Origin of the sequence: Natronospirillum operosum (assembly GCF_004768465.1) — a bacterium.
GTDB classification, from domain to species: Bacteria; Pseudomonadota; Gammaproteobacteria; order Pseudomonadales; family Natronospirillaceae; genus Natronospirillum; species Natronospirillum operosum.
The window spans coordinates 1-48,302 of sequence record NZ_SRMF01000007.1; the positions used below are offsets into that span (position 1 = coordinate 1).

Consider the following 48,302-nt stretch of genomic DNA (forward strand, 5'->3'; position numbering starts at 1 on the left):
TCTACCGTCTACCGTCTACCGTCTACCGTCTACCGTCTACCGTCTACCGTCTACCGTCTACCGTCTACCGTCTACCGGTCAAAGCCTCCGCTCCAGCACCCTCTCCAACTCTTCATCAGTCACCACAATCGGATTGGTCTTCATGCTGCCCCCACGTGCGTTGGCGCAGATGCGGGCGAAGTCGTCCCTGGTGACGCCATATGCGCTCAGTCGCGGTATCTGCAGGCGCTCGGTCCAGCTGTTCAGGGTGTCGACCAGTGCGGTCAGGGCTGCGGGGTCGGTCAGGCTGGCATCGCCGGTCAGCAGGCGGCCGACTTCGGCGTAGCGGGGCAGGGCCTGTGAATCCGGGGCGCGGGCCTGCAGTGCACTGATATTGACCGCGCTGGCTGCGGCGACCAGGGTGCCGCAGACCACGCCGTGCGGAATGGGAAAGAAGGCACCCAGAGGTGAAGCCAGCCCGTGCACGGAGCCCAGGCCGGCCTGGGCCAGGGTGACGCCCGACAGCCAGGCCGCATACAGCATATGGCCGTAACCGGCGGCGGACTCGGGGTGGCCGGGTTCCCAGGCCGGCCAGAAACCGGCGCGGAATGATTGCAGGCCCGACCAGGCCAGGGCATCGGTGAAGGGGCTGGCGTTGGCGGAGACGTAGGACTCCAGCAATTGGGTAAAGGCATCCATGCCATTGGCGGCGATCTGGCTTTTGGGGCAGCTGGCCAGCAGATCCGGGTCCAGCAGGGCCAGTGCCGGCACCAGTTGGTCGTCGCGGAAGGATTTCTTGAAGCCGTTCGCGCCGGGCTGGCTCAATACCGCATTTTTGGTGGCTTCACTGCCGGTGCCGGCCGTGGTGGGCACGGCGATCATGGGCACGGCCGGGCCGGTGTAGGGCTGGCCGCGGCCGACGCCTTCGAGGTGGTCCATGACCGAGGTTCCGGTGCGCAACAGGCCGGCAATGGCCTTGGCCGCATCCAGCGGGCTGCCACCGCCGATGCCCACTACAACGTCGATCGACTGCGCACGGTAGTGGTCCACGATGCTGTCCACGCGCTCGGGAGAAGGCTCGCCCCGAATGGTTTCATGGTGCCATTCGACGCCCTGCGCCTGCAGCGCCCCGGTGAGCGGCGACCAGTGCTCTGACTCGACAAAGGAGCGGCCGCCGGTAATCAGCAATGCCGTCTGGCCGAAGCGCCGGATCTCGGCAGGCAACTGACCGATACGGCCCGGCCCGAAACTGACGGCAGGCAGACGGGCTACCTCGAAGGCCGTCAGAGCGGCGGCCGGGGTGTCGGATTTGAAAAGTCTGGGTATCGCCATGAAAACTGTTCCTCAAGTTGCATTCTGGCCCTGCCGCTATAACATAGAGCAGGATAATAATAATCGACATCCGGCTCGAACGGATGCCCGCATTCGATTGCGCCTCACACGGGACCACAAACACCGTCTTTTAATGCCGGTGGAGGTCCGCTATGTCTGTATTGAACCGAATAAGTTTCCGCTTTAACGCCGTGACGGGCGCCGTAGTCATCATCATGCTCACGGTGTTCGCCTGGAACAACTACCGTACGAATGAAACCGCGCTCTCCGGCCAGCTTGAACGGCAGGTGGATGCCGTGGTATTTCGCCTGCAGCAGAGCATCCCGCCTGCGATCTGGAACTTCTCGCCCAGTCAGGCCCTGCTGATTGTCGATTCGGAAGTGGCGGCTGATGTGATCAGCGCCATCTTCGTTTTCGATGATCAGGGCGCCCTGATCGTGGGTATGGAGACGGATGCCGAGGGAGAGATCGTGGATGCCGACCCTGCCGCCTATGAAGCCCGAAATGGCCGGGATGTCGAGCTGCACTGGGGGGAGGCTCTGGTCGGCCGCGCGCTGATCTATCAGGATGCTTCGGCGGTCCAGCAGGCGCTGCGGGATTCCCTGCTGCAGGTAACCCTGCAGAACATTCTGCTGGTACTGATTCTGCTGGGCGCCCTGTTCGGGCTGCTCAATCAGCTGGTCAGCCGACCCATACGCAGCCTGAATGCGGCCCTGACCGAGATCGCTGACGGTGATGGTGACCTGACCCGGCAGATTGCGGTACGACGTCAGGATGAAGTTGGCGGCCTGGCGACCGACTTCAACCGCTTTATCGACAAGATCAGAGGCCTGGTGTCCCGCGTGATCGACTCGGTCGCGGACATGGACAAGGCCATAGCGAGTTCGGCCGAGACGACTCGACGCACCCGTGAGGGTGCGCTGCGCCAGCAACAGGAAACGGACCAGGTGGCGGCAGCCACGCAGGAAATGGCGCGTACGGCAGAAGAGGTGGCCCGCAGTTCCGAAGCGGCGTCGGCCGCCGCACGCGAAGCGGACGAGCAGGGGCGGCGGGCACAGCAGATCGTGCACAGCGCCATTGGAGCCATTGTGGCGCTGGCCGATGATATCGAACAGAACGCCAGGGTGGTGAACTCGCTGGAGGAAGATGTCGAAGCCATTACCACGGTACTGGATGTGATTCGGGGTATTGCCGAGCAGACCAATCTGCTGGCCCTCAACGCTGCTATCGAGGCGGCGCGGGCCGGGGAGCAGGGACGCGGTTTTGCTGTTGTGGCCGATGAAGTCCGCACCCTGGCCAGTCGCACCCAGAGCAGCACGGAAGAGATTCACGCCATGATCGAACGCCTGGAAACCGGCGCCCGCAACGCAGTGCAGGCCATGACCAGCAGCCGCGAACGTGGCGTGACCACGGTAGAGCAGGCACGTGAAGCCGAGGCATCGCTGGATGGGGTTGCCGAGGCGGTGACCCGCATCAATGACATGAATACGCAGATTGCCAGTGCGGTGACCGAGCAAACCAGTGTGGCCAACGAGATCAGCAGCAGTCTGGCCCGCATTGTCGAGATCGCCGAACAGGCGGCCCGGGATTCGGCGGCGGCGGAACAGGGCAGTGAGCAACTGGAGAGCCTGGCCCGTGATCTGCGCAACCTGGTGGCCAGCTTCCAAGTCTGAGGCGGTTGGCGGATGATCCGGTTGGGCAGCCAGTGGCCGGACGAAAAAAGGCCGCCGTTGAGGGGCGGCCAAACGGGACACTACAAACACAGGTTGTAGCATCGGACAGTCAGAGAAACGCATAACCTGACCATCCGATTCGGGTTCAGGCGGGGCGGATGAATTCATCCGCCCGCACCTGTTCGGGGTCGGATGTATCAGCGGGTGCCCGCAGCCATCCATTCTTCCATCAGTTCATCGTAGGGCACGGTCACGCCCTGTGGCTTCTCGTTGTCGAGACGCGGCTTGGGTGCACCCGGCTGGCTCAGCCAGTACTCGGGATCCCGCTCCTCGTTCAGACGTGGCGCATAGGACTCGAACACATCAGCCCGGGCCAGACGACCCATGATGTCATCCATGGCGTTGGCCAGGTTGTCCAGGCCTTCCTGCGGCGTGACTTCGCGGCTCATGACCGGAGCCAGGTTCTGCCACCACAGCGGTGCCATACGCGGATAGTCCGGTACATTGGTACCGGTCGGTGTCCACCAGCTCTCGTTGGGGCTGCGGTAGAACTCGACCAGGCCACCCAGACGCGGTGCCATTTCGGTCATCTGATCGGAGAAGATGTCAGACTCGCGGATCGGCGTCAGACCATGCATCAGCTTTTCCAGTGAACCGGTCTTGGCCACGGTGAACTGGCCAAACAGCCAGGCTGCCGTACGACGGTCTTCCGGCGTGGAATCGAAGAAGGTCCAGGAACCCACGTCCTGATAACCGACTTTCATGCCTTCTTCCCAGTAGGGGCCAGTCGGCGAGGGAGCCATGCGCCACAGCGGCATGCCATCTTCGTCAACCACGGCCACGCCGTCCTCGATCATGTCGGCGGTGAACGCTGTGTACCAGAAGATCTGCTGGGCAATGGAACCCTGCGCCGGTACCGGGCCAGCTTCACCGAAGGTCATGCCGGCGGCCTCGGGCGGAGCATAATCATGCAGCCAGTCGACAGCCTTGGTCATGGCGTACACGGATGCAGGCGCATTGGTACCGCCGCCGCGCGTGATGCTGGCACCCACCGGACGGGCATCTTCATCGACCCGAATACCCCAGTCGTCGACGGGGTTGCCGAACGGAATGCCCGGGCTGCCCATGCCGGCCATGGAGAGCCAGGAGTCATGGAAGCGCCAGCCCAGTGACGGGTCTCGACGACCGTAATCCATGTGGCCATAGATGCGCTCGCCATTCATCTCACCCACATGTTCGGTGAAGAACTCGGCGATGTCTTCATAGGCAGACCAGTTGGTCGGCACGCCCAGAGGATAGCCGTAGATGTCTTCGAACTGGGCCATCAGATCCGGATCGGTGAACCAGTCATAGCGGAACCAGTACAGGTTCGCGAACTGCTGTGACGGCAGCTGGTATATGCTGCCATCGGGTCCGGTGGTATATTGAATGCCGATGAAGTCTTCCAGATCGAGCGTTGGCAGCGTGAAGCCCGCCCACTCGTTCTCCATGGCTTCGGACAGGTTGATGGTAGTGCCATAACGGATGTGCGTACCAATGGCGTCAGAGTCGTTGATGTAGCCGTCGTAGATATTACGACCGGACTGCATCTGGGTTTGCATGGTGTCGACCAGATCGCCTTCTCCAATGATGTTGTGGGTAACGCGAATACCCGTCAACTCTTCGAAGGCAGGTGCCATGACGTCACGCTCGAACTCGTGAACGGCCAGGCCTTCAGCCACGGTCCGGATTTCCATGCCGCGGAACGGTTCGGCGGCTTCAGCGAACCAGAGCAACTCCTCGATCTGTTCTTCCCGGGACAGCGTGGAGTTCTGGAAGACTTCATCAACCAGTCTTTCAGCAATGGCACGGGCGTCATGGGAGCTGGCCGTCAGAGTGCCGGAGGCCATTATCAGGCTGCTCGCCAACACGGACAGGCACAGTGTCTTGTTATTTTTCATGTTTACCTCGTTGCTTGCACGAATAGTCATCCCTGACGTTCAGTGAGTCCTTTCCATTTGGACTTAGCCCCAGCGCATCAGAATCACCATCCAGAGGATGGAGATGCCCAGAGCAAACCAAAGACTGATGTCTGTGAAGCCGACTATAGCCAGGTGGATATAGGCCGACGTCAGCAGACCAATAAAGAGCCGGTCGCCGCGGGTGGTGGCAATGGGCAGAAACCCCTTGCGCTCCACCGTGGGCGAGATCAACTGCCAGACCGTCATGCCGGCCAGAATGCTGGCGATGGTGCTGAAGAATATGGCGGTCGGTAAGGTCCATACCATCCATTGCATAGTGCTGCCCTCCTGTTCAGGTACGGCCCAGGGCAAAGCCCTTGGCGATATGGTTGCGGACGAAATAGACCACCAGAATGCCGGGCACTATGGTCAGCACCCCGGCGGCGGCCAGAGTGGACCAGTCCACACCCGAGGCGGTGGAGGTCCGGGTCATGATGGCCCCGATAGGCTGGGCATTGGTCGCGGTCAGCGTCCGTGCCAGCAACAGCTCGACCCAGGAGAACATGAACAGGAAGAACAGGGTCACGCCGATACCCGAGCGGATCATCGGTATGAAGATCTTGATAAAGAAGGCCGGGAAGCTGTAGCCGTCTATATAGGCGGTTTCATCCACCTCCTTCGGCACACTGCTCATGAAGCCTTCCAGAATCCACACCGCGAGCGGAATGTTGAACAGGCAGTGCGCCAGAGCCACGGCAATATGCGTGTCAAACAGCCCGACCGTGTAATACAACTGAAAGTAGGGCAGCAGGAAGACCGCCGGCGGTGCCATCAGGTTGGTCAGCAGCCAGAAGAACAGATGCTTGTCGCCGATGAACTTGAAGCGGCTGAACGCATAGGCCGCGGGCAGCGCCACCAGAATGCTGATGGTCATGTTCATGGCCACATAGGTCAGCGAGTTCACATAGCCCATGTACCAGGACGGGTCGGTCAGGATCTTGATGTAGCTGTCGAATGTCAGCGCCTGTGGCCACAGGGAGAACACGCTCAGGATCTCCCGGTTGGACTTCAGCGACATGTTGATCAGCCAGTAGATCGGCAGCAGCGTGAACAGCAGGTAGATCGACAGCAGGAACCGATTGCGCCCCACGGACTCGCCCTTCTGCCGGCTGACGGCCCGTGTCAGGCCGCTGCTGCTGGTAACTTCGGGGGCCTCGGACCGAGCCTGGGTATTGGTAATCGTGGACTGGCTCATCTCAGGCACCCCCTGCATTGTTTTCAGCTTTGTCTTTCTGCATGTTCATGATGGTGACGTAGAACACATAGCTCACGGCGAGAATGATCAGGAAATAGATGATCGAGAACGCGGCGGACGGCCCCAGGTCCTGCTGGCCGATGGCCATGGTGGCCAGGGTCTGGCTCAGGAAGGTGGTCGAACTGCCCGGCCCGCCGCCGGTCAGTACAAAAGGTTCGGCGTAGATCATGAACGAATGCATGAAGCGCAGCAGCACCCCGATCACCAGTACATTGGTCAGCTTGGGCAACTGGATATAGCGGAATACCGCCCATTTGGAGGCCCGATCAATACGCGCCGCCTGATAGTAGGCTTCCGGAATGGCGCGCAGGCCGCTGTAGCAGAGCAGCGCGATCAGCGGCGTCCAGTGCCAGACATCCATGATGATGATGGTGACCCAGGCATCGGTGGCATTGCGGGTAATGTTGTACGGGTAACCCAACTGCCGGATACCGTAGCCCATCAGGCCGATATCACCCCGGGTAAATATCTGCCACATGCTGCCCACCACGTTCCACGGTACCAGCAGGGGCAGGGTGATCAGGATCAGCACGGCAGAGGCCTGCCAGCCTTTCTTCGGCATCAGCAGCGCAATGGCGATACCCAGCGGTACCTGAATGGCCAGAATCGTGAACGAGAACGCGAACTGGCGCATCAGCGCACTTTGCAGACGCGAGTCGTTCAGCGTCTGGACAAACCACTCGGAGCCGACGAAGAAGGCCGAACGGCCCAGAATATCCTGTACCGAATAGTTGACCACGGTCATCAGCGGAATGATGGCGGAGAAGGCCACCAGCACCAGCATGGGCAGGACGAGGAACCAGGCCTTGTTGTTTTCGACTTTATTCATCATCCACCTCCACGCGGAACTCGTCGATGTAGACATTCAGCCACTGCTCGGGAAAGCTGATATAGGCCTTTTTCTGCGGGATACGCTGATCTTCGTGCAGGCGGGCCTTCATCAGGGCATCACCAAACCAGAAGGTCATGATGCGGTAGGTGCCGAGGTCTTCCATGTCCTTGACCCTGACCTCGAAGGCCTCACTGTTGCGGTCATCCCAGACATGGATGAACTCCGGACGAATGCCGAGGCGGATGTTGTCGGAACTGGAAGCTCGGGCTGCGGCCAGACGCTTTTCACTGACCGGAATGGTGATGTCGCCGTAGCGCAGGCCCTGATCCGTCACCTCGATATCGAGGAAATTCATGCCCGGACTGCCGATGAAGAAGCCGACAAAGGTGTGTGCCGGTTTCTCGAACAGTTCGCGCGGGGTGCCGAACTGGACGATCTGGCCCTCGTACATGACGGCGATCTTCTCGGCGAAGGTGGACGCTTCCAGTTGATCGTGCGTCACATAGATCATGGTGATGTTGAACTGCTCGTGGATTTGCTTGAGCTTGCGCCGCAGCTTCCATTTGAGCTGGGGATCGATCACCGTCAGCGGCTCGTCGAACAGGATGGCGGAGACATCATCCCGCACCAGGCCGCGGCCCATGGACACCTTCTGCTTTTCGTCGGCACTCAGGTTCTTGGCCTTGCGCTTGAGCAGCGGCGTCAGTTCCAGAATGTCGGCCACCTCGTGCACCCGGGGCTTGACCAGGTGTTCCGGGGTCTTGATGTTGCGCAGCGGGAAGGCGAGGTTGTCGAATACCGTCATGGTGTCGTAGATCACCGGAAACTGGAAAACCTGCGCAATGTTGCGTTCCTGCGGTGACAGCTCGTTCACGATGCGGGTGTCGAAAATGACCTCACCGTGCGAGGGCTCCAGCAGCCCCGAAATGATGTTCAGCATGGTGGACTTGCCGCAGCCGGACGGGCCGAGCAGGGCATAGGCCCCCCCCTGATGCCAGACATGCTCCATTTCGCGAATGGCATAGTCCTCCGGGGACTGCGGGTCTTTTTCGTAGGTGTGCGCCAGTGAGCGCAAACGAATCTCGGCCATGTTCAGAATCCTCCCAGACGTGACGGCACATGCACGACCGACCCGGCCATGTCGAAGGCATAGATCTTGTGGGTCGGGAAATAGATCTTGATCTCTTCATCAACGCTGTACTCGTGCACCCCGGACAGGTGCAGCACCAGCTGGAAGTGATCGTTGCGCACATGCAGGAAGGTTTCCGAACCGCTGATTTCGGCCAGATCCACATTGACCGGTAGCTCCAGATCGTCATCGGCATGCGGTACCAGACCGATATGGGAAGCACGCACGCCGAACTTGTAGCGCCCCGGCTCCAGGCTGCGCAGATCCGCATTGAGTTTGAAATGCACGGTTTCATCAAAGGTCACTTCGGTATCGGTGACCAGCCCAGGTACCACATTGATGGGCGGCTCGGAGAACATTTCCGCCGTCAGGATGTCGTTGGGGCGGTGATAGACTTCGGGTGTGCGGCCGTACTGCAGCAGCCGGCCCTCATGCAGAACCGCCGTATGCCCGCCCAGTGCCAGTGCTTCATTGGGCTCGGTGGTGGCATAGACCGCAATGCAGTTCTTGGTCCTGAACAGTTCGCGCAGTTCCTCGCGGAATTCCTCGCGCAGCTTGTAATCCAGGTTGACCAGAGGCTCGTCGAACAGGATCAGATCGGCATCCTTGACCAGGGCCCGGGCCATGGCCGTGCGCTGCTGCTGGCCACCGGACAGCTCCAGCGGATGACGGTGCAGCAGGTGCTCGATATGCAACATGGCGGCGGTTTCACGCACCCGTTCGTCGATGACCTTGCGCGGCAGCTTGGCCAGACGCAGGGGTGAAGCGATGTTTTCGTAGACGGTCAGGGCCGGATAATTGATGAACTGCTGGTAGACCATGGACAGGTTGCGCTGGCGTACCGGCGTGCCCGTGACATCGACCCCATTCATGATCACCCGCCCGGAACTGGGTCGCTCGAGACCTGCCATCAGACGCATCAGGGTGGTCTTGCCGGCCAGGGTTCGCCCCAGCAGCACATTGAAGGAGCCGGGCTCCAGCGTCAGATCGATATCGCGAATCCAGTCCTGGCCGTCAACAGACTTGCTGACATTTTCGAGAATCAGAGACATTGTGTGTACTCGCGTTCTAGTTTTTATGGGTCGCCGCTGTCCACTCATGACAGTCGGCGCTGCGGTATCTATTCAATTTCGGTGCCATCATTGTGGTTTTCGAAGCGAAATCAGGTTAACTGTATGATTTGCAAGGATAAAAAGAGTATTTGGGTGAAACGGAGGCGAACAATTAGAACAAAAACGAATGTGCGAATATGTTCATAAGGTGTTCATTCTGAACAGTCAAAAGTGTTCACGGCACTGTTCATGCGACTGTTCATGCCTCATTGTCGGCAATTGACTTCTGTGAACAGTTGGCCAGAATAGGCTGTCTGGGCGGCCTGTAACCCGGCAAGCGGAATGGGCAGAGTCGCCGGGGAGAGTGCACAGTGACGCTGGACAATAACAACAATCCGGCCGAAAACACCGAAAATAGCGTGACGGAAACCGAAACGCATCAGGAAATCATCGAGAAGTCCTGGTATCGGTGTGAATCCTATGGGTTATCGCATGGTACCCAGCCGGATTTCGGCGACATTCGGGAAGGCGAGGTCTCGGCTCTGGTCGATCGGCACCAGAATCTGGTGCATACGACAGAGAACGAGGTGCTGCCCTATTACGAGAATATTCTCTCCAATTCCTCCTGCCTGATTGTGCTGGCGGACAATACCGGCCACGTATTGAACACCTGGGGGGCCAGCCGTTTTCGCGGGCGTGGTCATCACGGCCTGGTGCCCGGTCACCAGTGGCAGGAAATGGGCGTCGGCACCAATGCCATTGGCACCGCCCTGGCCACGGGTCAGCCGGTTCAGGTCAGTCGGGATGAACATTTTCTGCGCGCAAACCGCTACATGGTGGGTGCGGCCTCGCCGATCTACGACACCCAGAAGGAAATGATCGGGGTGCTCGACATCTCCTCCGATGCCTATCTGCCGCAGGATCACACCCTGGGCATGGTCAAGCTGATGTCGCTCAGCGTCGAGAACCAGCTGATCTATGCGGCCTTTCAGCAGGACCACTACGTGCTGACCTTCAGCACCAACATCAGCGGTCTGGACAGTCACTGGGCCGGCATGCTGGTGCTGGATGACCGGGGCATCGTGGTGTCGGCCAATCGTCGGGCCTGGGTGCTGCTGGCGCACGATCTGGCGCTGATGAACATCGAGAACATCTTTGGCTGCAGTTTCCGGGAACTCAGCCAGCAGCCGCCCAATGTGCCGCTGACTCTGCGCGTATTCGAGCGCTATCGGATGTGGGTCCGGGTGCAGCCGCCACTGGCGCCGCCGCTGAAGATTCCCGACTTTCGGGTGCAGGAGCAGACTGTGGCCGCCCAGCCCACCATGCAGCCGGATCGCAGCAGCGCCCGGGCGGCCGATATTCCGCCCGATGTGGTGCCGTTCGACCGCCTGGAGCATGGTGACAAGCAGGTGCGACTGATACTGACGCAGGCCCGCAAGATTATCGAGAAGGATATCCCCATCCTGATTCGCGGTGAAACCGGGGCCGGCAAGGAAATTCTGGTGCGCTCGCTGCACTACCACAGCAGCCGCAAGCGGAGCACGCTGGTGGCCGTCAACTGCGCTTCCATTCCGACCGAACTGGTGGAGTCGGAGCTGTTCGGCTACGAGAAGGGCGCCTTTACCGGGGCCAGTGCCAAGGGCTCCATCGGCCTGATACGGCGAGCGCATGGAGGCACCCTGTTTCTCGACGAGATCGGCGAGATGCCGCTGCATGTGCAGGCGCGTCTGCTGCGGGTCCTGCAGGAACGGGTGGTGGTGCCGCTGGGCTCCAGTGAAACCTTCCCGGTGGACATTCGTCTGGTCTCGGCCACCAACCGGGACCTGAAGGCGGAAGTCGATCAGGGGCAGTTTCGTGAGGATCTGTATTACCGCATATCCGGGCTGAATATCGAGTTGCCGGCGCTGCGCAACCGGGCCGACAAGGGCCGTCTTATCCACTACGTCTATGAACGCCTGCAGGCCGAGTCCGGCGAGCCTCTGCCCATGAGCCAGACCGTGCACGACCTGTTGCTGCGGCACCCCTGGCCGGGCAATATGCGACAACTGGTGAATGTGCTCAAGATTGCGCATGCGATGGCGGATGGCCAGCAGCTGCAGCCCGATGACCTGCCGGCCGATTTCTACGATGACATGACCCGCCGGTCCGCCGGCCCGGTGTCGGCAGCAACGCCGACTGCTGCGCCGGCGGTGGACACTACAGACGATCTGGCCACTACCATACTCAATCTCTACACGCAGACGGGCGGCAATGTCAGCCGCACCGCGCGCCTGGCCGGAGTCAGCCGCAATACGGTCTACAAGTATGTGCGGCGCCAGCGCGACTGACTGGCATCAGGCCGGGGCCTGTATGCGCCGCACGGCGTCATCCCAGCCGCGCAGCAGGCGATCGCGCAACGCTTCATCGATCCTGGGTTGATAGACCGGGCCCTCGCCGCACAGGGCTGCTGCTGTGTGCAGGTTGTCGAACCAGCCCAGTTGCAGACCGCACAGCATGGCCGTGCCGCGGGCGGTAATGGCGGCCGTGTCGCCGGTAATCACCTTGATGCCGGTCAGGTCCGACAGGCTTTGCAGAAACCATTGCTGCGTCAGGTCACCGCCATCCACATGCAGGCAGGCCACATGGATGTTGTCGTAGCGCATGGCTTTCAGCATGTCTTCGGTCTGATAGGCCACACTGCGCAGGGCCGCTGCCACCAGGTGTCGGATACGGGTGTCCCGGGTCAGTCCGAATACGGCACCGCGTACATGCTGTTCCCAGTAGGGTGCGCCCAGGCCGGTAAAGGCCGGCACCATGATCTCTGTCTGCTCGAGCGGCACGGTTTCGGCCAGGGCGGCCAGGTGGTGACGGTCCGTGACCAGATTCAGATCCTCTTCCAGCCAGTCCACCACCGAGCCGGCGGTGACGACACTGCCCTCCAGTGCATAGCAGGTTTCGCCCGGCAACTGGTAGGCCAGCGTGGTCAGCAGTCGGTTCTGACTGAACACCGGGCGCGCACCGCTGTTGACCAGCGCAAAGCAGCCGCGCCCATAGGTGGCCTTGACGTCGCCGTCGCTGATACAGCCGTGACCCAGCAGCGAAGCCTGCTGGTCACCGATCATGCTCAGCACGGGGATGCGGGTCCCCAGCCACTGCGGGTCAACAAGGCCGAAGGCGCTGGCGCTGTTGTGCAACTGGGGTAACAGGCTCGGCGCCAGGTCAAAGAAATCCAGCAGCTCGGTGTCCCATTGCTGGCGCGTCAGATTGTAGAGCAGGGTACGTGAGGCATTGGTGGCATCGGTAGCGTGGACCTGCCCTGCGGTCAGCCGCCACAGCAGGAAGCTGTCGATGGTGCCGAAACGCAGCCGCCCCTGGCGCGCCCGGGTCTGCAGCTCGGGGTGATGTCGGAACAGCCAGTGCAGCTTGCCTGCGGAAAACTGAGGGTCCAGCAACAGGCCGGTGCGGGCGCGGATGTCTTCTTCATGGCCAGCCTGACGCCATTCGTTGCACTGGGTTTCCGTGCGGCGATCCTGCCAGGTCAGCGCCGGGTGCACGGCTTGCCCGGTATCGGCATCCCAGAGCACGGTCGTTTCGCGCTGGTTGGTGATGCCCAGCCCCGCAATGCGTTCGACGCCCAGCCCCGACTCGGTGACGACACGCTGCATGACCGTCAGTACGGCCTGCCACAGGGTGTCCGGGTCCTGCTCCCAGCGTTCTCCGGGCAGATGCTCGGGGGCACAGGCCACTGACACCGAGTGCAGTGGTCTGAGCTGGGGGTTGATCAGGGTGGCCCGGGTATTGGTGGTCCCCTGATCGATGATGAGACAGTGATCTTGCATGACTGTTTTTACGCAATAATGTTCGTTTGTGTTCGTATAAACTCGTTATAGCCCGTGAAACGAAAAAAATCAATTGCCCCGACAGTCACCTGCTGACAGACAGCACTTGGTCCAGCGGGTCAGTCTGCTATGCTGAGTGCTCTGTTCAAACAGAGCTGCACGGCTGGGGAGAAGTACAATGTGGGGCGCACTTGATGGAGCCATCCTGCTGGTGGCGGGCGGCTGGACCTGGCTGTTTGCGTTCGGCAAGATCCGCTTTACAAGGGACCCGGAGCGGATGCTGGCGTTTCGTCGGCGTTACGGGGTAACGCTGTCCATTCTGGGCATACTCCTGATGCTGTTCGGCCTGGTACGGCTGGCCCTGTTTGTGCTCGCCGGGGCTGAGCCGGCCTGATTCGGGACCGGTATACCCGGCTTATTGAAGATTTGGACCACAGGGGGAGGGGCCGCCAGCGTGCGTAACCCGGGAAGCAAGCGAGAGATCTTTGGCTGGGCGATGTACGACGTGGCCAATCAGGCGTATACGACGGTCGTGATCTCCTTTATCTACAGTGCTTTCTTTGTCAGCTACATCGTGCCCGAAGACAGCCGCCTGCAGGACACCTACTGGTCCATTGCGCTGATCGGCTCCATGCTGATGGCCATGGTGCTGTCGCCCATAGTGGGGCAGCGCATCGACCAGGGCGCCAGCAAGAAGCGGCTGCTGGCCTGGTCGACTGCGTTCTGCGTGCTGTTTACCTGCTGTCTCTGGTTTGTCGCTCCGGGCTATGTCTGGCTGGGGGTTGCGCTGCTGCTGGTGTCAAATACCGCGTGGATGCTGGGCGAAGCCATCATCTCCTCCTTCCTGCCCGACCTGTCGAGTCGGCGCAACATGGGGGTGATCTCCGGACTGGGCTGGGGTCTGGGTTATCTGGGCGGCCTGATCAGCATGGTGCTGGTATCGATTCTGATTGTGCGGGCAGACCCGGCCGAGGACCTGGCGGCCTACATCAGCCAGAACCAGTGGAGCATGGTGGCCATCTCGCTCTATTTCGTATTGTTTGCGATCCCCACCTTTGTGCTGGTGCGCGATCGGCGGCAGCCGATTGACCCGCATGTGGCGCAGAGAGCCTGGCTGCAAAGCCTCAATCTGCGCAAGGTGGCGCGCGAGCAGCCGGCCCTGATGCGCTTCTTTCTGGCCTTCCTGTTCTATACGGCCGGGGTGCAGACCGTCATCAAGTTCATTGGTATCTATACCTCGGCCGAGCTTGGCATGTCGGCCGGGGATCTGATCAATGTGTTTCTGGCCACCCAGATCAGCGCGCTGTGCGGGGCCATCGGTTTCGGTTTTCTGGACCGCGCCATCGGCGCCCGCCCGACCCTGCTGCTGACCATCGGGCTCTGGATCCTGGCCATCGGCTCCATGTATGGCCTGCAGACGCTGGCGGACTGGTTCAATGCCGATCCGACCAACGTATTCATTGTGGTGGCGCTGATGGCCGGTACCGGCATCGGGTCGATTCAGGCCTCTAGCCGCTCTCTGGTGGGGCAGCTTACCCCCAATGCCCGCGCGGGCTCGGCCTTCGGGCTGTGGGGCATGTTCATGCGCTCGGCTGCCATTCTGGCTGCCATGTTCGGTGTGGTGGCGGATATCTTCAGCCGCCAGAATGCGCTGCTGATGGTGATAGGCTTCTTTATCATCGGTGGCCTGTTGCTGTTGCGTGTACCCCTGCGGGAGGCGCTGGCTGAACGCTATGCGGAAGATGAGCGTCGGGAAGCCGCCGCCGATGACGCCGAGCAGGTCCGTTCCTGATGCGGTTACGTACTGTAAAGCAATTAGGCAGGCGTGCCGGGCGGTGTCTACAGTGCAGGGAGCGCACGCCAGCAGCGCTGCCTCCCGTTCACGAAATCAGGTGTGGTCCCGAGTTATGACTGAAGCCAACTTTACCCGCGACCCGACCATCATCAAGTCGGTGCCGCATGTGGACATCTGTGCGTGTCAGGTACCACTGCCGTTCGAGTTTTCCATGGCGTTTCAGCCCATCTGGGACCACCAGCTGCAACGAGTCTTTGCCTATGAAGCCCTGGTCCGCGGTCCGGCAGGCGAAGGCTCCGGCACGGTATTGTCGCAGGTCACACCCAAATCCAAGTACGCCTTTGATCAGGCCTGTCGGGTCACGGCCATTCGATTCGCCACCGAACTGGGCCTGCCACACGACTGCTACCTCAGCATCAACTTCCTGCCCAATGCCATCTACGACCCGGAAACCTGTATTCGGGCCACGCTGGAAGCGGCGCGGCAGTTCGGTTTTCCGCACAACCGCATCATGTTCGAAATGACCGAGCATGAAAGCATGGATGATACCTCGCATTTCAAGGCCATCATCGAGGCCTATCAGCGGCTGGGGTTTACCACTGCCATAGACGATTTCGGTCAGGGCTTTTCCGGTCTGCATCTGCTGTCCAACTTCCAGCCCAATATCATCAAGATCGATATGGGGCTGGTGCAGGGGATCGCCACGGACCGGGTCAGGCAGGCCATTGTGGAGGGCATAGTGGTCATGGCAGAGCGGCTGGGGATAGAGCTGGTGGCCGAAGGGATCGAGCAGGTCGCTGACCTGAACATGCTGCTGAAGCTGGGCATTCGTTATCATCAGGGCTATCTGCTGGCACGCCCGGGTTTCGAAATGCTGCCGCCACTGACCGCAGACATGCTGCATCGTCTGAGCTGACAAAAAAATGCCCCGAACCGCGCGGGTCGGGGCACAAGTGCGATTGGAGTACTCCGAAATCGCAGGTGCTACACTACCATGAAAACAGGGAACCCCGCTGTGAGGGCCCCTTTTACTTCACAGTCAGGAGGACTGTACCTTGGCCACGGCGCTCTGCCAGCGTTGATAGAGCCGTTCGCGGTCGGCCTGCCGAATGGATGGTGAGTACTTCTCCTCCACCCGCCAGACCTTGTTCAAATCCTGAATGCTGTCAAAGTGTCCCTGATGCAAGGCCGCCAGCAAGGCGGCCCCCTGGGCCGTGGTTTCAGCCGTATTGCTGGTCACCGTGGACACCCCGGTCAGATCGGCCAGGGTCTGCAGGAACCAGCGGTTGCGAACCATGCCACCGTCGACCCGCAGTGATTTGACTTCAATGCCGTCCTGCACCATGGCCTGCAGCAGGTCCTCGGTCTGGAAAGCCACGCTGCGAATAGCGGCAGCCACCATCTGGGCGACGCCGGTATCCCGTGTCATACCGAAGATGGCAGCCCGGGCATCTGGGTCCCAGTAGGGGGCACCCAGACCGGTGAAGGCGGGTACCATGATCTCCGACTGGTCGTGACGTATCGACTGAGCCAGTTCCTCGGTATCATCCGCCTTGTCGATGATGCCCAGGCCGTCGCGCAGCCACTGAATGATGGCGCCGGCCATGAAGATGCTGCCTTCCAGCGCATAGGTGGTTTCACCCTTGAGCCGGTAGCCGACCGTGGTCAGCAGACGATGCTGACTGGTAATGGCCTCGGTGCCGGTGTTGACCACTGCAAAGCAGCCGGTGCCGTAGGTGCTCTTCAGCATGCCGGGCTCGAAACAGGCCTGGCCGACCAGGGCGGCCTGCTGATCACCGATCATGCTGCACACCGGGATATCGGCGCCGAGCCATTCGGCCGCACAGATGCCGAAATCGGCGGCGCTGTCCTTCACTTCGGGCAGCATGCTGGCCGGCACGCCCAGTTCGCGCATCATGGTGGTGGACCAGCGCTGGTTGTGAATATCGAACAGCAGGGTACGCGAGGCGTTGGTGGCATCGGTGGCATGCACCTCACCCTTGGTCATGCGCCACAGCAGAAAGGTATCGACCGTGCCGAACAGCAGGTCGCCCTGTTCGGCCTTCTGGCGCGCGCCAGCAACGTTGTCCAGAATCCACTTGACCTTGGTGCCGGAAAAGTAGGGGTCCAGCAGCAGGCCGGTTTTCTGCTGGCAGGTGTCCTCCAGCCCGTCATTGTGCAGCTGCCGGCAGATGTCGGCGGTGCGACGGTCTTGCCAGACAATGGCGTTGTACACCGGCTGGCCGGTATGCCGGTCCCACACCAGGGTGGTTTCACGCTGGTTGGTGATACCGATGGTGCTGACCTGATCGGCATCCACATTGTTCTTGGACAGTACCGTCCGGCAACTGCGCAGAACTGTATCCCATATGTCTTCCGGGTCGTGCTCCACCCAGCCATTGCGCGGAAAGTGCTGTCTGAACTCTTCCTGGGCCGTGCTGACCACAGTCATGTCAAGGGTATAGAGGATGGCACGACTGGACGTGGTGCCCTGGTCGATTGCAAGCAGATACTGTGTCATCACTTAGCCTTACCGATGTTCTAAATTATTCGTTTTTGTTCCACTCTGAGTCTTTATAACGGCAGTCACCCGGAAAGGCAACCTCGAATTCGTGATCGGTCAGCACTGGCACCCGACGGTGGTCAGTGTTACCGCTTTCAGCCATAATGGGCAGTGCGCTTCAGGCGCGGCGGTACAATCAGACAGAATGGTCCAGCAAGAGGGAAAAGGGAGTCATGAGTCAGGCCCTGCGCCAGAACCGTATCCATCAACTGGTCAAACAGAAAGGCTATCTGACTATTGATGAACTGGTCGCACATTTTTCGGTGACCCCGCAGACCATTCGGCGCGATCTCAATCAGATGGCGGACCAGGGGTTGATAGAACGCCATCATGGGGGTGCCGGCCTGGCCTCCAGCGTGGAAAATACCGCCTATCAGACGCGCAAGATTCAGCACCTGGCCGAAAAGAAGCGCATTGCCGAGCAGGTCGCGCGCCATATTCCCGACCACTCGTCGCTGTTCATCAATATCGGTACCACCAACGAAACCATCGCGCAGGCCCTGCTGGACCACCGCGGACTGAAAGTGGTCACCAACAATCTCCATGTGGCCGCCATGCTCAGTGCCCGGCCGGACTTTACCGTCATCATAGCTGGCGGCGAAGTGCGCAGCCGTGATGGCGGTATAGTGGGCGAGGCGACGCGGGACTTCGTGCATCAGTTCAAACTGGACTACGGCATCATCGGCATCAGCGGCATCGACGAAGACGGCACCCTGCTGGATTTCGACTATCAGGAAGTTCGCATCGCCCAGGCCATCATGGAAAACTCGCGCTATGTCTATCTGGCGGCGGACCACTCGAAGTACGGCCGCAATGCCATGGTTCGGCTGGGCAACCTGACCCAGTGTTCTGCCTTCTTTACCGATGCCCGGCCCGCTCAGGCGCTGACTGAACGGCTGCACCAGCACCAGGTCGACCTGCACGTCTGCTGATCCTTTCCTCCCTGTCGGTCCCGGGGCTCACAACAGCCAGATAATCCGAGCCTCTGCAGGCTCGGATCGGGGCGATTTTTATTGCGCTCATGTTCGAATATGATTATATTGCTTTGAAACGAATATAAATGATCATTCATCCCTTTCGTCTCCACGCAGACGGGTTGGTTGACAGGCAACAGGCTGGAAGGAAGATGACGCAAACGACATATGACCTGCTGGTAATTGGCGGCGGCATCAACGGCGCCGGTGTAGCCGCCGATGCGGCGGGCAGAGGGCTTTCGGTAGCCCTGGTGGAGGCCGATGACCTGGCCAGTGCCACCTCCTCCTGGAGTTCGAAGCTGATTCACGGCGGGTTGCGTTATCTGGAGCACTATGAATTCCGGCTGGTTCGAGAGGCGTTGGGAGAAAGGGAGGTGCTGTTGAAAGTTGCGCCCCATCTGGTGACCCCGCTGCGCTTTCGCATGCCGCACCACAAGGGTCTGCGTCCGGCCTGGATGATTCGCATCGGTCTGTTCATGTACGATCATCTGAGCAAGCGCACGACCATAGAGGGCTCGAAAAGTATTCGTTTCGATCCGGCGGGGCCGATTCGACCGGAATACGTGCGCGGCTTCGAATACAGTGACTGCCGGGCTGATGATGCCCGGCTGGTGGTCATGAACGCCAAGCTGGCAGAGCACAAGGGTGCCGAGGTGCTGACCCGCCATACGGTCACCCGGGCGCGCCGCGAGCAGGGGCTGTGGACCGTCACCATACAGCCGGAAAACGGCAACATGTTCACCGTGCAGGCCCGCTCGCTGGTCAATGCCGGCGGCCCCTGGGTGCGCAAGGTGCTCGACAGTTTCGATAATGTGCGCATCGACAAGACCGTCCGTCTGGTCAAGGGCAGCCATATCGTGGTGCCCCGCATCCACGACGAGGAGCAGGCCTACATTCTGCAGAACAGTGACGGCCGCATCGTGTTTGTGCTGCCCTATCTGGAAGACTACTCGCTGATCGGCACCACGGATGTGGACTACAGCGGAGATCCCCGGACACCGGAAATCGACGACGACGAAATCAACTACCTGATTGCGATCACCAAAGACTATTTCCGCTGCGACCTGACGCCCGGGGATATTGTCTGGACCTACTCCGGCGTGCGCCCGCTGATGCAGGGTGAGCGCGAAGATGACGAAGATGCCTCCAGGGTCACGCGGGACTATCACTTCGAAGTGGAAGACGAGCACGGTAAGGCACCGTTGCTGTCGATCTTTGGCGGCAAACTGACCACCTACCGCAAACTGTCCCAGGCGGCGGTATCGGCGCTGAAACCCTGGTTTCCCGGCATGTCCGAACCCTGGACCGACCAGGCCGTGCTGCCCGGGGGCGAAAACATGACGCACCCGCAGCCTTATGCGGAGGAGCTGTGCCGGCGCTACCCCTTCCTGACGCCGAAAACGGCACGGCGGCTGGCCTTCAGCTATGGCCGGCGGGCGGAGCTGTGGCTGGACGATGCGCAGCAGGAAGCCGATCTCGGGGAACGCTTCGGTGCGCTCTATGCCGCCGAAGTGACCTACCTGATGGAAGAAGAGTGGGCGCAGACCGTGGAGGATGTCATCTGGCGGCGCACCAAGGCCGGTATCGACATGAGCCGTCAGGACCGGGAGCGTCTGGTCACTTTCATGGCCGCACAGTCAGGGGCCGGCAGCGAACGCGGTCCGGCCAGCCGCTTGGCCAGCGCCTGATTACTGGTGTCCTGTCTGGTTGATTTGACACTGCTCTGAGCCACTGAGCACTCTGAGAGCAAGCAGAGAGTTGCCGAATTAACCAGACAGGGCACTACTGTGGCTTGCGGTCTATGAGGCGGCTGCTGAAGTTGATGCCGGCGCTGAGCCGGCTGTAATCGGTGACTGCGCTGTCCAGATGGCTGATCTGGGCAAACAGATCCACTGCCGTGCGGGAGCTCCACTGGAAGCGCGAGTTCAGGGTCAGGGTATAGGCCTGGCCGGTGGTGCGATACAACCACCAGAGGTCGTCCAGATCATCACGCAGCCCCTCGTCCGGTATTTTTTCTTCGGCGTCGATACCGCCCGGGTCGTACCCGCGTGCACTGAAGAACTGACCACTCACCACACTGCCATGGAGGTACAGGCCCCGCCAGCCCCGCAGCCCGGCCAGACGCCTTTCATAGCCCAGTTGCGCATCCAGACCCCAGCGTGCATTCCGCATGACGCGTTCGGGGGCCACGCTGAAGTGTCCAAGCACCCCCGTTTCCAGGTTCACCCGATCGGTCAGCCGCTGATGACGGCTCAATCGGCTGTCAAAGCTGACGCGATGGCGCTGACTGTTGACCACCCACTGGGGAACACCGCTCAGGGACAACTGATACCAGGGCGCACTGTATCCGGGGGACGGCTGCCAGTACCGGGTGAAGCCCAGTTCCGCACTCAGGCTGCTCAGGCTGGGGGTAGACTCGATGTACTCCACATCCAGTGCGCGTTCGAGCGAATAGCCGGTGCTCCGACTCTGCTCGAAGAATTCGCTGTCGAACAGGCTGGCACTCAGTGTGACCGCCGGGCGATCAAGCGTGGTTTTGCGGCTGAGCATGGGGTTGTCGTCCAGACCGACACCCAACTGGTAGTCGAGTGCCGAGGCAGGCCCTGCCAGAGCGGTCGTCAGGACAACGAGGCTGTTGCGAACGAGATTGGTAGGGGTCATCGGGGGTCTCCCTGTGCCCATCGTCAGTATAGTGTATAGTAAGCGGATGTCCGGTGCACAGGAGACCGCTCATGGACAACCGCCGCCAGTTTCTGCAGCGCTCGCTGCAGCTCAGCCTCTGGTCGATTCTGGCCGGTGCCGGCACCACGGCCCTGTTGGGCAGCCGGGCCCAGGCACAACTGCTGGGACGCGTACCGGACGGGTTGCCCCCGGGTCAGTCTGTCTATGAACTGCAGGGCGAGGTCATGGTGGACGGTCAGCGGGCGGACATGACCACGCTGATTACGCCTGACAGCCTGATCCGTACCGGCAGCAACAGCTACATCATCTTTGTGGTGGGCCGCGACGCCTACATTCTGCGCGAAAACTCCGAACTGCAACTGGAAAGCGAAGGTCTGCTGGCCACAGGTCTGCGGCTGCTGACCGGCAAGGTGCTCAGTGTATTTGGCGAGCGCGAACCCGAGGCCCGCCTGCAGATGAACACCGGCATCGCCACCATCGGTATTCGCGGCACCGGTCTGTATGCCGAAGCCCATGACGACCGAAGCTATGTCTGCACCTGCTACGGGCTGACCGAGCTGGCGGCCGCAGCGCACCCGGAGCAGACGGAGCGGGTGGCGGCGCGCTACCATGAATCCCGTTATGTGCTGCGCGAGCCCGAGAACGGTCAGTTGATCGTCCAGGCACCCTTTATCAATCATACCGATGAAGAACTGGCTCTGATCGAATCACTGGTCGGAAGGCAGCCTCCGTTCAACCTGATGCGGCAGGACTATCAGGGGCCGCGGCGGCGCTACTGATGGCGCGCCTGATCCGCTATCTTGGCAGTCTGCTCATACTGGTGCTGCTGCTCGGCCATTCGCTGGGCAGTTGGTCGCTGGCTCCGCTCACGACGCTTGAGCGGCTGCTGCAGGATCTGCAACTGCAGTCCCGCCAGGCCGAGTCGGTCGACCCCAGGGTGGTGATCGTGGACATCGATGAGCCCTCGCTCGGCGAGCTGGGTCAGTGGCCCTGGCCCAGAACCGTGCTGGCAGACCTGGTGGATCAGCTCTTCGACCACTACGACATTCGGGCTCTGGGCCTGGATATGGTATTCCCCGAGCCAGAGCAGCAGGCGGTCTGGCAGCAACTGAACCGACTGGCAGAAGAAGGTGAGTTGCCGGACACCCTGTTGCCGCTGCTGGCCCGGGCTCTGGACGGTGATCAGCGCCTTGCCGAGGCCCTGCGGGGCCGCCCGGTGGTGGGCGGTTTCCTCTTTCAGCAGCACAACCCTGCGCAGCTCAATGCACTGCCGGCGCCGCTGCCCGTGGAGCCGGACCGACTGCGGCTGCCGACCCCGGTCGGTTACAGCGCCAATGTGCCTGTACTGCACGAGGCCATGCCGGTGCAGGGCTTTTTCGACAATCCGGCACTGGACAGCGACGGCGTCTATCGCAGTGCCACCCTGCTGCAACAGGCTGGGGACGGAGTGCATGCGGCACTGGCCGTGCGTCTGCTGCAGCTTGGTCTGGGTGACCTGCCACTGGCGCTGGGGGTATCCGAGCGCGGGGAAGAGCAGTTGGTGACGCGCCTGCAGATCGGCAGCCTCTTGGTGCCGCTCGGGGACAGCGGGCAGGCCAGAGTGCCCTATCAGGGGCCGCGCGGACAGGTGCCCTATGTGTCTGCGGCCGACATTCTGGCTGGCCGGGCAGACCCCGGCGTGCTGCAGAATCGAATGGTTCTGCTGGGCACCAGCGCCCCCGGACTGCTCGATATCCGTACTACACCGGTCGATGCATTGATGCCGGGGGTTGAGGTGCATGCCCAGTTGATGATCGGCATCCTGGACCAGCGGGTGCCCCGTCTGCCGGACTGGGCACTGGGCGCCGAAATACTGCTGATGCTGGCCCTGGCAGGCCTGCTGGTCTGGATCCACAGCAGATTGCAGCCGCTGCCTGCAGTGCTTCTGATAATGGGCGCCGGGGCCGGGCTGCTGGCGGCCCACAGTGTGCTGTGGCGACAGGGTCTGATTCTGCCGGTGGCGGCCCTGCTGGCGCTGCTGGTGGCACTCTATGTCTATTTCACCACCTGGAGCCTGCTGGTGGAAAACCGCTCACGGCGTCAGCTCACACGGACATTCGGGCGCTATGTACCGCAGGAACTGGTCGCAGAGCTGGCCCGGCAGCCCAGCCTGGCCACCACGCGCGGCGAGCAGCGTGACATGACGGTGCTGTTCTCCGATGTCTGCGGCTTTACCCCCATTGCCGAACAACTGGATGCGGAAACACTGACCCGGTTGATGAACCGGTTGCTGACGCCGGTCACAGCGGACATTCATCGCCATCGTGGCACCATCGACAAGTACATGGGTGATGCGGTGATGGCATTCTGGGGTGCGCCGCTGCCGGATGCCGATCACGCCAACCGGGCTGTGGCCGCAGCGCTGGCCATGTGTCGCAGTGTACAGTGGCTGTCGGCCGAACTGGCACATGAAGGCCTGCCGGAACTGCGCCTGGGCATCGGCATCAGCACCGGACGCATGTCGGTGGGCAATATGGGGTCGGATTTTCGCATGGCCTATACGGTGATGGGCGATCCGGTCAATCTGGGGGCCAGACTGGAAGCCCTGACCCGTCAGTATGACGTCGACATACTGGTCAGTGAGGATACTGCGCGGGCGGCGACCGATTTCGAATTTCGTGCCGTCGATGAGACCCGGGTCAAGGGCAAGGCAGCGCCGGTGCGGGTCTATACACCGGTCGTGCCGAAAGACCCGCAGGCATAAAAAAGGGGCTGGACCCTGACGGGTCAGCCCCAAAAGACACCACACATCAGGTTTCAGATCCGGTCCCCGCTTGCAAGATCGAAAAATACAGCCTTGTCCATATTGATCATGAAGGTCATGGTGTCCCCCGGGGCACCGGCCCTGGCCGGATGCACACGGCAGTTGACCTCCTGATCGTTCATGCGGATCAGCGTCAGGGTGTCGGCGCCGGTGGGTTCGGTCACGATGATTTCCGCGTCCACATTGGCCAGGGTCGAGGCCTGTTCCTGCTGGGGCACCACATCGGTGATCTGTTCCGGTCGAATACCCAGAACCACTTCCTGGCCCACGCGTTCGCGCACGCCCTTTTCCTGTTGCGGGATCGGCAGATGGAAATCCTTGCCGTCCACCGACATGGCAATGGTGGCGTCGCCCTGATGATCAACCACCTGACAGCGAATGAAGTTCATTGACGGCGAGCCCATGAAACCGGCCACAAACTGGTTGGCCGGGTTGTCATAGACTTCCTGCGGCGTACCGAACTGCTGAATATGGCCTTCCTTCATCACGGCAATGCGGTTGGCCAGCGTCATGGCCTCGATCTGGTCGTGGGTGACATAGACGATGGTGGTGCCCAGACGCTGATGCAGTTTCTTGATCTCGGTCCGCATCTCGACCCGCAGTTTCGCATCCAGGTTGGACAGCGGCTCGTCGAACAGGAAGATCTTGGGGTCCCGCGCCAGGGCCCGACCCATGGCTACCCGCTGGCGCTGACCACCGGACAACTGGCTGGGCTTGCGCTTCAGCAGGTCGCGGATCTGCAGCAGGTCGGCGACGCGGCCTACTGTCTCTTCTATTTCTTCCTTGGGCAGCTTGCGGATTTCCAGACCGAAGGCAATGTTCTTCCACACATTCATGTTCGGATACAGGGCGTAGGACTGGAACACCATGGCGATGTCACGGTCCTTGGGCATGGACTGGGTCACGTCTTCATCGTCGATAATGACGCGGCCGGTGGTCACCTGCTCCAGCCCTGCAATACAGTTCATCAGGGTGGATTTGCCGCAACCCGAAGGGCCGACCAGAATGATGAATTCGCCATCGGCGATATCCATGTCGATGCCTTTCAGGATGTGAGTCTCCCCGAAGGACTTGTGTACGTTGTCGATGTAGAGATTAGCCATTGTGTTGAATCCTCTATCCCTTGACCGAGCCTGCCGTGAGGCCGCGGACGAAATACTTACCGGCGATGACATAGACCGCCAGAGTGGGCAATGCTGCGATGATGGCACCCGCCATATCGACGTTATAACGCACCTCACCGGTGGAACTGTTGACCATGTTGTTGAGGCCGACCGTCACCGGTTGTGACTGCGGTGACGAGAAGGCGACCCCGAACAGGAAGTCGTTCCAGATCTGGGTGAACTGCCAGATCACGGCGACCACGGTAATGGGCGTCGACAGCGGCAGAATGATGCGCCAGAAAATGCGCCAGAACCCGGCGCCGTCAAGTTGTGCAGCCTTCACCAGTTCGCCCGGCAGGCTGACGTAGTAGTTGCGATAGAACAGCGTGGTAAAGGCCACCCCGTAAACCACATGCGTCAGTACCAGGCCGGGTATGGTGCCGCTCAGGCCTATCTTGCCGAGCACGGTGGCCTGCGGCAGCAGAATGGCCTGGAAGGGCAGGAAGCAGCCGAACAGCAGCAGGGCGAAGAAGATATTGGAGCCCTTGAAGCGCCAGAAACTCAGTACATAGCCGTTTACCGCCCCCAGAATGACCGAGATGGTCACGGCAGGAATGGTGATCAGCAGTGAATTGATAAAGTAGGGGCGCAACCCCAACTGGCGCCGGGCGCCGATCTGGACTTCACTCCAGGCCATGCGCCAGGCCTCGAAGCTGAAGCTCGACGGCAGGTCGATCAGGTGGCCGAATCGGATATCGTTCATGTCCCGAAACGAGGTGCTGATCATGATCACCAGCGGAATCAGGTAGTAGATGGCCACGATGATCAGGATGGCGTACAGCACGGCACGCCCGGTGATCTCCGAGTAGCGGCGATTGGAATGCTTAACGGTCATCTTTCTTCACCCTCAGTTCGGAATACAGATAGGGAATCAGAATGGCCATCACGCCCATCAGCATGATGACGGCGGATGCCGCACCCACGCCCATCTGGCCGCGCGTGAACGAGAACTGATACATGAAGATGGCCGGCAGGTCCGAGCTGTAGCCGGGGCCGCCGCCGGTCAGGGCCAGCGCCAGATCAAACGACTTGATCGCAATATGGGCCAGCATGATGATGGCGCTGAAAAACACCGGCCGCAGGCTTGGTATGATGATGCGCGTATACACCGTGATGCGGGAGGCGCCATCAATCTGCGCGGCCTTGATGATGCTGTCATCAACTCCCCGCAGGCCGGCCAGGAACAGGGCCATGACGAAACCTGATGACTGCCAGACAGCAGCAATCACCACGGTGTAGATCGACATGTCCGAACTGACCAGCCAGTCGAATCTGAAATTCTCGAAGCCCAGCTCGCGGCCGAACCTCTGAATGCCTACCGATGGGTTCAGCAGCCACTTCCAGACCGTACCGGTCACGATGAAGGACAGTGCCATCGGGTAAAGATAAACGGTGCGCAGAAAGCCTTCGGCGCGGATTTTCTGGTCCAGCAATATGGCCAGCAACAGGCCTATGGCGAGGCAGATGACTACAAAGAGTACGCCATAGATGCCGAGATTGGTCAGAGCCACCATCCAGCGTTCATTGCCGAACAGACGCTGATAATTCTGCCAGCCGATAAACTCGTAGCGGGGCAGGATGCGGGACGTGGAGAACGACAGGACCACTGTCCAGATCATAAAGCCGTAGATGAAGACTACAGCAATCAGCATCGTGGGAGAGACCACCAGGCGCGGAATCTGTTCGGCAAGGCGGTCGCCCAGGGAGGGCTTGTGGACCTTGCGTACGGCGCGGGTGGGCTCAGACAGGGGAGGTGACTGAGTCATAGTGAATTCCAACAGTGTCTTGAGTCTGCAGTGCGATAAATCAGCGGCTCAGCGAGCCCGCAGGCGCCGCTGAACCGCTGGTGGGACAGCCTGTTACCGGGCTGCGCGGACAGCCGCCGCCAGACGGTTGACTGCCTGGTCTTCAGTCATGCTGGTGCTGTTGAAGTAGGCGGTCACTACGTCATAGATGGCGCCCTGGATGGACGACGTGGTGGACATGCCGTGCGCCATGGACGGTACCAGGCCTTCACCGGACTGCGAAGTCGCCAGGAAGGTCTCCATGGAGGCCTGGGCACACTCATCGAAGGTGCTCATGTCGTGGTCCAGACGAACCGGGATAGAGCCCTTGTTCTGGTTGAAGGTTTCCTGGAAGTCGCTGGACAGAACCAGGCGTGCCATGGTCTGTTGCGCTTCACGGTTGGCTTCAGTGCGCTGTTCGAACATGGCCAGCGAGTCCACGTTGTGGGTGAATGTACCTTCTGTACCCGGGAAGGCGACACAGAGGTAGTCTTCACCGGCGGTCAGGCCAGCGGCAGTGAACTCACCCTTGGCCCAGTCGCCCATGAACTGCATGCCGGCTTCGCCACGGATGACCATGGAGGTGGCCTGATCCCAGTCGCGGCCCGGTGCGCCCTGGTCCAGATACTCGGTTACACGACGCAGGTGGGTAAAGGCTTCACGCATGGCATCGCTGGTCAGAGCATCTTCGTCATGGTCGACAAAGGCGCGCGAGTACAGCTCGGGGCCACCGGTCGCCAGCACCAGAGATTCGAAGATGGTCGCGTCCTGCCAGGCCTGACCGCCGTGAGCGATGGCGGTATAGCCCGCTTCCTGCAACTGGTCAGCGGTTTCCCACAGCTCGTCCAGTGTGGTCGGTACGGAGGCACCGGCACTTGCCAATACTTCCGGGTTGATCCACATCCAGTTCACCCGGTGTACGTTGACCGGTACAGCCACATATTCACCGTTGTACTTCATGACGCTGGCCACTTCTTCGGGCAGGAAGTCATCCCAGCCATTGGCTGCAGCCACGTCGTCCAGGCTGGCCAGGAAGCCCAGATCACCCCATTCCTGAATTTCCAGGCCCTTGATCTGGGCCGATGCGGGCGGGTTGCCGGAAACGGCGCGCGCGCGCAGTACGGTCATGGCGTTTTCACCGGCACCCCCGGCAACGGAGAAGTCGGTCCAGGTGTGGCCTTCTTCTTCCACCATGTCACGCAGTACCGCGATGGCAGCGGCTTCGCCACCGGAAGTCCACCAGTGCAGTACTTCTACTTCACCGGCCATGGAGCCGCTGGCCAGGGTGCCGGCAATGGCCGCACCCAGCAGTGTTTTTTGGAATTTCATTGTTCGATCCTCAGCATCATTTGTTGTTGTCATATGCAGCAGAGGCCCGTGTCGGTGCACTCTGCCCGGGCTGTTGCCCGTCACGTTCGGTGACGTGTCGAGCCGAATCTATGCTCTGTGGCCGGGTAATTCACGTAAGCAAGCGCAACCAAGTGTAACGGGTACACGGTGGCGCTGGTTCGGCAGTGCCTGTTTACGGGCCCTGCAGGGTCGGCTGATCGGCCCAATGTAACAGCCCTGTTACATTGGGTTGTCTGTGTAACACTGTCGGGCCATCATTCATGCGGCAGGATAATCTGCACCTCAAGCCCACGACCCATGGCGTTGCGCAGCCTGATATCGCCGCCGTGGCTGTGCACAATGTTGCGCGCTATCGTCATGCCCAGCCCGGTACCGCCGGTGTGGCGGCTGCGGGAGCTCTCCAGGCGTACGAACGGATCAAAGATGTGCTCCAGCTCCGATTCCGGCACCCCGGGGCCGTTGTCCACAATGGTGATGTGCACGGCCTCCGCCGAATTGTTGACCGACACCCAGGCTTCACTGCCGTAGAACACCGCATTGTGTATCAGGTTGGACAGGCAGCGCTTGAGCGCCACCGCCTTGCCGGCATAGGTGATGTCCTGCGGCATCTGCAATTCCACCGTGCGGCCGAGTACCGCCACCTCTTCCTGGATGGCTTCCAGCATGGGGCGCAGCCGCAATCGGGTGACCGGCTCGTGGATGTCGGTGCCCCGCGCCAGCTCCAGGGCGCCCTGCACCAGATGTTCCAGTTCATTGAGATCGCGGTTCAGACGCTCTCGCACCTCGGTATCTTCCAGCAGCTCGGCGCGCAGGCGCAGGCGGGTGATGGGGGTCTTCAGGTCATGCGAAATGGCGGAGAACAGCAGATCCCGGTCGTTGATAAAGGTCAGGATGCGGCGCTGCATCACGTTGAAGGCACGCGCCGTCTGCCGTACTTCAAAGGTGCCCGTTTCGGGTATGGGGTTCTGATGAATATCCCGCCCCAGGGCCATGGCGGCGTTGGACAGGGTGCGCATGGGGCGGGTCAGCCAGCGTACGATGAACCAGCTGCACACCATCAGAATGGCGCCCAGTATCAGCGTGAATATGACCAGGTCCATGGTGAACAGTGAAATGCCCTCGGCCACATAGGGGTCGGGCAGCATCAGGCTGGCCAGATAGAGCCAGTCACCGTTCTGCATCTGCATCTGCGCCACCAGCACCGGGGCCGGCGGGTTCATGATCAGGTTGTTCTGCACCCAGCGTGAGGGCAGGTCGGAGAACAGCACGCCGGTATTGAACACGCGCAGCGTGTTGGGGTAGGCAAAATCAACCTCGATATCACCCACCCGCTGGCCCAGTCGCTCGCGGAAGGTGGCGCGGTAGGTGTCGATCAGGCGTTGTTTCAGCGGGTTGTCACGGATGCTTTCGTAATCCACGTAGTCCGTATTCACGCTGAGAAAGAAACGACTGCCCCCCAGGTTGCGCTGCTGATCAATGATGATGTGCTGGAACTCGCGCGGCAGGCTTTCGAAATAGGTGACGGTGGAGGCCATGGAAATGGCCAGATCCTGCACGCTGGCAATGGCATCAGCTTCCTTGCCGCTCTGGATGTACTGCATCCAGACCAGGGTCGCAATCAGAAAGGAACTGAATACTGCGGTGACGATGACCAGCAGCAGGCGGCCAAACAGCGACGACAGCGCCGACCGCAGGCGCTGCTGTACCCGGAACAGGGGCTTCATCCTGCGGCCTCGACATCGGTGGTCAGGATATAACCCTGGCCGCGCACGGTGCGGATCAGCTGCGGTGAACGACCGTCGTCATTCAGCTTGTGGCGCAGGCGGCTGATCTGCACATCGATGCTGCGATCATAGGGGCTGAGCTCACGCCCCTTGAGGCGCTGAAACAGGGACTCGCGGCTGATGATCTCGCCGGGATGCTGCAGAAATATCTGCAACAGATCATAGTCGGCACCATTGAGGGCAATCACCTCGCCGCGGTCGTGCCGCAGTTGCCGCTTCTGCACATCAAGCGTCCAGACCCCGAAACTCAGTTGCTCCGCCCGGGGCGGTGCATTCTGCTGACGGTCTTCCAGGCGCCGCATGACGGCCTTGATGCGAGCCAGCAGTTCACGCGGGTTGAACGGCTTGGTCATGTAGTCGTCGGCGCCGAGTTCCAGGCCGATAATGCGGTCGGTCTCGTCCGAGCCTGCGGTCAGCATGATGATGGGAATGTCCGAATGGGCGCGCAGCTTCTTGCACAGGGTGAAGCCGTCGTCGCCGGGCATCATGATGTCGAGCACGATCAGATCGATCTCGTTCCGGTCCAGGCGCGCCATCATCTGCTCCCCGTTGTGGGCCGACGACACGCGGAACTGGTTGCGGGTCAGATAGGCATCCAGCAACTGGGTGATTTCCCGGTCGTCATCAACGACCAGAATGTGAGTCTGGGTGGTGCGGGTATCCATCATCATGGTTTTTATTGTCAAATGAGCCGCTACACTATAGAACAACAGCCCTCATTGTCCCAACTTCCGGCGCCTATCGCTATGGCAGCAGAGACACCCCAGCCCAGCACGGATCTGGAACTGGACATCCAGACCATCAATCTGCTGCGCCAGCGCTTTCTGGAAGTGCAGGCGGGCAGGCTGGCGCGCGTGCGTCACGGGCTGCAGCATCAGCAGCAGATCTGCGTCAACCTGCTGCCGCTGCTGCTGCATATCAGTGATTCTACCCTGCCCGGATTCAATGCCGAGGATACGCCGGCCGGCATCAGCGGTTACAGTCCCGACCCGCAGACCCTGAAGTTGGCGCGCCAGTACAGCCGGCAGTTTTCCGGCCATGCGCCGCCGCGACACTTGGCGCCGGATATCGTGGCGCTGTTCTTCATGGGCAGCTCGGGCAGCATTGCCCAGTCGGTGCGCAGTGATCTGGATCTGTGGGTCTGCTATCGCAGCCATATCACCGACGCGGCACTGGCCCAGTTGCAGGACAAGTGCGAGCGCATCGAGGCCTGGGCCAGACGCTACAACCTGGAGTTGCACCTGTTCCTGATGAATGCCGACAGCTTCCGGGGCGGTGAGCGGGAAACCCTGAACGGGGAGTACTGCGGCAGTTCGCAGCACTACCTGCTGCTGGATGAATTCTATCGCACCGGTATCCATCTGGCCGGCGCCACACCCGCTTGGTGGTATGTGCCGCCGCATCTGGAACATCGCTACGACGAGGTGGTGGCCGAGCTGTACCGGTCCGGCAAGGTGCAGGAGCACAGCGTGGTCGACTTCGGCCGCATCGACCATATGCCGCTGGGTGAATTTCTGGGTGCCGCCATGTGGCAGCTCTACAAGGGTATCGACTCGCCCTGGAAGTCGCTGCTCAAACTGCTGCTGCTGGAATGCTATCTGCACGACGAACAGAAAAGTCGTGGCATGCTGTGCCAGGAGTTCAAGCAGCACATTTATGAAGACGAACCGGTGCTGGACGTCCTCGACCCCTACATCATGATGTACCGGCGGCTCGAGCTCTATCTGGAAGAAAAGGGCCAGCCGGCCCGGCTGGAGCTGGTGCGTCAGTGTCTGTATCAGAAAATCGGCATAGCGCTCAGTCGACCACTCAGCCGCGGCCGCACCACCTGGCGCCGTGAACTGCTGACCAACCTGGTGCGTGAGTGGGACTGGAGCGGCGGCGAGCTGGCGCTGCTCGACCAGCGCGACAACTGGGGCATCGAACAGGCGCTGGCCGAACGCCAGTCCATCATGCGCGAATTCACCCAGAGCTACCGCAACATGTCCCGCTTTGCGCAGGAACTGGGCGGGCAGGCCGTCATGACACGCGCCGACATGCTGGTGCTGGGGCGCAAACTGCACGCCTCCTTTGACCGCAAGCCGGGCAAGATCGACATCATCAACGAGGACACCGCGCCCAACCTCAGCCAGGAAAAAATCACCCTGCACCAGCTGGCCACCCGGGAACAGGGGCAGTACCTCTGGGCCGCCTATGTGGACCTGCCGACGACCCGCCTGGACAAGTATCCGCCACCGCTGAAACAGGCCCGGGGCTTTATCGAGGTGTTGCTCTGGTGCCATCTCAACGGGCTGCTGACCGGGCACCTGCATGTGCCGGTCTATACCCAGCGCTCGCACCTGATCGATTTTGAAGTCAAGGAGCTGATGTCCACCTTCCGGCAGTCCCTGCCGCACCCGATGCCGTCGGCCCCGCAGCAGGCCTTCCGCAAGCCGTCGCGCATCGAAAAGATCATGCTGTACGTCAATGTGGGGGTGGACCCCATGTCGTCGCTGTCGCGGCGCGGGTTGCAGAAGATATCCAGTCGGATCGATTCGCTGGACTACAGTGCGCTGGGGGAAAATCTGGTTCGCACTCTGGATATGGTTTCGGTCAGCAACTGGCATGAAGTGGTCTGTACCCGCTACAGCACGAACGACGCCCTGGTGCAGATGCTGCAGGCGCTGTTCACGCGGCTGCACCGTCAGCCCGAGGCGCCGGTGCCCGAGATCGAAGTGCACTGCTTCTGCCCCAGCCGCGCCACGGCCACAGCGCAGCGGGTACAGGAGTTGCTGCACGACATGCTGGATATCTATTGCCGACAGCCGGAAGCCGAGGATTGCCGGTACCTGATGCGTATCGAGCAGACCTATTACCTGTGCCAGTTCAGCGAAGGTCGCTTCTATGCCGAGGCCGGTGACGGGCTGCGTCAGCTGTACCCCATGCTGGCGCGCGAACAGCGCCGGTTCAGCCCGCTGGTGCTGGATCGCAACGCCATGCACCGCAACCCGGCGCTGCGGCTGATCCTGGAAATGGCCAAGCCCGGCCAGATCATGGTCTGCTTCCAGGCCGACAGCCGACACATTGCCTACTGGGTGACCGATGAAATGGGCTCAATGTTCCATGCCAGGGTGCCCAACCACGGCGTGAGCAACCTGCTCAATCATCTCTATCGTTTCCTGCGCAATGTCGAACTGCAGCAGATGACCGCCGGCGGCAACGAGATTGACCTGGACCTGATTCTGTCCCGCCGGCGCATCCACTTTTTTCAGCTCAAGCGACCTACCGTCAAGCGGCCACCGCAGTTGCTGCACTGGCCCGGTGCCGAAGACGATGAGCTGGACGCTATCCGCCTGCAGGTCATGCTGCATCGCAGCCTGAAGGAAGAGCTGCACTACCAGATCTATGTGGGCCAGGAAGAATTCAGCTCGCTGGTGCTGGGCCCGGACCTGTTCCCGCAGGTAGTGGAGCGCATCATGGAATTGCGCGCAGACAATGCCCGCTACCCCTGCTATATCAGCGACCTGCGTTTTTCGGAGGAACTGCTGGCCGGTTTCTTCGATGGCAATGCGCAAACCGTGCACTACCTGCAATACAAGCAGCGCCTGGAACGGCGCCTCAACCACTATCTCAACCCGCCCGCACCGGAACCGGACTCAGAAGCCGGCACCCGTCCCGACAACTGATCGCGCTACCATGCTTCATCAGGCCGAACAGTCGGCTATACTGGCCAGAGTCATGCCTCGAAGGATGGGAACCATGAGCGGAGACACACTGGATTTCGGTTTTCGGACCTGGCTGGCCATTGGTGCCGGCGGTTTGGCCAGCTTCATGCTGGGTGCACTGTGGTACATGTTGCTGTTCAGCAAACCCTGGGTTGCAGCGACCGGACGCAACCCGGAGGAGTTTGGCGAAGGGCCCGGCCCCATCATGTTGCTGACGCTGGCCGGCGCCATAATCTCGACCGCAGTGCTGGCGGTGGTGTATCAGTGGAGTGGCGGCGGCAGCGTGCTGCACGGCATGGGTATCGGCGCTCTGCTCGGGGTCGGGGTCGCCGCTGTCGAAACCCTGAAAAAGGCCGTCTACAACTATGATGAGCGCACCCGGCCCTGGCCGCTGTTTGCTGTTGATGCGGGCTATGCGGTGGCCGGTTTGGTGCTGGCCGGGGCAGTCTACGCCCTGATTGCCTAGCGCGGGTGCATCTGCAGTGACTGCCCCGGCTCCCCAGGCACCCGTGTACTCATGGAAAACGCGCCCCCTGAACCCGCAGGTGGCCCGGTACGTTGCCTGGTACTGGTGTGTACGCACTGCCGGTCATGGGCAGACTTCGTGCGCGAACCCGTTGCTGACCCCTTCACCCTACGCCCATTGTGTCCTTGCACCGCCGGACCAGCCCTTTGCCTATGAATGCAATGGCAAACTGGTCTCCGGGCAGGGGTCGCACTGTCTGCTGCCGAGCCCGTTACCGGTGACCCTGCGGGATGAAGCAGACTTTGTCAGAGTCGGCATCACTTTCAAGGCCGGAGCGCACTGGGCTCTGTTCGGCGACTCGTCTCGGGCTGCAAGAGTGCCGGTGGTCATCGAGATGGCGCTGCTGCAAGCACTGGATGTGGACGCTCTGCTGGCCGACAGCGACTGGCCCCAAAAGATTGCCGAGCATCTGGATCGCAGCCTGATGCCCTGGCTGGAGCGGCCCCGGCGCCACCACTATCTGAGTATCGTCCTGGGAGCCGTCGACCTGATTGGCGAAACGTTCGGAGCAGTGGACAAGTCGCAGGTGTCAGCCCGACTGAACTGCTCGGTCAGAACGCTGGAGCGCGCCATGCTGAAGGTGCTCGGTATTACCTTCCGGCAATACCGGAGCATGATCAGAATGCAGGGCCTGGTCGAACACATGCAGTTGCAGCAGCAGGCCTGTAACTGGACCGATATGGCCTTTCAGTTCGGCTTCAGTGATCAGCCGCACATGATTCGCCGCATGCGCGGATTTGTCGGTTGCACCCCGACGGACTATCAGGTGCGCCGGCATCTGGTAGAGGATGTCTACGGCCATTTCTCAGACCGCTGAACTGTCGCGTTGGTTCAATACCCGGCCCCGGACACTCGATACAGTGTGGCCCTCATCACAACAGCGACAGCAAAGGGGTCGACATGATCAGAGCTTTCACGGAAACCGATATGGACGCCGTGCTGCGCATCTGGCTGGATGCATCCATCATCGCGCATGATTTCATCGACAGCAGTTACTGGACGTCAAAGGTCGAGGACATGCGTACCCTCTATATTCCGGCCGCACAGACCCAGGTGTATGACGATGGACAGATCAGAGGGTTCTTCTGTCTGCACGAGCAGAGCCTGGCGGCGCTGTTCGTGGCCCCGGAGGATCAGGGCCGGGGGATAGGCCGGCAGCTGATCCACAGAGCCATCGAGCTGGCGCCGAACCTGGATCTGACGGTGTACCGGGAAAACCGGAAAACGATCCGCTTCTACGAACAGTGCGGGTTCAGCGTGCAGCATGAGGTGATGGACGCGGAAACCGGGCAACCGGAGCTGTTCATGGTGTTGAGCGCTGGTGCGTCCGGGCGCTGAATTCAGTATACTGGCGCTGTATTCTGAATCCGCGACCGGAGCACCCCATGCGTTGCCGCCTGACTGCTTTATTGTGGGTCACCCTGATGCTGGCGGCCTGCGGTTACAAGACGGATCTGACCCTGCCTGAAGAAGAGGCCCGAGCCACGCCTGTCATTCCCGTCACTGAAGCCCGGATGAAGTCCTGATTGATGATCCCTTTTCTGCATGAGAACAACCGCCTGTTTGCCGAGCAGGTGCCGGTGGATACACTGGCCGAGCAATTCGGTACACCGCTCTATGTCTATTCCCGCGCCGCCCTGATTCACCAGTACCAACGCTATCAGGCCGCCGTGTCCGAGCAGGACCTGGTCTGCTACGCGGTCAAGGCCAACGCCAATCTGGCTGTTCTGCGTACCCTGGCCGCCCAGGGCGCCGGTTTTGACATCGTCTCCGTGGGCGAGCTGGAACGCGTGCTGGAAGCCGGCGGCGACCCGGAGCGCATCGTGTTCAGCGGCGTCGGCAAGCAGCCGGCCGAGATGGCACGGGCGCTGGAAGTCGGCATTCACTGTTTCAATGTCGAATCGCTGAGCGAACTGGAGCATCTGCAGGCCGTGGCCGCAGAGCGCGACCAGGTGGCGCGTGTGTCACTGCGGGTGAACCCGGATGTGGACGCCCGCACGCACCCCTATATTTCCACCGGCCTGAAGGCCAACAAGTTCGGGGTACCGATTGACGATGCCGAGGCCTTCTATCAGCGGGCCCGGGCGCTGTCGCATATCGAACCGATCGGGGTGGACTGTCATATCGGCTCTCAGCTGACCGACATCGAACCCTTGCTGGAAGCGCTGGGCAGCCTGCTGGCGCTGGTGCGCCGTCTGCGCGCCGACGGCATTGAACTGCAGCATGTCGATATGGGCGGCGGCCTCGGCGTCAGCTACGAAGAGGGCGAAGCAGCGCCGGATATCGAGAGCTACATTGCGGCCGTCAAGGCCGAACTGGACAGCGAAGGGCTGCATCTGGTGCTGGAGCCGGGCCGCTCCATCGTGGCCGATGCCGGGCTGTTTCTGACCCGGGTCACCCTGCTCAAGACCGGCGAGGAAAAGAACTTCGCCGTGGTGGACGGCGCCATGAATGACCTGCTGCGTCCGTCTCTGTACGGGGCCTGGCAACGAGTGCTGCCGGTACAGCCGCGCCCCGGCCAGCCGACCACCTGGGATGTGGTCGGCCCGGTCTGCGAAACCGGGGATTTCCTGGCCCGGGACCGCGAACTGGTATTGGCTGAAGGCGACCTGGTGGCCATAATGCAGGCAGGCGCCTATGGCTTTGCCATGGCCTCCAACTACAACACCCGTCCGCGAGCGGCCGAAGTCATGGTGGACGGTGAGCAGGCGATGCTGATTCGCCGGCGCGAGACGCTGGATGATCTGCTTGCCGCCGAACGGGACCTTTGAGCATGCGCATTCGCTTCAGCAAGATGCATGGTCTGGGCAACGACTTCATGGTGATCGATGGCGTTACCCAGGACATCACGCTTACCCGCGAACAGGTGCGGGCCTGGGGTGATCGTCATTTCGGGGTCGGCTTCGACCAGTTGCTGCTGGTGCAGCCGCCGGAGTCTCCGGACGTGGCCTTCCGCTACCGCATCTACAATGCCGATGGTGACGAGGTTGAACAGTGTGGCAACGGCGCACGCTGCTTTGCGGCCTTTGTACGGCGCCAGGGGCTGACCGCCAACAGTGTGATACCGGTGCAGACCAGCGGCGGCCGGCTTGAGCTGACGGTACTGGCCGACGGCCAGGTGCGGGTGAACATGGGTGTGCCCCGGCTGGCGCTGGACGAGGTGCCCTTTCGCGCCTCGGCGCCCGGTCAGGCCGGCAGGCAGACTGTGGCCCTGGCGGGCGGGCGCACGGTCACCCTGACCCCGGTCTCCATGGGCAATCCGCATGGCGTGCTGCTGGTGGACGAACCGCCTTCGGACGAGTTGCTGGCAGACCTCGGGCCGCAACTGGAACAGCACGAGGCCTTTCCGGCCCGGGCCAATATCGGTTTTCTGCAGGTGCTGGATGCAAGCAGTGGGCGCCTGCGTGTTTACGAGCGTGGTGTCGGTGAAACACTGGCCTGCGGCAGCGGTGCCTGTGCCGCTCTGGTGGCGGCTCGACTGCACGGGGTCATGGGGGCAACGGTGACATTGCACCTGAACGGGGGTGATATCGGTCTGAGTTGGGCCGGCGCGGGTGAGCCGGTATACATGACAGGGCCAGCCACCTTCGTATACGATGGAGAGATCAATCAGGAAGCGTGATCATGAGCAAAGCCGATGCGAGGCTTCGGGAACCCGGCCAGGAGCCGTTGAATGCCGAAGCAGTAGAAGCCTATCTGGACCAGCATCCCGAGTTCTTTGCAGGGCGGGAAGCCTTGCTGGGCAAGCTGACTATTCCCCATCCAAGCGGGCAGGCGATATCCCTGCTCGAAAAACAGAATGACCTGCTGCGCCGCGAGGCCGGCAACCTGCGCGAACGCCTGCATCACCTGATCGCCACCGCGCGCGACAATGACCATCTGTTCATGCGCCTGCGCGCGCAGATACTGCACCTGCTCGATGCGCGCGACTGGCCCGGTGTGCTGCAGGCTCTGAGCCAGGGCCTGACCCGCCATTTCGATGTCGATCGGGTACAGATGCTGGTGCTGGACGAGCGGCTGCATGTGTCCGGCTCCATCAGTCACCTGACGACGCAGGCTGCTGTAAAGGCCGCCTGGCCGGCCGTGGTCGACGAACATCACTGCTGGTGCGGCGCCATCGAGCCGGATCTGGCCAGCCGCATGCTGGGCAATGACGCTCAGGCTGCCGGGTCGGTGGCCGTGGCGCCGGTGCTGGCGCAGGATCGATTGGTCGCAGTAATGGTGCTGATAGCCGAAGACCCGGCGTATTTCCGCTCCAGTATGGATACACTCTTTCTCAATCACGTGGCGGAAGTCACCAGTCGTCTGACCCGCTCCGTGCTGTCCTGAATTCCGACGACCGCTGCAGGAGCCTTGTCCCATGCTGGATGTAACCACCGCCCGGCGCGTGCTTGACCACGCGCTGGCTCAGGGCGCCGACTTTGCCGACCTGTTTGTCGAGCGTCAGCAACGCCAGAGCCTCCGTACCCTGCTGGACCAGGTCGAAGACGTTCAGTCCGGTCTGGAATTCGGCATCGGTATCCGCCTGGTCTATGGCCATCAGGTCCTGTATGGCTACACCAACCAGACCGGGGCCGATGTGCTGTGCGATATCGTGGGTACCCTGGCCGCCCGGGACCGGCGCGACCCGGTCACCACCGCCACCGCGCTTGATTTCCGCCAGCCCGATGACCGCCATCCCACCCGCGTGCCGCTCAGTGTGGATACCGCGCTGGCGGAGAAAATCGACTTTCTGCGCCGCGCCGACCAGGCCGCGCGCGCCGAGCAGGCGGCCATTACCCGCACCATCGGCAATATTCTGCAGCGTGAACAGCAGATCGAGGTATTCAACTCCGAAGGCCTGCATACCCGGGATGTCCGCCACTACTGCCGCGTTGCGCTGACTGCAGTCGCCACCGACGGCCAGGAACAGGCCACTGGCAGCGACAATATCGGCGGCCTGCTGGGCTGGGAAGTGCACAGTCAGCGCGATCCTGCAGCGCTGGGTGCAGAGGCGGCCCGTCAGGCCGGGGTGAATCTGGGTGCCAAACCCTGTCCGTCCGGGCGCATGCCGGTGGTCATCGGCAACGGCTTTGGCGGCGTGATCTTCCACGAGGCCTGTGGCCACCTGCTGGAAACCACGGCGGTCGCCAAGCAGGCGTCGGTGTTCCATGACCAGATGGGCGAGATGATTGCCTCGCCGGTGGTCAGCGCCGTTGATGACGGCACCATCGACAATGCCTGGGGCTCGCTCAATATCGATGATGAAGGCATGCCGACCCAGCGCACCCAACTGATCAAGGACGGCCGCCTGACCAGCTTCATGGTGGACCGCCTGGGCAGTCAGCAGACCGGTTTTGCGCGCACCGGCTCCGGACGTCGGGAGAGCTACCGGTTCGCGCCGGCTTCCCGCATGCGCAATACCTTTATCGAAGCCGGCAAGGACGACTTCAACGACATGATCGCTTCCATGGATCGCGGTATCTATGCGGCCAGCATGGGCGGCGGCTCCGTGCAGCCGGGCACCGGTGAATTCAACTTCGCGGTGACCGAGGGCTATTATGTGGAAAACGGCAAGATCCAGTATCCGGTCAAGGCCGCAACCCTGATCAGCACCGGCCCGGCCGTACTGAAGGAAATCAGCATGGTGGGGCCTGATCTCGACCTGGCCTGTGGCATGTGCGGTTCGGTCAGCGGTGCCATTCCGACCACGGTGGGCCAGCCGGCACTGAAAGTGGACGACATCCTGGTGGGGGGCAATGCCTGATGACAACCACCGACAGCATGATCAGCCAGGTACTGGAACGCGTGCAGCAGGCCGGCGCCGAGGGCGACCTGATCATTGACGAAGGCCGCTCGCTGGGGCTGAAAGCCCGCCAGGGCAAGCTGGAAGAACAGGCCGTCAGCGAGACCCGCATTATGGGCCTGCGGGTCATTCAGGACCAGCGGGTGGGCATTGCCTTCAGTGAGGCCACTGACGAGACCGCCCTGAGCTGGCTGGTGGAGCAGGCCCTGCTCAATGCCCGTTTCAATCAGATGGAGGCGCACGAGCGCATCCCGGATCTGCAGACCGAGCTCGCCTCCGACGACGCCCTGCTGTGCCCGCACAGTACAATGAGCACCGAAGCCCGTATCGAGCTGCTGCTGTCACTGGAGCAGCAACTGAGCAGCCTGGAGGGCATTCGCAATGTGCCCTACAACGGCCTCAGTGAGCGGCTGTCCAGTCGCCAGGTGGCGTCCACCAGCGGCCTGCGGGCGCGCAGCCGGCAGCGCATGAACTTCCTCTATGCCTATGCTCTGGCTGCCCGTGGCGAGATCACCGCCATGGCGGGCTGGGGCCAGGCGGCGCGCCTGGGCGAGCAGTTGCAGGCCGAGCCCATTATCGAGCGTTCGCATCAGGAGGCCATGGCTCTGCTGGAAGGCAAGCCGGTAGCCAGCGGGCACTATGATGTCTGTTTTGACCCTGATGCGCAGAAAGACCTGTTCAGCGCCTTCAGTCTGGCCTTGTCCGGCAAGGCCGCCTGTGACGGCATCAACCCCTGGCGTGACCGCATTGGCGAGCCCGTGGCCGTCCCCGGCCTGACGCTGCTGGACCGGCCGCTGAACACGGACGGCTTCGGCTATGCCCTGTTTGATGCCGAGGGTACCGCCTGTGCCGAGACGCCCATTGTGGTCGGCGGCCAGTTGCAGACCCTGCTGCACAATACGGCCACGGCGCACGAACTGGGTGCGGTCTCCACCGGCCACGCCGTGCGCGGGCCGCGTTCGGCCCTGGGCGTGGGCAGCCACCAGTTGATGGTCGAGCCCGGTGCTGCCTCAAGGGCCGAGCTGGAGGGTGGCGAGTATCTGCTGCTGACGCAGTTGCAGGGCACGCATTCGGGCGCCAATGCGCTCTCGGGTGATTTCAGTTTCGGGGCCAGCGGTTATCTGTGTCGGGACGGTGAGAAAGTGCAACCGGTGCGTGGCATCACCGTGGCCGGCAACTTCTACCAGATGCTGCAGCACATCAGCGCCATTGGCGATACTGCCTATTGGGACTGGAGCCGCTCCACCCGCATGCCGACGCTGCGCTTTGCGGATGTGGCCATCTCCGGTTGAATTTGCAGGCATCGGTCCTGCCAGCCCGCGACCCGCTGCGGGCTGTGAGCCTTGCTCACGCATTTGAACCTGGGCGCCCATGGCCCTAACGCTGACAATGCGCACAGTAAACGGTACTGCGCCCACTCAGCCGAATTTCCTTCAATGGCCGGCCACAGCTGAGGCAGGGCTGCCCCCTGCGGCCGTAGACCTTCAGATCGATGCTGAAATAACCGGACTCCCCGGTGGCGCTGACATAGTCGCGCAGCGTGGTGCCGCCCTGGGCGATGGCCCGCGTCAGCACGTCCTTGATATGCGTGACCAGCCGTTCGCAGCGGACCCGACTGATGCGGTTGGCCGCCCGTCTGGGGTGTATGCCGGTTTCGAACAGCGCCTCGTTGGCGTAGATATTCCCCACGCCGACCACCAGGCTGGCATCCATCAGCGCACTCTTGATGGGGCCGCGCCGGCTCTGCAGGGCCTGATGCAGATAGTCACCATTGAATGATTCGCTCAGCGGCTCCGGGCCCAGCACCGTGATCAGCGGGTGAGTGGTCCAGTCCGGTACATAGAGCATGGCCCCGAAGCGGCGCGGATCACGGTAGCGGATCAGCGTGCCGCCCTCGAACAGCCAGTCGCTGTGGTCGTGTTTTTCCGGCCGGGCCTGCAGATCCGGCAGCACCCTGAACTGGCCGCTCATGCCCAGGTGGGCGATGATCTGACCCTGCTCCAGATGCAGAATCATGTACTTGGAGCGCCGCGTCAGGGCCTCGACACGCTGGCCTGCCACCTGCTCCGGCCACGCCGGGTCGATGGGCCAGCGCAAACGGGGTTCACGCACCGTCCAGCGCTCCAGGCGCTTGCCTTCGACATGCGGGGCAATACCCCGGCAGGTGGTTTCGACTTCGGGCAGTTCGGGCATAGGTATCCGCTGTATTGCGCGCATAAAAAACCCGGCACGACCGGCCGGGTTTTTTGACTTGCACAGACGAGCCGCGAGCAGCTTACTTGATCTTGGCTTCCTTGAAGATCACATGCTTGCGTACCACCGGATCAAACTTTTTCATTTCCAGTTTGTCGGGTGTGGTCCGCTTGTTCTTGTCTGTGGTGTAGAAGTAACCGGTACCGGCAGAGGATACCATACGAATCTTCTCACGCATGTTGTGTGCTCCTTAAACCTTGATGCCGCGCTTGCGCAGGTCGCCCAGCACATCGCTGATGCCGCGCTTGTCGATGATACGCATGCCCTTGGCGGAGACACGCAGTTTTACAAAACGGTTTTCTTCCGGCACCCAGAAACGGTGGGTGTGAATGTTGGGCAGAAAACGACGCTTGGTCTTGCGATTGGAGTGGGACACATTGTTCCCGGTCACCGGACGCTTGCCGGTCACTATGCAAACCTTGGACATATCAATTGCCTCCGACGTTGGCTCGTCTGATTATCGCGGGGCTGGTGCGGGGCCCCTCAAAAAAGAGTGCGCTTTATATCAGAGTTGGCACTTCAGATCAACTGGAGTTGTGGCCTCGCGGCGTCGCTCGTTACAGCAGAAACTCTTCTGCAGGCTGTGCAACCCGACGTTTCGGGGGCTTGCTTACGCATGCGTGGCCAAGGGCCACAGCCTACAAGGGCTGGGAGGCACGGTTGGAGTCGCCAGCTGGGTATATGTCCTGTGAGACCGTTTGCGGCCAGGGATGGCCGCAACCGAGCTGTCAGGGATGACGTTTTTTGCGTGTCTCACAGGGCATATACCCGAGCATGGCGACGGGAAAGGGAAGGTGGTGTCCTACAACCACCCCCGCTCGGCAAACGACACCGTACACCCCGTCCCGACGACAATATGATCCAGCAACCGGATGTCCACCAAGTCCAGCGCCTGCTGCAGCCGCTCGGTGATCAGCCGGTCACTCTGACTGGGCTCGGCCACGCCACTGGGGTGGTTGTGGCTGATGATCAGAGCAGCGGCATTGTGCGACAGCGCCAGCTTGACCACTTCACGCGGATGCACCGGCGCACTGTCTATGGTGCCCTCGAAGATGGGCTCGAACGCCAGCAGTCGATGCTGATTGTCCAGAAACAGCGCCGCGAAGCACTCACGCTGCCGGTGCTGCAACTGGGATTGCAGGTAGGCCTTCACGCGCTGCGGCTGGGTGAACACCGGCGCGTCGTGCAGTTCCTGCTGCAGATAGCGGCGCGACATCTCCAGTACCGCACTCAACTGGGCATACTTGGCTTGGCCCAGCCCCGGGCTGCGGCAGAAGGCCGCCAGCGGGAGCTGGAGAATACGCCCCAGCGAGCCGTGTTGCTGAATCAACTGCCGCGCCAGATCCACCGCGCTCAGGCCGGGCAGACCGGTACGCAGAAAGATGGCCAGCAGCTCGGCATCGGACAGTGCGCTTGCACCGAGAGAGAGCAATTTTTCCCGCGGGCGGTCGCCTTCAGGCCAGCATTTGATCGACATTTCGCGTATCCTTTACGCACAAGCGGAACGCGCATTGAAGCCAATTATGGTACGGCGGTACAAGATCAGTACTCAGGTATAGTTTGCCTGTGCCGCAGCATCAGCGCAGAACCGGGTGGAACTGTTGGCGCACAGCAGGGTCCTGTTACCGACAGCCCTGCATCCAGGGCAATTCGGAGCCGAACAGAGAGTCGAGACGATGAGTTTGCAAGGGCAGCATATTCTGCTGGGCATCAGCGGCGGTATCGCCGCCTACAAGAGTGCCGAACTGGCGCGCCTGCTGATCAAGGCCGGTGCCGAGGTCCAGGTGGTCATGACACCAGGGGCGCAGGCCTTTATTGCGCCCCTGACCTTTCAGGCCCTGACCGGGCGCCCGGTACGCACGGATCTGCTCGATGAGCAGGCCGAGCAGGGCATGGGGCATATCGAACTGGCCCGCTGGGCCGACCGCGTGCTGCTGGCGCCGGCGACGGCGAACCTGCTGGCTCGCGTGCGCGCCGGCATGGCAGATGATCTGCTGACCACGGTCATTCTGGCCACACCGGCGCCGCTGGCCATAGCGCCGGCGATGAATCAGCAGATGTGGGCCAATGTGGCTACCCAGGCCAATGTGCAGGCCCTGACCGAACTCTATGACCCGCTCTGGATCGGGCCCGACAGCGGCGACCAGGCCTGTGGCGATGTCGGCGCCGGCCGCATGAGCGAGCCGGCAGCTATTGTGAACACCCTGCTGCAGACAGACAGTCAGACCAGCGACTGGGCCGGTCGTCGGGTGGTGATCACCGCCGGCCCCACGCGCGAGGCCATCGACCCGGTGCGCTACCTGACCAATCATTCCTCCGGGCGCATGGGCTATGCGCTGGCGCAAGCCGCTGCCCGCCGCGGGGCCGAAGTGGTGCTGATCAGCGGTCCGGTCAGCCTGCCCACACCGGCCGGCGTACGTCGAGTGGATGTGACCTCGGCCGAGGAGATGTGGGCGGCGGCCCGGACTGAAGCGGCCGGTGCCGACCTCTTTGTGGGGGCGGCCGCGGTGGCGGACTATCGGGTCGACAGTGTGGCTGAGCAGAAACAGAAGAAGCAGGGCCGGGACGGCCAGTGGCAACTGACTCTGGTGGAGAACCCCGACATCATTCAGGGCGTCGCGGCCATGGATCAGCGGCCCGCCCGCGTGGTCGGGTTCGCCGCCGAGACCCGGGATGTCGAAACCTATGCCCGCGACAAGCTGGCGCGCAAGAAGCTGGACTGGATCGTGGCCAATGATGTCAGCCGGTCCGATATCGGTTTCAACAGCACGGACAACGAAGTCATGGTGTTCGGGCGCGACAACCAGCGCTATGATATGGGACGACAGCCGAAGTCAGTACTTGCTGACGCTCTGCTGGACCTGTTCGCCAGGGCGGACTGAATCAACGAATTGAAGGATCGACAACAATGCTGCACCGCCTGCAGATCAAGCTGCTGGACGAGCGTCTGGGCCACAGTATCCCCTTGCCCGACTACGCCACAGCGGGCTCCGCCGGACTCGACCTGCGCGCCTGTGTACCCGCGGCCCTGACCCTGCAACCGGGCCAGGCCGAACTGATTCCCACCGGCCTGGCCATCTGGGTACGTGACCCCGGTTACGCCGCCATGCTGCTGCCGCGCTCCGGGCTGGGCCACAAGCACGGCATCGTGCTGGGCAATCTGGTGGGCCTGATCGACTCCGACTATCAGGGCCAGTTGATGGTGTCCTGCTGGAACCGGAGCGACCAGGCCTTCACCATCGAAGTGGGCGAGCGCATTGCGCAAATGGTCGTGGTACCGGTCAGCCAGCCGGAATTTGAGATCGTCGACACCTTTACCCAGTCTGACCGGGGCGACGGCGGTTTCGGACATACAGGCCGTCACTGACGGCTTTCAATCATGCAGTGAATACAGGATTCAACCGATCCATGCCTCTCAGTCGACAGGATGCTCTCACCTTTGCCAGTGTACTCAGTGAAGCGCTGCCCTATATCCAGCGCTTTGCCGGCAAGATTCTGGTCATCAAGTATGGCGGCAACGCCATGGTGGATGAAAAGCTGCAGGCCAGCTTCGCCCGTGACATGGTGCTGCTGAAAACCGTCGGTATTCATCCGGTGGTGGTGCATGGCGGTGGCCCCCAGATCGGTGATCTGCTCGGCAGGCTCAACATCAAGTCCGAATTCGTCGACGGCATGCGGGTGACCTCCGGCGAAACCATGGATGTGGTCGAAATGGTGCTGGGTGGTCTGGTCAACAAGCAGATCGTCAATCTTATCAATCAGAATGGCGGTCGGGCCGTGGGTGTGACCGGGAAGGATGGCCAGTCCATCCGGGCGCGCAAGCTGCATGTGCGCAAGAAAACCAAGGAGCTGGACGAGCCGGAAATCATCGACATTGGTCATGTCGGTGAAGTGGAACATATCGACACCCGGCTGATTCACCTGATGCTCGACAGTGACCTGATTCCGGTGGTGGCACCCATTGGTGTGGGTGCCGACGGGGCCAGCTACAATATCAATGCCGATCTGGTGGCCGGCAAACTGGCTGAAAGCCTGCAGGCCGAGAAGCTGGTGCTGCTGACCAATATCGAAGGTCTGAAGAACAAGGCCGGCGAGGTGCTGACCGGGCTGTCCGTGTCCGAAGTGGATGCGCTGATCGCGGACGGTACCATTCACGGCGGCATGTTGCCGAAAATACGCTGTGCACTTGATGCGGCACGCAATGGCGTACAGAGTGTGCATATCATTGATGGTCGGGTGGCTCATGCCACCCTGCTGGAAGTCTTCTCGGATGTTGGGGTGGGCACCCTGATTACCGCCCAGACGGAGTTGGTCTGATGAAATCCATGTCACGCAAGCAACAGATCCTGCAGGCGCTGGCCGAAATGCTGGAAGAGGGTGCCGGGCACAAGATCACCACGGCGCGGCTGGCCGAGCGGGTCGGTGTCTCGGAAGCGGCGCTGTACCGGCACTTTCCCAGCAAGGCGCGGATGTTCGAAGGCCTGATCGAGTTCATCGAGGAAACCATCTTCACCCGTATCAACCGGATTCTGGATGAAGAAGAGCGCGCCCTGGCGCGGACCCAGGCGGTGCTCTATCTGCTGCTGGCCTTTGCCGAGCGCAACCCCGGCATGTGTCGCATCCTGGCCGGGGATGCCCTGGCCGGCGAGGTGGACCGGCTGCGTGACCGGGTGGCCCAGTTCTTCGAACGGGTCGACCTGCAGTTGAAGCACATCATTCGCGAATCCGGGTTGCTGGAAGACATGACCACGCCCATGGAGCCTGCGGTGGCCTCCAATCTGCTGCTGGCCGTGGTGGAAGGGCGCATCGCGCAGTTCGTGCGCAGCCACTTCAACCGCAAACCGACTGACCACTGGGATGATCAGTGGGAGGTTCTGGCCAGCGGGATTTTCGGTGTGGCACCAGTTGCGCAAACCGAAACAGGCTGACTGCTTGGGCTATACTGAGTTCAGACGTGACCCCGAACAGCATTTGCAACAAACAGCAGGAACAGAGCACAGAATTATGTATCAGGTATTTGTCGACGGACAGGAAGGCACCACCGGGTTGCAAATCAAGGAGCGTCTGGAGCGCCACCCGGAAGTGACGCTGCTGGAAATCGACCCGGCCCGGCGCAAGGATCGTGATGAACGCCAGCGCCTGCTCAACGAAGCCGATGTGGCTTTTCTGTGCCTGCCTGACGCGGCTGCCCGTGAATCCGCAGGGCTGTGCACCTCCGGCAGCACCCGCCTGATCGATGCCAGCACCGCCCACCGGGTAGACCCGGATTGGGCCTATGGGCTGCCGGAACTGAGCCCGGTGCAGCGTGCTGCCATTGCCAGCTCGAAACGCGTGGCCAATCCGGGGTGCCATGCCACCGGCTTCAATCTGCTGGTGCGGCCTCTGGTCGATGCCGGTGTGCTGCCCGCCGGCACGGCGCTGAGCTGTCAGTCGCTGACCGGTTACAGCGGCGGCGGCAAGGGGCTGATCGAGCGCTATGAGCAGGCCGACGAGGCTACCCGCCAGCGCCTGCAGGGCCCGAGCCACTATGCGCTGAGTCTGGCCCACAAGCATCTGCCCGAGATGCAGGCCCTGACCGGTCTGACCGCACCACCGGTGTTCACACCCCTGGTCGGCCCCTACTACAAGGGCATGGTGGTCACCGTACCATTGCATGCCTGGCAGCTGGCCTCGGTGCGCACGGCCCAGGCCCTGCATGCCGAACTGGCCAACTACTATGCCGGCAGCCGCTTTGTGACGGTGCAGCCCTTCTCCGCAGACGGCCAGGTCGATGGCGGCTTCCTCGACCCGCAGGGCGCCAATGACACCAACGAGAACCAGATCTTTGTGTTCGGTGACGACGAGCGCATCCTGCTGCTGTCGCGCCTCGACAACCTCGGCAAGGGCGCTTCCGGCGCCGCCGTGCAGAACATGAATATCATGCTCGGGTTGCCGGAAGAGCTGGGGTTGTAGGAGCGCACACCCCGTGCGCGATTCGGCCCCGCCAGGGGCCTCCGACAGGCTACAGATGACAGTGGGTTTTAGTCGACAGTAGACAGTGGGTTTTAGTCGACAGTAGACAGTGGG

The 48,302-nt window shown here is 61.5% G+C and carries 44 protein-coding genes; 24 read left to right on the top strand and 20 right to left on the bottom strand.

The annotated features are described in order from the left end of the window. Nucleotides 1-78: 78 nt before the first annotated feature. The gene (locus tag E4656_RS14635; RefSeq protein ID WP_135484047.1) at nt 79-1,311 is read right to left on the bottom strand and encodes an iron-containing alcohol dehydrogenase; all 1,233 of its coding nucleotides are present in this window, start codon (nt 1,309-1,311) and stop codon (nt 79-81) included. A 152-nt stretch (nt 1,312-1,463) separates the two neighbouring features. Between E4656_RS14635 and E4656_RS14640 the strand changes: the two genes are divergently transcribed. After that, on the top strand, nt 1,464-2,984 hold the full coding sequence (locus E4656_RS14640; protein WP_135484048.1) for a methyl-accepting chemotaxis protein: 1,521 nt from the start codon (nt 1,464-1,466) through the stop codon (nt 2,982-2,984). Nucleotides 2,985-3,181: 197 nt separating this feature from the next. On the opposite strand, the gene E4656_RS14645 is transcribed toward E4656_RS14640, so the two are convergent. From E4656_RS14645 to E4656_RS14670, 6 genes are all read right to left on the bottom strand, one after another. Beyond that, nucleotides 3,182-4,924, bottom strand: a complete 1,743-nt coding sequence (locus E4656_RS14645; RefSeq protein WP_135484049.1) for an ABC transporter substrate-binding protein — start codon at nt 4,922-4,924, stop codon at nt 3,182-3,184. Between the two features lie 63 nt (nt 4,925-4,987). Further along, the gene (locus E4656_RS14650; protein ID WP_135484050.1) at nt 4,988-5,260 is read right to left on the bottom strand and encodes a DUF2160 domain-containing protein; all 273 of its coding nucleotides are present in this window, start codon (nt 5,258-5,260) and stop codon (nt 4,988-4,990) included. Between the two features lie 16 nt (nt 5,261-5,276). After that, nucleotides 5,277-6,179 carry a carbohydrate ABC transporter permease gene (locus E4656_RS14655; protein ID WP_135484051.1) on the bottom strand — a complete coding sequence of 301 codons (903 nt, stop codon included), beginning with the start codon at nt 6,177-6,179 and terminating at the stop codon, nt 5,277-5,279. A 1-nt stretch (nt 6,180) separates the two neighbouring features. After that, the gene (locus E4656_RS14660; RefSeq protein WP_135484052.1) at nt 6,181-7,071 is read right to left on the bottom strand and encodes a carbohydrate ABC transporter permease; all 891 of its coding nucleotides are present in this window, start codon (nt 7,069-7,071) and stop codon (nt 6,181-6,183) included. Then, the gene (locus tag E4656_RS14665) at nt 7,061-8,161 is read right to left on the bottom strand and encodes an ABC transporter ATP-binding protein (protein ID WP_135484053.1); all 1,101 of its coding nucleotides are present in this window, start codon (nt 8,159-8,161) and stop codon (nt 7,061-7,063) included. Before E4656_RS14665 ends, E4656_RS14660 begins: the two co-directional genes overlap by 11 nt. A 2-nt stretch (nt 8,162-8,163) precedes the next feature. Beyond that, a complete protein-coding gene (locus E4656_RS14670; protein WP_135484054.1) occupies nt 8,164-9,252 on the bottom strand; it encodes an ABC transporter ATP-binding protein in 1,089 nt (362 codons plus the stop codon). 371 nt (nt 9,253-9,623) lie between these two features. Between E4656_RS14670 and E4656_RS14675 the strand changes: the two genes are divergently transcribed. After that, nucleotides 9,624-11,579 carry a sigma-54-dependent Fis family transcriptional regulator gene (locus E4656_RS14675; RefSeq protein ID WP_338090045.1) on the top strand — a complete coding sequence of 652 codons (1,956 nt, stop codon included), beginning with the start codon at nt 9,624-9,626 and terminating at the stop codon, nt 11,577-11,579. 6 nt (nt 11,580-11,585) lie between these two features. Here the strand turns inward: E4656_RS14675 and E4656_RS14680 are convergent, their stop codons facing one another. Further along, nucleotides 11,586-13,070, bottom strand: a complete 1,485-nt coding sequence (locus tag E4656_RS14680) for an FGGY family carbohydrate kinase (protein ID WP_135484055.1) — start codon at nt 13,068-13,070, stop codon at nt 11,586-11,588. Between the two features lie 178 nt (nt 13,071-13,248). On the opposite strand from E4656_RS14680, the gene E4656_RS14685 reads away from it, so the two are divergent. From E4656_RS14685 to E4656_RS14695, 3 genes are all read left to right on the top strand, one after another. After that, nucleotides 13,249-13,464, top strand: coding sequence for a hypothetical protein (locus tag E4656_RS14685; protein WP_135484056.1), 216 nt, complete (start codon nt 13,249-13,251; stop codon nt 13,462-13,464). Between the two features lie 60 nt (nt 13,465-13,524). After that, nucleotides 13,525-14,862, top strand: coding sequence for an MFS transporter (locus E4656_RS14690; RefSeq protein WP_135484057.1), 1,338 nt, complete (start codon nt 13,525-13,527; stop codon nt 14,860-14,862). 115 nt (nt 14,863-14,977) lie between these two features. Beyond that, a complete protein-coding gene (locus E4656_RS14695) occupies nt 14,978-15,781 on the top strand; it encodes an EAL domain-containing protein (RefSeq protein ID WP_205849222.1) in 804 nt (267 codons plus the stop codon). A gap of 123 nt (nt 15,782-15,904) precedes the next feature. On the opposite strand, the gene glpK is transcribed toward E4656_RS14695, so the two are convergent. Next, complete coding sequence (glpK, locus tag E4656_RS14700) at nt 15,905-17,386, bottom strand: glycerol kinase GlpK (RefSeq protein ID WP_135484058.1); 1,482 nt, start codon at nt 17,384-17,386, stop codon at nt 15,905-15,907. Between the two features lie 215 nt (nt 17,387-17,601). Between glpK and E4656_RS14705 the strand changes: the two genes are divergently transcribed. Both E4656_RS14705 and glpD read left to right on the top strand, forming a co-directional pair. Continuing rightward, nucleotides 17,602-18,360: a DeoR/GlpR family transcriptional regulator gene (locus E4656_RS14705; protein WP_135484059.1), complete on the top strand. Its 759-nt coding sequence runs from the start codon at nt 17,602-17,604 to the stop codon at nt 18,358-18,360. Nucleotides 18,361-18,554: 194 nt separating this feature from the next. Beyond that, complete coding sequence (gene glpD / locus E4656_RS14710; RefSeq protein ID WP_135484060.1) at nt 18,555-20,090, top strand: glycerol-3-phosphate dehydrogenase; 1,536 nt, start codon at nt 18,555-18,557, stop codon at nt 20,088-20,090. Nucleotides 20,091-20,184: 94 nt separating this feature from the next. Here glpD and E4656_RS14715 read toward each other — a convergent pair whose 3' ends face one another. Further along, nucleotides 20,185-21,063 (bottom strand): hypothetical protein, encoded by an 879-nt coding sequence (locus E4656_RS14715; RefSeq protein WP_135484061.1) that lies wholly within the window; start codon nt 21,061-21,063, stop codon nt 20,185-20,187. A gap of 71 nt (nt 21,064-21,134) precedes the next feature. Here E4656_RS14715 and E4656_RS14720 point away from each other — a divergent pair, with 71 nt between their 5' ends. Beyond that, nucleotides 21,135-21,863 carry a FecR family protein gene (locus E4656_RS14720; protein ID WP_135484062.1) on the top strand — a complete coding sequence of 243 codons (729 nt, stop codon included), beginning with the start codon at nt 21,135-21,137 and terminating at the stop codon, nt 21,861-21,863. Continuing rightward, nucleotides 21,863-23,827, top strand: a complete 1,965-nt coding sequence (locus E4656_RS14725; RefSeq protein WP_135484063.1) for a CHASE2 domain-containing protein — start codon at nt 21,863-21,865, stop codon at nt 23,825-23,827. The genes E4656_RS14720 and E4656_RS14725 overlap by 1 nt, the downstream gene beginning before the upstream one ends. 53 nt (nt 23,828-23,880) lie before the next feature. On the opposite strand, the gene E4656_RS14730 is transcribed toward E4656_RS14725, so the two are convergent. From E4656_RS14730 to E4656_RS14755, 6 genes are all read right to left on the bottom strand, one after another. After that, complete coding sequence (locus E4656_RS14730) at nt 23,881-24,990, bottom strand: ABC transporter ATP-binding protein (protein ID WP_135484064.1); 1,110 nt, start codon at nt 24,988-24,990, stop codon at nt 23,881-23,883. Nucleotides 24,991-25,003: 13 nt separating this feature from the next. After that, complete coding sequence (locus tag E4656_RS14735) at nt 25,004-25,885, bottom strand: carbohydrate ABC transporter permease (RefSeq protein ID WP_135484065.1); 882 nt, start codon at nt 25,883-25,885, stop codon at nt 25,004-25,006. After that, nucleotides 25,875-26,816: a carbohydrate ABC transporter permease gene (locus E4656_RS14740; RefSeq protein ID WP_135484066.1), complete on the bottom strand. Its 942-nt coding sequence runs from the start codon at nt 26,814-26,816 to the stop codon at nt 25,875-25,877. Before E4656_RS14740 ends, E4656_RS14735 begins: the two co-directional genes overlap by 11 nt. A gap of 93 nt (nt 26,817-26,909) precedes the next feature. After that, nucleotides 26,910-28,163, bottom strand: coding sequence for an ABC transporter substrate-binding protein (locus E4656_RS14745; RefSeq protein ID WP_135484067.1), 1,254 nt, complete (start codon nt 28,161-28,163; stop codon nt 26,910-26,912). A 275-nt stretch (nt 28,164-28,438) separates the two neighbouring features. Continuing rightward, nucleotides 28,439-29,908, bottom strand: a complete 1,470-nt coding sequence (locus tag E4656_RS14750) for an ATP-binding protein (RefSeq protein ID WP_135484068.1) — start codon at nt 29,906-29,908, stop codon at nt 28,439-28,441. Further along, a complete protein-coding gene (locus E4656_RS14755; protein WP_338090048.1) occupies nt 29,905-30,654 on the bottom strand; it encodes a response regulator in 750 nt (249 codons plus the stop codon). The genes E4656_RS14750 and E4656_RS14755 overlap by 4 nt, the downstream gene beginning before the upstream one ends. Nucleotides 30,655-30,714: 60 nt before the next feature. Here E4656_RS14755 and E4656_RS14760 point away from each other — a divergent pair, with 60 nt between their 5' ends. The 10 genes from E4656_RS14760 (at nt 30,715) to E4656_RS14800 (ending at nt 41,275) form a co-directional block, all read left to right on the top strand. After that, the gene (locus tag E4656_RS14760; protein ID WP_167856079.1) at nt 30,715-33,633 is read left to right on the top strand and encodes a class I adenylate cyclase; all 2,919 of its coding nucleotides are present in this window, start codon (nt 30,715-30,717) and stop codon (nt 33,631-33,633) included. Between the two features lie 73 nt (nt 33,634-33,706). Next, nucleotides 33,707-34,138: a DUF1761 domain-containing protein gene (locus tag E4656_RS20255; RefSeq protein WP_167856080.1), complete on the top strand. Its 432-nt coding sequence runs from the start codon at nt 33,707-33,709 to the stop codon at nt 34,136-34,138. A 79-nt stretch (nt 34,139-34,217) separates the two neighbouring features. Continuing rightward, nucleotides 34,218-35,015, top strand: coding sequence for a helix-turn-helix domain-containing protein (locus tag E4656_RS14770; protein ID WP_167856081.1), 798 nt, complete (start codon nt 34,218-34,220; stop codon nt 35,013-35,015). A gap of 83 nt (nt 35,016-35,098) precedes the next feature. Further along, entirely contained in the window at nt 35,099-35,536 is a 438-nt protein-coding gene (locus E4656_RS14775) for a GNAT family N-acetyltransferase (protein WP_135484072.1), read from the top strand. A gap of 47 nt (nt 35,537-35,583) precedes the next feature. Beyond that, the gene (lptM, locus tag E4656_RS20260) at nt 35,584-35,724 is read left to right on the top strand and encodes an LPS translocon maturation chaperone LptM (RefSeq protein ID WP_167856082.1); all 141 of its coding nucleotides are present in this window, start codon (nt 35,584-35,586) and stop codon (nt 35,722-35,724) included. A 3-nt stretch (nt 35,725-35,727) separates the two neighbouring features. Continuing rightward, a complete protein-coding gene (lysA, locus tag E4656_RS14780; protein ID WP_135484073.1) occupies nt 35,728-36,969 on the top strand; it encodes a diaminopimelate decarboxylase in 1,242 nt (413 codons plus the stop codon). A 2-nt stretch (nt 36,970-36,971) separates the two neighbouring features. After that, nucleotides 36,972-37,820, top strand: coding sequence for a diaminopimelate epimerase (gene dapF, locus E4656_RS14785; protein ID WP_135484074.1), 849 nt, complete (start codon nt 36,972-36,974; stop codon nt 37,818-37,820). Between the two features lie 2 nt (nt 37,821-37,822). After that, nucleotides 37,823-38,527 carry a DUF484 family protein gene (locus E4656_RS14790; protein ID WP_135484075.1) on the top strand — a complete coding sequence of 235 codons (705 nt, stop codon included), beginning with the start codon at nt 37,823-37,825 and terminating at the stop codon, nt 38,525-38,527. A gap of 31 nt (nt 38,528-38,558) precedes the next feature. After that, nucleotides 38,559-39,944 (top strand): TldD/PmbA family protein, encoded by a 1,386-nt coding sequence (locus E4656_RS14795; RefSeq protein ID WP_135484076.1) that lies wholly within the window; start codon nt 38,559-38,561, stop codon nt 39,942-39,944. After that, entirely contained in the window at nt 39,944-41,275 is a 1,332-nt protein-coding gene (locus E4656_RS14800; protein WP_135484077.1) for a TldD/PmbA family protein, read from the top strand. Before E4656_RS14795 ends, E4656_RS14800 begins: the two co-directional genes overlap by 1 nt. A gap of 85 nt (nt 41,276-41,360) precedes the next feature. Here the strand turns inward: E4656_RS14800 and mutM are convergent, their stop codons facing one another. From mutM to radC, 4 genes are all read right to left on the bottom strand, one after another. After that, nucleotides 41,361-42,176, bottom strand: a complete 816-nt coding sequence (mutM, locus tag E4656_RS14805) for a bifunctional DNA-formamidopyrimidine glycosylase/DNA-(apurinic or apyrimidinic site) lyase (RefSeq protein ID WP_135484078.1) — start codon at nt 42,174-42,176, stop codon at nt 41,361-41,363. 82 nt (nt 42,177-42,258) lie between these two features. Continuing rightward, nucleotides 42,259-42,414: a 50S ribosomal protein L33 gene (gene rpmG, locus E4656_RS14810; protein WP_135484079.1), complete on the bottom strand. Its 156-nt coding sequence runs from the start codon at nt 42,412-42,414 to the stop codon at nt 42,259-42,261. 12 nt (nt 42,415-42,426) lie between these two features. Next, complete coding sequence (gene rpmB / locus E4656_RS14815; RefSeq protein ID WP_135484080.1) at nt 42,427-42,663, bottom strand: 50S ribosomal protein L28; 237 nt, start codon at nt 42,661-42,663, stop codon at nt 42,427-42,429. A 375-nt stretch (nt 42,664-43,038) separates the two neighbouring features. Then, on the bottom strand, nt 43,039-43,713 hold the full coding sequence (gene radC, locus E4656_RS14820; protein WP_135484081.1) for a RadC family protein: 675 nt from the start codon (nt 43,711-43,713) through the stop codon (nt 43,039-43,041). A gap of 199 nt (nt 43,714-43,912) precedes the next feature. Here radC and coaBC point away from each other — a divergent pair, with 199 nt between their 5' ends. The 5 genes from coaBC to argC all read left to right on the top strand — a co-directional run bounded on the left by coaBC (nt 43,913) and on the right by argC (nt 48,188). Further along, complete coding sequence (gene coaBC / locus E4656_RS14825) at nt 43,913-45,118, top strand: bifunctional phosphopantothenoylcysteine decarboxylase/phosphopantothenate--cysteine ligase CoaBC (RefSeq protein WP_135484082.1); 1,206 nt, start codon at nt 43,913-43,915, stop codon at nt 45,116-45,118. Between the two features lie 26 nt (nt 45,119-45,144). Continuing rightward, nucleotides 45,145-45,603, top strand: a complete 459-nt coding sequence (dut, locus tag E4656_RS14830; RefSeq protein WP_135484083.1) for a dUTP diphosphatase — start codon at nt 45,145-45,147, stop codon at nt 45,601-45,603. A gap of 41 nt (nt 45,604-45,644) precedes the next feature. Then, entirely contained in the window at nt 45,645-46,553 is a 909-nt protein-coding gene (gene argB, locus E4656_RS14835) for an acetylglutamate kinase (RefSeq protein ID WP_135484084.1), read from the top strand. After that, nucleotides 46,553-47,164, top strand: coding sequence for a nucleoid occlusion factor SlmA (slmA, locus tag E4656_RS14840; RefSeq protein WP_135484085.1), 612 nt, complete (start codon nt 46,553-46,555; stop codon nt 47,162-47,164). The genes argB and slmA overlap by 1 nt, the downstream gene beginning before the upstream one ends. 76 nt (nt 47,165-47,240) lie before the next feature. Next, nucleotides 47,241-48,188, top strand: a complete 948-nt coding sequence (gene argC, locus E4656_RS14845; RefSeq protein WP_338090050.1) for an N-acetyl-gamma-glutamyl-phosphate reductase — start codon at nt 47,241-47,243, stop codon at nt 48,186-48,188. The last annotated feature ends 114 nt before the right edge of the window (nt 48,189-48,302 follow it).

Bases quoted from the DNA above. Each gene is read 5' to 3' on its own strand.
- E4656_RS14740 (WP_135484066.1), bottom strand. From the start codon at position 26,816: ATGACTCAGTCACCTCCCCTGTCTGAGCCCACCCGCGCCGTACGCAAG.
- E4656_RS14795 (WP_135484076.1), top strand. From the start codon at position 38,559: ATGCTGGATGTAACCACCGCCCGGCGCGTGCTTGACCACGCGCTGGCT.
- coaBC (WP_135484082.1), top strand. From the start codon at position 43,913: ATGAGTTTGCAAGGGCAGCATATTCTGCTGGGCATCAGCGGCGGTATC.
- dapF (WP_135484074.1), top strand. From the start codon at position 36,972: ATGCGCATTCGCTTCAGCAAGATGCATGGTCTGGGCAACGACTTCATG.
- E4656_RS14680 (WP_135484055.1), bottom strand. From the start codon at position 13,070: ATGCAAGATCACTGTCTCATCATCGATCAGGGGACCACCAATACCCGG.
- E4656_RS20255 (WP_167856080.1), top strand. From the start codon at position 33,707: ATGAGCGGAGACACACTGGATTTCGGTTTTCGGACCTGGCTGGCCATT.
- radC (WP_135484081.1), bottom strand. From the start codon at position 43,713: ATGTCGATCAAATGCTGGCCTGAAGGCGACCGCCCGCGGGAAAAATTG.
- E4656_RS14725 (WP_135484063.1), top strand. From the start codon at position 21,863: ATGGCGCGCCTGATCCGCTATCTTGGCAGTCTGCTCATACTGGTGCTG.
- E4656_RS14665 (WP_135484053.1), bottom strand. From the start codon at position 8,161: ATGGCCGAGATTCGTTTGCGCTCACTGGCGCACACCTACGAAAAAGAC.
- E4656_RS14645 (WP_135484049.1), bottom strand. From the start codon at position 4,924: ATGAAAAATAACAAGACACTGTGCCTGTCCGTGTTGGCGAGCAGCCTG.
- E4656_RS14800 (WP_135484077.1), top strand. From the start codon at position 39,944: ATGACAACCACCGACAGCATGATCAGCCAGGTACTGGAACGCGTGCAG.
- argB (WP_135484084.1), top strand. From the start codon at position 45,645: ATGCCTCTCAGTCGACAGGATGCTCTCACCTTTGCCAGTGTACTCAGT.
- E4656_RS14760 (WP_167856079.1), top strand. From the start codon at position 30,715: ATGGCAGCAGAGACACCCCAGCCCAGCACGGATCTGGAACTGGACATC.
- E4656_RS14655 (WP_135484051.1), bottom strand. From the start codon at position 6,179: ATGAGCCAGTCCACGATTACCAATACCCAGGCTCGGTCCGAGGCCCCC.
- E4656_RS14705 (WP_135484059.1), top strand. From the start codon at position 17,602: ATGAGTCAGGCCCTGCGCCAGAACCGTATCCATCAACTGGTCAAACAG.
- E4656_RS14640 (WP_135484048.1), top strand. From the start codon at position 1,464: ATGTCTGTATTGAACCGAATAAGTTTCCGCTTTAACGCCGTGACGGGC.
- rpmB (WP_135484080.1), bottom strand. From the start codon at position 42,663: ATGTCCAAGGTTTGCATAGTGACCGGCAAGCGTCCGGTGACCGGGAAC.
- lysA (WP_135484073.1), top strand. From the start codon at position 35,728: ATGATCCCTTTTCTGCATGAGAACAACCGCCTGTTTGCCGAGCAGGTG.
- mutM (WP_135484078.1), bottom strand. From the start codon at position 42,176: ATGCCCGAACTGCCCGAAGTCGAAACCACCTGCCGGGGTATTGCCCCG.
- E4656_RS14695 (WP_205849222.1), top strand. From the start codon at position 14,978: ATGACTGAAGCCAACTTTACCCGCGACCCGACCATCATCAAGTCGGTG.
- E4656_RS14745 (WP_135484067.1), bottom strand. From the start codon at position 28,163: ATGAAATTCCAAAAAACACTGCTGGGTGCGGCCATTGCCGGCACCCTG.
- glpK (WP_135484058.1), bottom strand. From the start codon at position 17,386: ATGACACAGTATCTGCTTGCAATCGACCAGGGCACCACGTCCAGTCGT.
- glpD (WP_135484060.1), top strand. From the start codon at position 18,555: ATGACGCAAACGACATATGACCTGCTGGTAATTGGCGGCGGCATCAAC.
- E4656_RS14790 (WP_135484075.1), top strand. From the start codon at position 37,823: ATGAGCAAAGCCGATGCGAGGCTTCGGGAACCCGGCCAGGAGCCGTTG.
- E4656_RS14650 (WP_135484050.1), bottom strand. From the start codon at position 5,260: ATGCAATGGATGGTATGGACCTTACCGACCGCCATATTCTTCAGCACC.
- E4656_RS14685 (WP_135484056.1), top strand. From the start codon at position 13,249: ATGTGGGGCGCACTTGATGGAGCCATCCTGCTGGTGGCGGGCGGCTGG.
- E4656_RS14670 (WP_135484054.1), bottom strand. From the start codon at position 9,252: ATGTCTCTGATTCTCGAAAATGTCAGCAAGTCTGTTGACGGCCAGGAC.
- E4656_RS14660 (WP_135484052.1), bottom strand. From the start codon at position 7,071: ATGATGAATAAAGTCGAAAACAACAAGGCCTGGTTCCTCGTCCTGCCC.
- E4656_RS14750 (WP_135484068.1), bottom strand. From the start codon at position 29,908: ATGAAGCCCCTGTTCCGGGTACAGCAGCGCCTGCGGTCGGCGCTGTCG.
- argC (WP_338090050.1), top strand. From the start codon at position 47,241: ATGTATCAGGTATTTGTCGACGGACAGGAAGGCACCACCGGGTTGCAA.
- E4656_RS14775 (WP_135484072.1), top strand. From the start codon at position 35,099: ATGATCAGAGCTTTCACGGAAACCGATATGGACGCCGTGCTGCGCATC.
- E4656_RS14635 (WP_135484047.1), bottom strand. From the start codon at position 1,311: ATGGCGATACCCAGACTTTTCAAATCCGACACCCCGGCCGCCGCTCTG.
- dut (WP_135484083.1), top strand. From the start codon at position 45,145: ATGCTGCACCGCCTGCAGATCAAGCTGCTGGACGAGCGTCTGGGCCAC.
- E4656_RS14730 (WP_135484064.1), bottom strand. From the start codon at position 24,990: ATGGCTAATCTCTACATCGACAACGTACACAAGTCCTTCGGGGAGACT.
- slmA (WP_135484085.1), top strand. From the start codon at position 46,553: ATGAAATCCATGTCACGCAAGCAACAGATCCTGCAGGCGCTGGCCGAA.
- E4656_RS14720 (WP_135484062.1), top strand. From the start codon at position 21,135: ATGGACAACCGCCGCCAGTTTCTGCAGCGCTCGCTGCAGCTCAGCCTC.
- E4656_RS14735 (WP_135484065.1), bottom strand. From the start codon at position 25,885: ATGACCGTTAAGCATTCCAATCGCCGCTACTCGGAGATCACCGGGCGT.
- lptM (WP_167856082.1), top strand. From the start codon at position 35,584: ATGCGTTGCCGCCTGACTGCTTTATTGTGGGTCACCCTGATGCTGGCG.
- E4656_RS14715 (WP_135484061.1), bottom strand. From the start codon at position 21,063: ATGACCCCTACCAATCTCGTTCGCAACAGCCTCGTTGTCCTGACGACC.
- rpmG (WP_135484079.1), bottom strand. From the start codon at position 42,414: ATGCGTGAGAAGATTCGTATGGTATCCTCTGCCGGTACCGGTTACTTC.